Annotated in this window: 48 protein-coding genes (1 of these 48 running past the window's edge); 27 read left to right on the top strand and 21 right to left on the bottom strand. The window is 43.2% G+C overall.

The window, feature by feature from the left end; genetic code table 11:
- Nucleotides 1–122 carry the start of a hypothetical protein gene (locus tag DSL64_RS08670; RefSeq protein WP_115830329.1) on the bottom strand. 493 nt of this gene lie to the left of the window's left edge, so 122 of the gene's 615 nt are visible here — the first part of the coding sequence; the start codon lies at nucleotides 120–122; the stop codon falls past the left edge of the window.
- A 120-nt stretch (nucleotides 123–242) separates the two neighbouring features.
- A complete protein-coding gene (locus tag DSL64_RS08665) occupies nucleotides 243–1,730 on the bottom strand; it encodes an aminotransferase-like domain-containing protein (RefSeq protein WP_115830328.1) in 1,488 nt (495 codons plus the stop codon).
- Nucleotides 1,731–1,844: 114 nt separating this feature from the next.
- Here DSL64_RS08665 and DSL64_RS08660 point away from each other — a divergent pair, with 114 nt between their 5' ends.
- The 13 genes from DSL64_RS08660 (at nucleotide 1,845) to DSL64_RS08600 (ending at nucleotide 15,918) form a co-directional block, all read left to right on the top strand.
- Nucleotides 1,845–3,779 carry a TonB-dependent receptor plug domain-containing protein gene (locus DSL64_RS08660; RefSeq protein WP_115830326.1) on the top strand — a complete coding sequence of 645 codons (1,935 nt, stop codon included), beginning with the start codon at nucleotides 1,845–1,847 and terminating at the stop codon, nucleotides 3,777–3,779.
- A gap of 307 nt (nucleotides 3,780–4,086) precedes the next feature.
- Complete coding sequence (locus DSL64_RS08655; RefSeq protein ID WP_115830325.1) at nucleotides 4,087–5,214, top strand: sensor histidine kinase; 1,128 nt, start codon at nucleotides 4,087–4,089, stop codon at nucleotides 5,212–5,214.
- 67 nt (nucleotides 5,215–5,281) lie between these two features.
- Complete coding sequence (locus tag DSL64_RS08650; protein WP_158547901.1) at nucleotides 5,282–6,028, top strand: alpha/beta fold hydrolase; 747 nt, start codon at nucleotides 5,282–5,284, stop codon at nucleotides 6,026–6,028.
- Nucleotides 6,029–6,109: 81 nt separating this feature from the next.
- Complete coding sequence (locus tag DSL64_RS08645) at nucleotides 6,110–6,709, top strand: pseudouridine synthase (protein ID WP_199539360.1); 600 nt, start codon at nucleotides 6,110–6,112, stop codon at nucleotides 6,707–6,709.
- Between the two features lie 94 nt (nucleotides 6,710–6,803).
- Nucleotides 6,804–7,172, top strand: coding sequence for a YccF domain-containing protein (locus DSL64_RS08640; RefSeq protein WP_115830320.1), 369 nt, complete (start codon nucleotides 6,804–6,806; stop codon nucleotides 7,170–7,172).
- Between the two features lie 12 nt (nucleotides 7,173–7,184).
- A complete protein-coding gene (locus DSL64_RS08635) occupies nucleotides 7,185–8,189 on the top strand; it encodes an NAD(P)H-quinone oxidoreductase (protein WP_310587830.1) in 1,005 nt (334 codons plus the stop codon).
- 64 nt (nucleotides 8,190–8,253) lie between these two features.
- Nucleotides 8,254–9,594: a deoxyguanosinetriphosphate triphosphohydrolase gene (locus DSL64_RS08630; protein ID WP_115830319.1), complete on the top strand. Its 1,341-nt coding sequence runs from the start codon at nucleotides 8,254–8,256 to the stop codon at nucleotides 9,592–9,594.
- Between the two features lie 87 nt (nucleotides 9,595–9,681).
- Complete coding sequence (locus DSL64_RS08625; protein WP_115830317.1) at nucleotides 9,682–10,806, top strand: FIST signal transduction protein; 1,125 nt, start codon at nucleotides 9,682–9,684, stop codon at nucleotides 10,804–10,806.
- Nucleotides 10,807–12,117 carry a sensor histidine kinase gene (locus tag DSL64_RS08620; RefSeq protein WP_115830316.1) on the top strand — a complete coding sequence of 437 codons (1,311 nt, stop codon included), beginning with the start codon at nucleotides 10,807–10,809 and terminating at the stop codon, nucleotides 12,115–12,117. It abuts the gene before it with no gap.
- A gap of 28 nt (nucleotides 12,118–12,145) precedes the next feature.
- Complete coding sequence (locus DSL64_RS08615) at nucleotides 12,146–12,577, top strand: response regulator (RefSeq protein WP_115830575.1); 432 nt, start codon at nucleotides 12,146–12,148, stop codon at nucleotides 12,575–12,577.
- A 24-nt stretch (nucleotides 12,578–12,601) separates the two neighbouring features.
- Nucleotides 12,602–14,578 carry a response regulator gene (locus tag DSL64_RS08610; protein WP_115830314.1) on the top strand — a complete coding sequence of 659 codons (1,977 nt, stop codon included), beginning with the start codon at nucleotides 12,602–12,604 and terminating at the stop codon, nucleotides 14,576–14,578.
- Between the two features lie 105 nt (nucleotides 14,579–14,683).
- Complete coding sequence (locus DSL64_RS08605; RefSeq protein WP_115830313.1) at nucleotides 14,684–14,908, top strand: CDGSH iron-sulfur domain-containing protein; 225 nt, start codon at nucleotides 14,684–14,686, stop codon at nucleotides 14,906–14,908.
- Between the two features lie 134 nt (nucleotides 14,909–15,042).
- A complete protein-coding gene (locus DSL64_RS08600; RefSeq protein ID WP_229217005.1) occupies nucleotides 15,043–15,918 on the top strand; it encodes an alpha/beta hydrolase in 876 nt (291 codons plus the stop codon).
- Nucleotides 15,919–15,937: 19 nt separating this feature from the next.
- Here the strand turns inward: DSL64_RS08600 and DSL64_RS08595 are convergent, their stop codons facing one another.
- The 3 genes from DSL64_RS08595 to DSL64_RS08585 form a co-directional block, all read right to left on the bottom strand.
- Nucleotides 15,938–17,098 (bottom strand): ATP-binding protein, encoded by a 1,161-nt coding sequence (locus tag DSL64_RS08595; RefSeq protein ID WP_115830573.1) that lies wholly within the window; start codon nucleotides 17,096–17,098, stop codon nucleotides 15,938–15,940.
- Nucleotides 17,099–17,183: 85 nt separating this feature from the next.
- Nucleotides 17,184–17,825, bottom strand: coding sequence for a ligase-associated DNA damage response endonuclease PdeM (pdeM, locus tag DSL64_RS08590; RefSeq protein ID WP_115830311.1), 642 nt, complete (start codon nucleotides 17,823–17,825; stop codon nucleotides 17,184–17,186).
- A complete protein-coding gene (locus DSL64_RS08585) occupies nucleotides 17,815–20,277 on the bottom strand; it encodes a ligase-associated DNA damage response DEXH box helicase (protein WP_115830310.1) in 2,463 nt (820 codons plus the stop codon). The genes pdeM and DSL64_RS08585 overlap by 11 nt, the downstream gene beginning before the upstream one ends.
- 168 nt (nucleotides 20,278–20,445) lie before the next feature.
- On the opposite strand from DSL64_RS08585, the gene DSL64_RS08580 reads away from it, so the two are divergent.
- Together DSL64_RS08580 and DSL64_RS29530 are read left to right on the top strand one after the other, a co-directional pair.
- Entirely contained in the window at nucleotides 20,446–20,661 is a 216-nt protein-coding gene (locus DSL64_RS08580) for a DUF2281 domain-containing protein (protein WP_115830308.1), read from the top strand.
- Nucleotides 20,662–20,848: 187 nt separating this feature from the next.
- Nucleotides 20,849–21,055 carry a PIN domain-containing protein gene (locus DSL64_RS29530; RefSeq protein WP_115830572.1) on the top strand — a complete coding sequence of 69 codons (207 nt, stop codon included), beginning with the start codon at nucleotides 20,849–20,851 and terminating at the stop codon, nucleotides 21,053–21,055.
- A gap of 50 nt (nucleotides 21,056–21,105) precedes the next feature.
- Here DSL64_RS29530 and DSL64_RS08565 read toward each other — a convergent pair whose 3' ends face one another.
- Together DSL64_RS08565 and DSL64_RS08560 are read right to left on the bottom strand one after the other, a co-directional pair.
- Nucleotides 21,106–22,704 (bottom strand): ATP-dependent DNA ligase, encoded by a 1,599-nt coding sequence (locus DSL64_RS08565; RefSeq protein ID WP_115830305.1) that lies wholly within the window; start codon nucleotides 22,702–22,704, stop codon nucleotides 21,106–21,108.
- Between the two features lie 114 nt (nucleotides 22,705–22,818).
- The gene (locus DSL64_RS08560) at nucleotides 22,819–23,850 is read right to left on the bottom strand and encodes a ligase-associated DNA damage response exonuclease (RefSeq protein WP_115830304.1); all 1,032 of its coding nucleotides are present in this window, start codon (nucleotides 23,848–23,850) and stop codon (nucleotides 22,819–22,821) included.
- Nucleotides 23,851–23,953: 103 nt separating this feature from the next.
- On the opposite strand from DSL64_RS08560, the gene DSL64_RS08555 reads away from it, so the two are divergent.
- From DSL64_RS08555 to DSL64_RS08520, 8 genes are all read left to right on the top strand, one after another.
- A complete protein-coding gene (locus DSL64_RS08555; protein WP_115830303.1) occupies nucleotides 23,954–25,135 on the top strand; it encodes an ABC transporter substrate-binding protein in 1,182 nt (393 codons plus the stop codon).
- 1 nt (nucleotide 25,136) lies between these two features.
- Nucleotides 25,137–26,186: a FecCD family ABC transporter permease gene (locus DSL64_RS08550; RefSeq protein ID WP_115830301.1), complete on the top strand. Its 1,050-nt coding sequence runs from the start codon at nucleotides 25,137–25,139 to the stop codon at nucleotides 26,184–26,186.
- Nucleotides 26,183–27,205, top strand: a complete 1,023-nt coding sequence (locus tag DSL64_RS08545; protein ID WP_115830300.1) for an ABC transporter ATP-binding protein — start codon at nucleotides 26,183–26,185, stop codon at nucleotides 27,203–27,205. Before DSL64_RS08550 ends, DSL64_RS08545 begins: the two co-directional genes overlap by 4 nt.
- Nucleotides 27,206–27,280: 75 nt before the next feature.
- Nucleotides 27,281–27,694 (top strand): hypothetical protein, encoded by a 414-nt coding sequence (locus DSL64_RS08540; protein ID WP_115830299.1) that lies wholly within the window; start codon nucleotides 27,281–27,283, stop codon nucleotides 27,692–27,694.
- Between the two features lie 44 nt (nucleotides 27,695–27,738).
- Nucleotides 27,739–28,137 (top strand): nuclear transport factor 2 family protein, encoded by a 399-nt coding sequence (locus DSL64_RS08535; protein WP_115830297.1) that lies wholly within the window; start codon nucleotides 27,739–27,741, stop codon nucleotides 28,135–28,137.
- A 1-nt stretch (nucleotide 28,138) separates the two neighbouring features.
- A complete protein-coding gene (locus tag DSL64_RS08530) occupies nucleotides 28,139–28,747 on the top strand; it encodes a GNAT family N-acetyltransferase (protein WP_115830296.1) in 609 nt (202 codons plus the stop codon).
- Between the two features lie 467 nt (nucleotides 28,748–29,214).
- A complete protein-coding gene (locus DSL64_RS08525; protein ID WP_115830294.1) occupies nucleotides 29,215–30,114 on the top strand; it encodes a carbon-nitrogen hydrolase family protein in 900 nt (299 codons plus the stop codon).
- A 69-nt stretch (nucleotides 30,115–30,183) separates the two neighbouring features.
- Nucleotides 30,184–30,543: a hypothetical protein gene (locus DSL64_RS08520; protein WP_115830293.1), complete on the top strand. Its 360-nt coding sequence runs from the start codon at nucleotides 30,184–30,186 to the stop codon at nucleotides 30,541–30,543.
- A 373-nt stretch (nucleotides 30,544–30,916) separates the two neighbouring features.
- Here the strand turns inward: DSL64_RS08520 and DSL64_RS08515 are convergent, their stop codons facing one another.
- From DSL64_RS08515 to DSL64_RS08480, 8 genes are all read right to left on the bottom strand, one after another.
- The gene (locus tag DSL64_RS08515) at nucleotides 30,917–32,344 is read right to left on the bottom strand and encodes an APC family permease (RefSeq protein ID WP_115830292.1); all 1,428 of its coding nucleotides are present in this window, start codon (nucleotides 32,342–32,344) and stop codon (nucleotides 30,917–30,919) included.
- Nucleotides 32,345–32,393: 49 nt separating this feature from the next.
- Nucleotides 32,394–34,181: a DUF885 family protein gene (locus DSL64_RS08510; protein ID WP_115830291.1), complete on the bottom strand. Its 1,788-nt coding sequence runs from the start codon at nucleotides 34,179–34,181 to the stop codon at nucleotides 32,394–32,396.
- Between the two features lie 102 nt (nucleotides 34,182–34,283).
- Nucleotides 34,284–35,540: an NAD(P)/FAD-dependent oxidoreductase gene (locus DSL64_RS08505; protein WP_115830289.1), complete on the bottom strand. Its 1,257-nt coding sequence runs from the start codon at nucleotides 35,538–35,540 to the stop codon at nucleotides 34,284–34,286.
- A gap of 115 nt (nucleotides 35,541–35,655) precedes the next feature.
- Entirely contained in the window at nucleotides 35,656–36,657 is a 1,002-nt protein-coding gene (locus DSL64_RS08500; protein ID WP_115830288.1) for a 4-hydroxyproline epimerase, read from the bottom strand.
- A 197-nt stretch (nucleotides 36,658–36,854) separates the two neighbouring features.
- Nucleotides 36,855–38,333, bottom strand: coding sequence for an aldehyde dehydrogenase (NADP(+)) (locus DSL64_RS08495; protein WP_115830287.1), 1,479 nt, complete (start codon nucleotides 38,331–38,333; stop codon nucleotides 36,855–36,857).
- Between the two features lie 130 nt (nucleotides 38,334–38,463).
- Complete coding sequence (locus DSL64_RS08490; RefSeq protein WP_115830285.1) at nucleotides 38,464–39,399, bottom strand: dihydrodipicolinate synthase family protein; 936 nt, start codon at nucleotides 39,397–39,399, stop codon at nucleotides 38,464–38,466.
- A gap of 210 nt (nucleotides 39,400–39,609) precedes the next feature.
- Nucleotides 39,610–41,562 (bottom strand): DUF3857 domain-containing protein, encoded by a 1,953-nt coding sequence (locus tag DSL64_RS08485; protein ID WP_115830284.1) that lies wholly within the window; start codon nucleotides 41,560–41,562, stop codon nucleotides 39,610–39,612.
- On the bottom strand, nucleotides 41,559–43,586 hold the full coding sequence (locus tag DSL64_RS08480) for a DUF3858 domain-containing protein (RefSeq protein ID WP_115830282.1): 2,028 nt from the start codon (nucleotides 43,584–43,586) through the stop codon (nucleotides 41,559–41,561). Before DSL64_RS08480 ends, DSL64_RS08485 begins: the two co-directional genes overlap by 4 nt.
- Before the next feature lie 217 nt (nucleotides 43,587–43,803).
- Here DSL64_RS08480 and DSL64_RS08475 point away from each other — a divergent pair, with 217 nt between their 5' ends.
- The 4 genes from DSL64_RS08475 to DSL64_RS08460 all read left to right on the top strand — a co-directional run bounded on the left by DSL64_RS08475 (nucleotide 43,804) and on the right by DSL64_RS08460 (nucleotide 52,411).
- On the top strand, nucleotides 43,804–44,895 hold the full coding sequence (locus DSL64_RS08475) for a Gfo/Idh/MocA family protein (RefSeq protein WP_115830280.1): 1,092 nt from the start codon (nucleotides 43,804–43,806) through the stop codon (nucleotides 44,893–44,895).
- A 480-nt stretch (nucleotides 44,896–45,375) separates the two neighbouring features.
- Nucleotides 45,376–48,621 carry a SusC/RagA family TonB-linked outer membrane protein gene (locus tag DSL64_RS08470; RefSeq protein ID WP_115830279.1) on the top strand — a complete coding sequence of 1,082 codons (3,246 nt, stop codon included), beginning with the start codon at nucleotides 45,376–45,378 and terminating at the stop codon, nucleotides 48,619–48,621.
- A 36-nt stretch (nucleotides 48,622–48,657) separates the two neighbouring features.
- Nucleotides 48,658–50,232 carry a RagB/SusD family nutrient uptake outer membrane protein gene (locus DSL64_RS08465; protein WP_115830571.1) on the top strand — a complete coding sequence of 525 codons (1,575 nt, stop codon included), beginning with the start codon at nucleotides 48,658–48,660 and terminating at the stop codon, nucleotides 50,230–50,232.
- A 124-nt stretch (nucleotides 50,233–50,356) separates the two neighbouring features.
- Nucleotides 50,357–52,411 carry a T9SS type A sorting domain-containing protein gene (locus DSL64_RS08460; RefSeq protein ID WP_229217004.1) on the top strand — a complete coding sequence of 685 codons (2,055 nt, stop codon included), beginning with the start codon at nucleotides 50,357–50,359 and terminating at the stop codon, nucleotides 52,409–52,411.
- A 51-nt stretch (nucleotides 52,412–52,462) separates the two neighbouring features.
- Here the strand turns inward: DSL64_RS08460 and DSL64_RS08455 are convergent, their stop codons facing one another.
- The 6 genes from DSL64_RS08455 to DSL64_RS08430 form a co-directional block, all read right to left on the bottom strand.
- Nucleotides 52,463–53,242 carry a TIGR00266 family protein gene (locus DSL64_RS08455; protein WP_115830277.1) on the bottom strand — a complete coding sequence of 260 codons (780 nt, stop codon included), beginning with the start codon at nucleotides 53,240–53,242 and terminating at the stop codon, nucleotides 52,463–52,465.
- 137 nt (nucleotides 53,243–53,379) lie between these two features.
- Nucleotides 53,380–53,625: a hypothetical protein gene (locus tag DSL64_RS08450; protein ID WP_115830276.1), complete on the bottom strand. Its 246-nt coding sequence runs from the start codon at nucleotides 53,623–53,625 to the stop codon at nucleotides 53,380–53,382.
- Between the two features lie 198 nt (nucleotides 53,626–53,823).
- Entirely contained in the window at nucleotides 53,824–55,374 is a 1,551-nt protein-coding gene (gltX, locus tag DSL64_RS08445) for a glutamate--tRNA ligase (protein ID WP_115830274.1), read from the bottom strand.
- 229 nt (nucleotides 55,375–55,603) lie between these two features.
- Nucleotides 55,604–55,972, bottom strand: coding sequence for a Rid family detoxifying hydrolase (locus DSL64_RS08440; protein ID WP_115830273.1), 369 nt, complete (start codon nucleotides 55,970–55,972; stop codon nucleotides 55,604–55,606).
- Between the two features lie 116 nt (nucleotides 55,973–56,088).
- Complete coding sequence (locus tag DSL64_RS08435) at nucleotides 56,089–56,607, bottom strand: acyl-CoA thioesterase (protein ID WP_115830272.1); 519 nt, start codon at nucleotides 56,605–56,607, stop codon at nucleotides 56,089–56,091.
- Nucleotides 56,608–56,628: 21 nt separating this feature from the next.
- Nucleotides 56,629–57,471 (bottom strand): putative outer membrane beta-barrel protein, encoded by an 843-nt coding sequence (locus DSL64_RS08430; protein WP_115830270.1) that lies wholly within the window; start codon nucleotides 57,469–57,471, stop codon nucleotides 56,629–56,631.
- Between the last annotated feature and the right edge of the window lie 200 nt (nucleotides 57,472–57,671).

Here is a 57,671-nt window from a genome sequence, read left to right as displayed (position 1 = left end):
ACACCAAATTTTTGTTTGTTGCTGACTTGATTACTAGTTTCTTTCTGAGCAAAAGATTTTAGAACAACCTGAAACAGAACAATACTGATAAAAAGCGACTTTCTTATTATCTGTGATTTCAAAGGGAATGTATTTGGATGAGGTCTATAAAGTCTGCAATTTCTAAAGTTTATATTAATCCCTAATTTTCCGAAAGAATATAATATTCTTAATAGGAATAAAAGTAGCATACATAGGGGAATTCATGTGGAACTGATCACACGCACCGATTCAGCCAGAATTCCCATTGCTCTCTCGATCTCCTCTTCATTCAGATTCCCGAAACCCAGCCTCATTCCGCTCAGCCGCTCTGTTTGAAAAAGTAATGTTTGTGGTAAATGAAGATCGTAACGCAGGCACTCTTTACTTACACGTAGCAGATTGATGTCGTTTCTCCATTCTGTCCACACTGCCAGACCACCAGGTGGTGTACCGAAATTCAGATAATCAGAAAACTCCTTTTGTAATAAATCACAAAACTGATCCCGTCTCTGATGATACACTTTTTGTGCCTTTTTGAGGTGTCGCTGAATTTCACCCTCATGAAGTAATTCGCCCATAGCCTGTTCCATCATCAGATCGCCTTGCCTGTCTACCACGCGCCGGAGCTTGGCCAGTTCAGAGATGAAATTCTCAGGAGCAACAATATAGCCTGAACGTAGCCCCGGAGCCAATGCTTTACAAAATGAACCAATGTAAACCACCATACCTGATGCATCCGCACTAGCCAATGGCAAAAAAGGACTGCTGTCAAAGTGAAAGTCGTAGTCATGATCATCTTCCAGAATTACAAAACCATATTCTACTGACAAATTCAGCAATGCTATTCTTCGCTCCGCACTTAAAGTTACAGTGGTCGGATAATGATGATGCGGAGTCAGGTACAGCATCCTGATCTTTCGGGTTTCACAAAGTTTTCTTACTGCTTCCACTGATATCCCGAATTCGTCAACAGGTACAGACACGATATGAGCACCTGCCTGCTGAAAAATCATATTGGCCACATAATAGCTCAGATTTCCTACCACAACGGTATCACCAGCGTCCAGAAGGAGATTAGAAGCGAGGTAAATCCCCATCTGAATACCACGGGTGGTCATTACGTTTTCCTTTCCTACATGCAATCCCCTGGTATTGTTGAGGTAAGCGGTAAGTTCCTGTCTGAAAAACGCATTGCCTTCCACATAGGAATAGCCCAGATATTTATTGTTATTTTTTCTTCTGAGTACACTTGAGTAGGCTTTTGATAACTTATCCAAAGGAGCAATACGTACATCCGGCAGGCCGTCTGTAAATTCCAGATCTGTTTTTGAAACTGCAACCGGCCTGTCGAGCAACATACTTTTCCGGAATGAAAATCCTGTTTGTCTGGCATAATTTCCTGTCCGCGATGCAGTCAGATTTTCATTCGGAATAATCAGAGAGCGGGAAGTGACAAATGTGCCCTTGTTAGGGAGCGTTTCAATCCATCCTTGTGCATCTATCTCATTATAAGCTGCTACAATGGTTTTTCTGTGCACATCCAAAATTTCTGAAAGCATTCTTGTACCCGGCAGTTTCACACCAGGCGCCAGAACGCCTCTTTGGATGGCGCCTATCATTGTACGGGCAATTTGCAGGTACACAGGAGTGTCTGACTGGCGTTCAATCTGAATCAGACTTTTAAAAGGTATTTCAACCGGACTACTCATTATATCAAAACCGGATCACATTAACAGTCCGGCAAGATAATAGTTTTGTAGCTGATAGCTGTCGGGTAGTGTCCGATAGCTATGCGTATTTGACAAAAATTTGAAATAGTTCTAATGAAAAACAATTTACTTAAGTCTGCATTTTTACTTTTGCTTCTTACCAACCAATATTCCTTTTCGCAGGACATTTCGCTGGATCCGGTTACTGTAACCTCTTCCATAGTCGAAAAAAGAGCATCTGAAACAGGGCGTAACATTGCCGTGATTAAAGGTGATTATTTCAAAAATCTTCCTGTAAACAGCATAGATGACCTGCTCCGGTACGTACCTGGCGTGGAGATACAAGCTCGCGGACCTATGGGTTCCCAGAGTGACATCGTATTACGGGGAGGTACATTCCAGCAGGTGCTGGTCGTTGTGGATGGTCTCCGCCTCAACGATCCTAATACCGGGCATTTCAGCAGTTACATTCCCATTGTTCCCTCCGAAATCGAGCGTATTGAAGTGTTAAAAGGCGCTTCATCAGCCATCTACGGGTCAGAAGCGGTAGGCGGAGTTATTCATGTAATCACCAAAACATTCGCTGCGAAGCTTCGTGGAGAGGAGCCTATATCCCGTACTTCGGTAAATGCTGGTGTTTCGGCAGGTCAAAATGGAATGATCAATGCGAATGCCGGGGTTTTTACCCAAAAGGACAAACTGGCATTTTCAGCTGGAATATTGTCTAATAACGCGGATGGAGTACAGCAGAGAGGAACAAAAGGATATTTTCATAATAATACCGCCTCTGTTGCTGCCAATTATGCCATTTCAGACGCCTGGAATATTACTGTAAGGAGTTCATTTGATCACCGCGACTTTGCAGCGCAAAACTTCTATACAACCTCTGTTGCCGATACGGCTCAGGAAAAGGTCAAGACCTCCTGGAATCACCTTAAAGTGGGTTACAGAAAAGGGAAATCTGCATTTTCGTTCGATGGAGGATATAAACATGTGAATGATCAGTACGCCTTCAATTCTGTTTCCATCGGTAATGTGAGCAAATCAGGATTATGGCAGGGCCTGGCAATGTGGCAACAGGCATTTTCTCCTCAAACAGAACTTGTTGCCGGCATCAACTATCAGAACAGAAGTATATCTTCCAATGACCGCGGTGAACATTCCATTCATCAACTCGCCCCTTTTCTTACACTGTCTCAGCACCTGGGAAAATACGTGACGTTAAGTCCAGCTATCCGATTCGACTGGCGTGATGGAATTGGCACGGAAGTGGTACCGCAAGTCAGTATTTCTTACAAAAAGGATATTCTTCAACTCAGAGGAAGTGCTGGTAAAACCATCCGTGATGCAGATTTTACAGAACGTTTCAACAATTACAATAAGCCTGTGGTAACAAGCGGAAACCGTATCGGAAATCCTGATTTGAAAGCAGAAAGATCGTTGAGTTACGAAGCGGGTGCCGATTTACTTTTGACGGATTTGAAATTATCAGGGACTTTCTTTCAACGTCGCCAAAAAAACCTGATCGACTATACCAGTACGCCGTATGCCAATATGCCCAGAAAAGATAACCTTGTAGCTACCGGCACTTATGCATTGGCCGGCAATGTAGCCGAGGTGAATGTCACTGGATTTGAGTTTGATGTGCAGTATAGCAAAGCATTGTCAGACAACCAGAAATTGTGGATCACTGCCGGATTAACCCAACTCAACAGCAAGAGTGGAAGTGCTACTCCAAGCTTTTATCTCTCTTCCCACGCAAAGCTGCTCACTAACTTTTCTGTCCTGTATCAGTATGGCAATCTTAACTTAAGCATCAACGGACTTTATAAAACGAGAGCAAAGCAGGAAGCGACTGCGCTGAATACTCAGATTTCCTCCGAGTACTTCATCCTGAACGCAAAAGCCGAATACGGAGTACTGAAAAACACACTTCATATTTTTATTCAGGCGGATAATGCATTTGATAAAAAGTATAGCGATTTGCTGGGTGCGATGATGCCCGGCAGATGGATAATGGGAGGAATCCGGTACAGTCTGATGAAATGATTTGAAGCTACATTTCGAATAAACCTCACAAATATCCTGTCAGAAAATACTCTGGCAGGATATTTGTATTTATGGTATTTATTTTATAAATATGAGATAGTATTGAAAATAATTTAAGATATAAATAACCCTGTTTTATAAACTAAAATCTACATTAAGTAAAAATAATTTTACAAATTTGCACTGGATTGACATACTAATTTGTAGAAAACCTAAGTGCAATACAGATAACTCAACGGATATAACATATTCAGACAGTATGAAAATCTTCCTTACGGGTATTTAATGCCCAATAAAAACTACAGGAATGGAAATGTTGACCCGAATTGACGACGACCTGTTTCACATCATGGTGGAGAATTTACCGGTAGCTATTCTTCTGATTGATCACAACTATAAACACATTTATTCAAATTCAGTATTTCTCACACTATCCGGCCTTAACGTTGCGCAAGTCACTGATTATGGTTGGTTACAATTTCTAACTCCCAATCAGCATAAGCAACTGCTGAAAATGCTGGAAGAAATGGGTGGTAGTCCGGAAACTACAGTACAGAAATCACCGGAATGGACTATCAACAGAACAACAGATGCCAAAAATCGCGCTTTGTTCCTGATTACTTTCGCAACGCAATCCCAGTCTGTACCCCTTCTCAATAGAAAGACAAACGGACGGGTTGTCCATGATCAATCGAACCCTGAAAAAAAACAGTCAGCTGCCGAACTTAAAAAGATAAACAATCAGCTTTCAGCCTCCAATCAGCTTAAGGACAAAATCCTTGCGATTATTTCTCATGATATGAATGCGCCTATTGCCTCGCTGAAGGGACTTACAACTGCCCTTCTGGATGACGAGCTGGACAAAGAGCAGAAGGCGAAAGTACGTGAAGGTTTATTGAAACAGCTCTCTGATGTAGCTGACGTGACCGACAATCTGCTACTGTGGGCCACCAATTCTTTTCATAAAACCGAGACTGTGAGCCGCGATGTTTTACTCGTTCTTGATACCCTGGAAAAAAACAAAGGCTTTATCGAGCAACAGGCCATGGCCAAAAACATAGCCATTCAGTACAACATTCCTGATAAACTTCAGATAAAAGCCAACCGCGATCAGTTTAATATGGTAATTCGAAATCTGGTAACCAACGCCATAAAATATACCCCTGCAAAAGGCTGTATCTCTATTTCCGTTGTTGACAAGGATGCGTTTATTCAAATCAGCATTGCTGATAACGGCATCGGAATCAGTGAAGAAAACCAGCAATCGCTATTCACATTCCTGCAAAGGAATACCTACGGCACGCATGGTGAAAAGGGAATTGGCTTGGGCTTATTGCTCTGCAAGGAATACGTAGAAGCGAACAATGGCCGGATTTCGGTGAGCAGCAAAGTTAATATCGGCACTACAGTTATCACAGAATTTCCCCGTGCCTGATATATAGGGTGACACTGTATCCATATCAACAAGAACTTCGTAAATACCGCAAAGTCTTATCGTGGATATGAAAGATATATGTATTTTACTCAACATGCTTCTCACACTTTCACTGGCTGTTTCTGCACACACAACCACTACCAAATCAACTGCTTCCCATACTGTTAAAAATGTATATTTCATCAGTGGGCTGGGAGCAGATAAGCGAGTCTTTGATAAACTTAATCTGGATAACCCGATTTCTGTAAGGCATATTGAGTGGATCGCGCCACTCAAAAGAGAAACAATTGCACATTACGCTTCCCGGTTAGTTGCTCAGATAGATACCACACAATCATTCCAACTCGTGGGTTTATCTTTCGGAGGTATTATTGCTTCCGAATTGACGGAAATCATCCATCCCGAAAAAACAATTATTATTTCAAGTACTGCTACAGGCGTTCCGGTTTCTTCATTTTATCAGATATTATTAAAATTCCTCTTGGCTTCTCCCCTGGCAGTTCCGGTATTGAAACACCCTAATTTCCTGGTTTATCGCTATTTCGGAGCCAACACGCCTGAACTTAAATCACTTTTGAAAGCAATCTTAAAAGACACAAACGGCAGATTTCTCAAATGGGCGCTCTCAGAAATGAGTTCATGGAAAAAGCCCTCGAAACCTTCAGGTCTTTTTCATATACATGGTTCAGCCGACAAGCTCATTCCTGTGAAGATGGTATCGCCTGATGTAATTATTGAAAATGGCGGGCACCTGATGGTTTACGATCAGGCGGATGAAGTTTCAGAAATACTCAATCGTGAGATTTTAAAATAGCCAACACCTGCAGTTTCTGACAAATAATGCACACATCACATAATTAATGACCAATTTTGCGAAGGGTCAAGATTTTTGTCAATGAGCGAACATCGCTATTTTATTCTGAATAAGCCTGCCAATATGGTTTCCCAGTTTGTCAGTCCGGATAACGTCGGTCTGCTGAAAGATCTGGATTACAAGTTTCCTGAACATACCCATGCCATTGGACGCCTCGACAATCATTCGGAAGGACTTCTTTTACTCACTACAAACAAAAAAGTTACAAATCTTTTATTTCAGGGAGAGGAGCCACACAAACGTGCTTATCTGGTTTTGGTAGGACATGTTGTGAGCCAGGAAACACTTCATCTTCTCCAAACGGGGATCCCCATTCGAATAAAAGGAAACGTTGATTACGTCACATCTCCCTGTGAAGTTGACATTATAGAACGACCTGAATGGCTTCCCAAAAACCCAAGTGAAGGACGTCAGGTGCCCCACACCTGGCTTAAAATCGTACTCACTGAGGGCAAGTATCATCAGATCAGGAAAATGGTTCGCACTGCCGGCCATCATTGCAAGCGATTGGTTCGTGTCAGTATCGAGGATCTTGAATTAGGGGATTTGAAAGCAGGCGAAGTCCGGGAAGTCGAAGAGCACTTTTTTTTCGATAAACTGAAAATCAGAAACTGGAAATAAACCGGTGAAACTCCGGCTACTCCGTTTGTCAAAATATAAAATACGCAAAAGAGCATCCGGCTAACTTTAAGAGTACATCAAATCTATATTAGCTATGAATCTTATTGGAAACGTCATTTGGCTCATTTTCGGAGGATTTTTGGTTTTCCTTGAATACATGATTGCCGGCTTGGCCATGTGTATCACCATCATTGGAATCCCTTTCGGTATACAATGCTTTAAAATAGGAATTCTTGCATTGTTTCCCTTCGGCCGACAAGTGAGAGAAGTTCCCGGAGCCACAGGTTGTTTGTCTACCATTTTCAACATTATCTGGATTCTGATTGGTGGTATCTGGATTGCACTTACCCACCTTATTTTTGGAATACTTTTAGCCATTACCATCATTGGCCTGCCTTTTGCTAAGCAACATTTCAAACTGATGAGTCTGTCTTTTACTCCTTTTGGCAAGGACGTGTACTAAAATAAGTCCCCTATGAATAACGAAATGGAAGCGATTATCATTACCCAACCAGGTCCGGCGGAGGTCATGCGGGTCGAGAAAAGACCAGTACCCGTTCCAGGCAAGGATGAAGTTTTGATACGCGTACATGCGGCAGGTATCAACCGGCCTGACGTCCTGCAAAGAAAAGGAGTATATCCTGCCCCTCCCGATGCACCAGCCGACATCCCCGGACTGGAAATCGCCGGCACTATTGAGGCTTTGGGTGAAACGGTTACAAACTGGAACACAGGAGATAAAGTCTGTGCACTGATACAGGGCGGCGGATATGCCGGATATGCCATTGCCCGCGCCGGCCAGTGCCTTCCAATACCACATGGATTTTCATTTGCAGAAGCAGCTTCTTTACCGGAAACGATTTACACGGTATGGCATAACGTATTTCGGATAGGGAAACTACAGCCTGGCGAAACATTACTTGTACACGGCGGGACCAGCGGTATTGGCATTACTGCCATACAACTTGCAAAGGCTTTCGGTGCAAAGGTTTTTGCCACAGCAGGTTCGGATGAAAAGTGTAATGCATGTATCCAATTGGGAGCCGAGGATTGTATCAATTACCGGACACAGGACTTTGAAGAAATATTGAAGGATAAAAAAACAGATGTCGTTCTGGATATGATTGGCGGAAGTTACATTGCCAAAAATATTCGCCTGCTCAATGAGGATGGAAGAATGGTTTTTATCAATACGATGAAGGGCAGCAAACCAGCTGTTGACGATCTTCCCGACTTTGGATTGATATTAAGAAAACGCCTGACAATCACAGGAAGCACGCTCAGAAATCGTGATCCGGAATTTAAACGACAACTTACCGAAGACATTTTTGAACAGGTATGGCCCATTATTGAATCAGGCAAATTCAAACCTGTAATACATGCAACCTTCCCGCTCGAAAGTGCCGCAGAAGCACATTTGGTCATGGAGAGTAGTGCGCACATCGGTAAGCTGATACTCACAGTCAATCATTCATCCTGATGTTGCCAGAAAGCGGTTTTCGCTGAAAAGCAGTTAGATTTGCTTTTTGTAAAACAGCGAAGCAATGAAGTGGGAACAGTTACTATCTGCCAAAAGGTGGGGAAGCGAAGACAAATATGACGGCAATCAGGCGGAAGCCAGATCTGAATTTCAGAGGGATTACGACAGGCTGATCTTCTCCTCCCCGTTCCGCCGTTTACAAAACAAAACGCAGGTATTCCCTCTCCCCGGAAGCATTTTTGTTCATAACCGGCTCACGCATAGCCTGGAAGTAGCCAGCGTAGGCCGTTCTCTGGGACGAATTTTTTATAATAAGCTTAAAACAGAGGACCCCGGAATAGACGACAGACTTCCGCTGATCAGTGAAATTGGTAACATTGTTGCTTCAGCATGTCTTGCTCATGATCTGGGTAACCCCGCATTCGGGCACTCGGGGGAAGATGCCATTTCGCGTTACTTCACAGACGGCGCCGGCTCTGTTTATGAAAATGAAGTAACTCCGGCGCAATGGGCAGACCTGACCCACTTTGAGGGAAATGCCAATGCATTCCGTATTCTCACGCATTCGTATGCAGGCAAAGGTTATGGCAGTTTTGCACTTACCTATTCTACGCTCGCAGCCATAGCAAAGTACCCTTGTGAGTCTCTGGGGAAAGAAAAAAGTAATATTTACACAAAGAAATATGGTTTCTTCCAATCGGAACAAGCCAGCTTTCAGCGTATAGCACAGGACCTTCAACTCGAAAAAGTAAACGACTCTCCCCTCACCTACAAACGGCACCCGATTGTATACCTTGTGGAGGCGGCTGACGATATTTGTTACAATATCATTGATCTCGAAGATGCACACCGGCTGAAAATCCTATCCTACCAGGAAGTGGAAACCCTGCTGCTCAAACTGTGCAATGATCCTAAACTACCAGCTCGACTAGCTGATATAGAAGACGACGACGCTAAAATAAGTCTGCTGCGTGCGAAGGCGATCAGTGTATTGATTTATTCGTGTTCTGAATTATTTTTCAAAGAGCAGGAGAATATTTTGAAAGGAGATTTTAACCATAGTCTGATTGATAGGATTGAAGAACCTTACAGGTCAGTAATGAAAGAAATCAGTGCCATATCGGTTAAGAAAATATACAATTACTCATCCGTTGTACAAATAGAAGTGGCTGGCTATAAAGTGATGGCTGGTCTTCTTGAAGAATTTATTCCGGCATATCTCAACAACAGATCGAATTACACCAAAAAGCTTGTTGAGCTGATCCCAAAGCAGTTTATCACGCAAAATGAAGATACCTATTCGAGAATACAAACAGTGGTAGATTTTGTATCCGGTATGACGGACATTTATGCTGTGGAGCTCTTCCGGAAAATCAAGGGTATATCATTTCCAACCATTAGCTAAATCAATAAATTGCTGTGACACTGAGGGATTGTTTTTACCAGAAAAGTTTTTGTAAATTGTCTGGTAAAATCTACCTAACACCCTCAAATGAAACTCAACCAACTCGTTTATTCAAGGGAAACTTCTGCCATATCCTTTTCTCTGGAACCGGATATCATATTTGTGTTTGGTAATCGCGAATTGCTGGAGACGAGCTCTCTCACTACACGGCTGCGTACGCTTTATCCGCAAGCTATCTTTTCGGGCTGCTCCACGGCTGGCGAGATTGTTGGCGAATCTGTCAACGACAATACCATTGTACTGACAGGTATTCAGTTTGAAAAAACAAAAATCGAATCATCACTTGTAGCTTTGAAGGAAGTAGCATCCGATAGTTTCGCTGCCGGGGAAAAGCTGGTATCCCAACTCCCGACAGAAGGACTCACCCACGTTTTTGTGGTTTCGGACGGTCTGCACGTCAATGGTACCGACCTCGTTAACGGAATGCGTGAAGTATTGGATGCTCACGTAAGTATTACAGGAGGACTTGCTGCAGATGGCTCACAATTTGCCAGAACCGTGATAGTTGAGCCAGACGGCACCGTAGCGGCTGAAAGTGTAGCGGCTATTGGCTTCTATGGTGATTCTATTGCAATCGGGTTCGGATCAAGAGGTGGCTGGGACAGCTTCGGCCTGGACCGCCTCGTAACCAGATCTACTGATAATATTCTGTACGAAATTGACGGCCAGCCCGCGCTGGATTTGTACAAATCATTTCTGGGCGACCAGGCGAAACACCTGCCGTCGTCGGGTCTGTTATTCCCGCTCAGTATGCGCGATAGTGAAGACAAAGCGCCCGTAGTACGAACAATACTGGGCGTGAATGAAGAACAAAAAAGCCTGACATTCGCAGGTGATATTCCGCAGGGTTCATTCGTGAGACTAATGAAGGCCAATAATGACAGGCTTATCAACGGTGCCGAAGAAGCGGCAGAAGCAGCGCTGGAAAGCCAGGATTCCTCACCTGAGTTTGCCATACTTGTGAGTTGTGTAGGTAGAAAGCTGGTACTGAAGCAAATTACAGAAGAAGAAGTAGAGTGCGTGTCAGAAGTCCTGGGTAAACCAGCGATGACAGGCTTCTATTCGTATGGAGAGCTTGCCCCTTTTAACAGGGACACGTCCTGCGAGCTACACAATCAAACCATGACCGTCACTACTTTCAGGGAATTATAAATGCTGACTTCAGAACCTACCGAAGCAATATACCACCGGTTATTAAAACGACAAATACGTAAGTCTTTACCAGCAGACCTCGCTGAAGATCCCCGTTTACAGGAATTTCTCAGCTCAGTAAGTAAGGCTTATCTCGAATTTCAGGCGGATTTGGGCCATGCCGAGAATATTCTTGAACAAAGTTCCGGCGAACTTTTCAAAGCCAACCGGGAATTGAGCCGGATAGCGGAAGAAAAAACGAAAGAAGCCGCATCATCCAACCAAAGACTGGACGAAGTTGTAAGGAGTATTTCTGAGGTACTGGTACAGCTGGACGAGGAAGGGAGATTTGTATACCTCAATCCCGCCTGGGAAGCGATCACCGGTTTCTCAGTCGAAGAAAGCCATGGGAAAAAGCTATGTAACTATATTCTGAACGATTCAGAAAACCCGGCTCCCTATTCTGCATCAGAAACTATTGAAGATACAGTCCGAATTATTACTGCCGACCGATCTGAAAAGTGGCTGGGCATTACACTTAGCCGGCACATGTTGGGTGAGCGTAAAAACGGAGGCTACATAGGCACTTTTACCGATGTGACGCAGAAAGTTGAAGCAGAGAAAAAACTTAATTTGTACATGCGCGATCTGGAAAAGATCAACGCAGAACTTGACCAGTTTGCCTATGTGGTAAGCCATGATCTGAAAGCTCCCCTGAGAGCTATAAACAACCTCTCGGAATGGATTGAGGAAGATATCGGCGACCTGATCGAAGGTGATACAAAAGAGCAGTTCAAATTGCTGAGAGGGCGGGTACACCGGATGGAAAGTCTGATTAACGGGATACTTTCCTATTCCCGTGTAGGAAGGATCAAACCAGTGAAAGAAAAATTCCTTATTAAAGGCATTATTGATGATCTCTGTGAGACTTTCAGTTCTAAAAACCCTGTCGAGTTCCGACTGGAAGGTGATGCCGGTTTCGAAATATATTCAGAGAAGATTGCATTGACTCAGATTTTACAAAACCTGATCTCCAACGGCATCAAATACAATGATAAAGAGCACATCGTGATTACGATTGGCTGGACAAAAAAGGAATCTCAGGCAGAGATTTTTGTGAGAGACAACGGCCCCGGGATCAGCCCTGAATTTCATGAAAGAATATTTGTAATATTTCAAACCTTACAATCACGGGACGAAATAGAAAGTACTGGTGTAGGACTGGCCATTGTCAAGAAAATTATAGAAGAAAAAAGAGGGACAATTGGTGTGGATTCAGTGATGAATGAAGGAACAGCCTTCACTTTCCATTGGCCTTTGTCAGAAGAATAAAAACTCAGAAGAACAAAACCTTTCTCATATGTCGGTATCCAACGCTGTGCCATTAACTATCCTTCTCGTGGAAGACGACGAAGTAGATATTATGAATGTAAAACGTGCATTCAAAAAGAACAATATCAGTAATCCTCTACTTGTGGCTCACAACGGCATCGAAGCGCTCGAAGTCCTCCGGTCGACAGACAGCGATGCGCCGAAACCCAAGATTATTCTGCTGGATCTGAACATGCCGCGCATGGGTGGAATTGAGTTTTTGAAAGAAATGCGTCAGGATCCTGCTCTGAGTAAGTTATCCGTTTTTGTGATGACTACCTCCAATGAGGATGGTGATAAAATTGACGCCTATAACCTGAACGTAGCGGGCTATATTCTGAAACCCTTATCTATGGACAGATTTATAGCTGCAGTTTCAACATTAAAAAGCTACTGGACACTCTGCGAATATCCATCATAAACTCAACACACGCTTTACAAAAACATGATAACGCCTCTCAATATCTTACTTGTCGAAGACGATAACATTGATGCCATGGAGTTCCGAAGAGCCCTCTCCAGAAGTCATGTTGAAATCAATGAGTTACGTGTATGCAAATATGCGGAAGAGGCACTTTTATTACTGGAAAACTGGTTACCCAATTGTATTTTTATTGACTACCAGCTACCTAAAACCAACGGTCTCGAACTACTCCGAAAAACCAAAGAGACAGCTCCTCATATTCCGGTGATCATCCTTACCTCACAGGGCGACGAGCGTATCGCAGTAGAAATGATGAAAGCCGGAGCCATGGATTATTTTCCGAAGGCAGAGATCACCCCGGAAAAAATAACGCGTATTTTCCACTCTATGTGGCAGATGCTGGAGACAGAAAGAAAGAGAATAGAAACACAAAAGGAATTGTCTGAAAAAGAAGAGTTAATCGACAAAATAGCTCTCTTATCTCCCAATATTATCTATGTGATCGATATAGAAAACCGGACAGATGTCTTTCATAACAACCAGATCTGGCCTATACTGGGTTACAGCGCGGAAGATCTGGCTATGACTCCGGAAACTTTTATTTTTCAGGCTATACATGAAGACGACCTGCCTACCATAAAAGAACATTACCACCATTTGCGCAGTCATGTAAAAGATGGTGAAGAAACAGAAATGGAGGTACGGTTGAAACATAAAAATGGCTCTGAAATCTGGATCATTACGCGGGAAGTACCTTTCAAAAGAAATGAACAGGGTGAAGTGCAACAGGTATTGGGGACTGCTATTGATATTACCCGTCGTAAATCCATGGAAAATGAACTGATCAAGGCGAAACGGGACGCTGAAGAGGCTTCCAGGATTAAGTCTGATTTTTTGTCTACCATGAGCCATGAGATCCGGACCCCAATGAATGCGATCATCGGTTTTACAGATTTACTACTTGAGAGCGATTTATCCGGTGAAAGCAGTCAGCATCTCAATACCATCAAGTATTCAGCAGATAATCTGATGGTTATCCTCAACGATATTCTTGATTTCTCAAAAATTGAAGCAGGGAAGTTTGACCTCGAAGATTTTGAATTCGATCTCAGAGAAAAACTGGGATACCTGGAAAAGACCTTTGAGGTGAAAGCCCGGGAAAAAGGTATAGATCTTAATTTTGAAATAGATACTAAAATACCTGAGCTACTGATAGGTGATGCTTACCGGCTTAATCAGATTCTGGTAAATCTGCTCAGTAACGCTCTGAAGTTTACACATACCGGCTTTGTACACCTCTCAGTAAAAGTTGAGAACGATAGTACAGAACAGGTCGGACTCAGATTCGAGGTAGCGGATTCGGGAATAGGTATTTCGGAAGACAAGCTGAGCAGCATATTCGATAGTTTTTCTCAGGTTCATCATAACAATGCGAAGAAATACTTCGGCGGAACGGGTTTGGGACTTACCATTACACGAAAACTTACCGAAATGATGAACGGAAGTATCTATGCAGAAAGCGAGCTGGATAGAGGCTCAACGTTCTCGGTACTCCTCAGTTTCAGAAAAATTGTTCAACCACAACCAAAACCTCAGTCTTTGTCCACAGGTGATTTTTCGTTGAAAGGATATAAGATACTCGCAGCGGAAGACATACTTGCAAACCAGATTTTACTTAAACATCTGTTAAATAAATGGGGAGCCGAATTTGTGATTTGTAACAATGGGGAGGAAGTCATCAAAACTATAGCGGACGCGCAGTTTGATCTGATCCTGATGGACATACAGATGCCTGTTATGGACGGACTTACCGCCATGAAACTGATCAGAAAATCCTATCCTGCGTATGACCATGTTCCCGTTATTGCTTTTACTGCAGACACATTTGCAGAGAGTACGCCGGAGATACATGCATGTAATTTTGACGATTTTGTTACGAAGCCATTTAAGGCAGACGAGCTCATCAAAAAAATAAGCATACATCTGTTTACGAATTAAATAGGTCTCAAAAGCGCCAGGAAGCTGTATTTGTACTAATCCTAAACTGGCCCCGGGCGTATTGCCCTTCAAAGTGGTTGTCTACCTTTGTCAAAAAAATTCACCATGACGAAGGTAAAACTTACAATTAATAACAACGGTTCTGTAAAAATAGACGGCGATTTTGAGATTGTCGATATGCAGGGAAATGAGTACGGATTACAGGGAAGAACGGTCGTTTCGATATGTCGATGCGGAATGTCGGCCAACAAACCATTTTGCGATGGCTCGCACAAAGGACATTTTGAACACAATGCTGTAGCATTTGACCTGCCCCCCAAAAAAGCATAATTTACAAAAACCTGTCTGAGTCAACTTCCGGACAGGTTTTTTCTTTTAAACCCCACCTTGTTTATTTCAAAATACATCTTTTTCCCGGCAGCAAGCGTAGATATCCTGAATTCATCACGTTAACTACCACCATTTTGAAATCAGAAACCCGAAGCGCACTGCTGATATTTGCTGTTATACTGGCCGCTTTTTTACTGACATTATCGGGGTGTTCATTCAGGAAGATCAATCGTTCCAAAAACATTGTATACCTTCCAAAAGGCCCGTCTGGTAAGCAGGAGCTGAATATTTTCTCTCCGGCCAGAAGCAAATCTGCAAACGACGTACTGGTTTTTATTCATGGTGGCAATTGGAATTCCGGTAAGAAATCTCAGTACAACATCATTGCAAACCATTGGGCGAAAAAGGGAATCGTCTGTCTAATGATAGATTATCCGCTCAGTCCGCAGGCAGACTATAAAGAAATGGCTGCAGCATGTGCACAGGCTGTGAAATGGGTAAAGGAGGATATACGCAGGTATAATGGCAACCCCGACAGAATATTTGTTTCAGGACATTCAGCAGGCGGACATCTTGCTGCGTTGATTTCCATAGATGATCAGTATTTCAAGGGTTTAAAGATCAAAAATCCGATTGCAGGAACGATCCTGATTGATGCAGCCGGGCTTGATATGTATGGCTATCTGGAGGAAGAAAAGTTGTCAGCAGACCATACGTATCTGAAAACCTTTACAAAAGATCCTAAAATATGGAAGGAGGCAACACCTCTCTATCATTTGCACAGGGACATGCCGCCCATGCTGATTTACAGAGGAGAAAAAACGTATGATTCGATTCTCAAAAGCAATGAAAAATTCACGAAAGCTTTGGATCAATATGCGCCAGATACACCGTATCATATTGTAAACGGAAAGAAGCACATTCCGATGATCACCCAGTTTTTTAATCCGTGGAACAGGTATTATAGGGAAATAATTGAATTCATGGCAGGGGTTGGCACAAGTCAATGATTCGGAGTTTCTACTAAACTCAAACATCGCTCTTTGCCATTGTGAACCAATTCATAGTGCTTATCCCATTAGATCTCACCTCTTCCTGATCCCCGGAATAAATAATCAATCCTGATTTCTGACTACTGAGTTTATTCCAGTAAGACAATCCTTTGAAATATTCATTATTCATCGTTTTACCTGCCTTAATTTCAATAGGCAAGAGAGATGTGCCGTTGTCCACTATCACATCCACTTCATGACCTGTTTTATCCCGCCAATAATATAAGTTAACTTGCTTACCCGCATTGGTTCTTTTTTTGAGTAGCTCTGTCACAACAAGACTTTCAAACAAACTGCCACGTAGTGGATGCTGCAGAAGCTGATCCTTCGTAATGATTCCCAATAAAGAACAAACTAAGCCAGTATCATAAAAATATATTTTTGGCCTTTTCACCAACGTCTTGTTGAAATTTTTGAAATGGGGTCTTAACAAGTAAATAATAAAACTGCTTTCAAGAATTCCAATCCAGGATTGCACCGTTTTTGTATCAACCCCGGTTTCAACTGCAAGTGATGTCAAATTTAGTTCCTGCCCTGTTCTACCTGCCAAAAGGCGAATAAACCGCTCGAAAACAATTAAATCCGTTATATTTTTGATCTGCCTCACATCACGGTCAATATAAGTGCGCAGGTAGTTGGGATACCAATCTTCCGCAGGAATGCCCATATCGTAAACAGGCGGATACAAGCCTTTCAATATCAGATCATTTTCATCCGGCGCAGTAGTGTCAGACACAAAAAGTTCTTCTGCACTGAATGGCAGGAGATTTAATATCGCAACGCGACCTGCTAAGCTTTGTGATATATTTTGTTGTAACAGAAAGTTGTTTGAACCTGTAAGAATAAACCTGCCGGGCTGCGGTGACGAATCAAGAATTTCTTGCAAATAAGAAAAGATCTCAGGGGTGCGCTGCACTTCATCAAAAATAGCACCCGCTTCATGTTGCTTCAAAAATCCTCTCGGGTCTTCTAATGCAAATCGCCTTACATCCGGATTTTCAAGGGATACATAAGTTTTATCCGGAAACAACATCCTGACAAGCGTAGTCTTACCGGATTGTCTGGGTCCAGTTACCGCTACAGCTTTAAAAACCGTAGATAGTTGAAGTATTTTCTGAGTTGCAACACGTTCTATCATAGACAAATATATATAAAACTGGAAAAATATGGAATCAGATTCCATATTTTTCCAGTTTTATTATAATCAACTAATTAACAACACATTAACCTACAGAAAAAACCTTTACCTCAGTGGTTATATAAATCTTTCTGTTTTCGAGCAGGTTCATCTGAAAGCCTCCTGTAAAAACACCGAAACTGGGAAGAATAGCCTGATTTTTATCCACGACATAGCAAGGCAATCTCAGGCTCTGCCTACCTTTACCATAAGTAGTAAACACAGGATGCACATGGCCTGCAAAGACGAATTTTGAATCATTAGGCTCAACCTTTGGATGATGTGTGAATACAAATTCTTCTTCCTCAAAATCATTCATATATACTTCCAGGTCGGCTTCCAAAAACATGCTTACCGGAAGTACATCATGGTTTCCGATCACAATAATCATCTCAATATAAGAATGTTGAAATCTCCACTCGCAAAAGGTTTCCCATTCTGAATTGTACTTGCTATGGAAAAGATCGCCCAGGAAAATAATCCGGGAGGCCCCGGTGCTCTGCACAATTTCATTTAGTCTTTCGAAATTGTTGTCTGCTGCTATATTGGGAACAGCAATTCCCTCCTTTCGGAAATGGGTAATTTTCCCCAAATGCAAATCGCCTATCAGTAAAGTTTGTGTTTCATGCCAGAAAACTGCTTTTTGCGGAAGTAGTGTAAAATGGTTTTCTCTAATCTCAATCTGCATCACTATATTGTTTGATCATTTTCTGGATCCTGTCTTCCAGTTTCTCAGAAGTTAATTGCTCCCTCAGGCGGTCAACCATAATCGGGAACGAAAGCGGTGTGGGCTTGTTTGTTTTTTTAACAATGATTTTCTGCGTTTCGATCCGCGCCAGAGCCTCACGCATACGTACTTCTTCCAATTGATAGGTCAGTACTTCCTGATAAGCCTGTTTTACCAAAAGATTATTGTCTTCATATTTGCTCATGACTTTGAACAACAATGAACTCGACGCCTGCAAATGTTTCGTTTTCACAAATTTGCCCGGATAACCCTGAAACATCAGTCCGGCAATAGCGGAAATTTCCCGAAACTTACGTTTCGCCATCTCCGTGGCATTGACGCTCTGGTAAATATCATCCACCAAATGTAAGGTTGAAAACAGATCCACTTCTTTCATAACAGTTTCCATATCTACATACTGATCACTCAGCAGCTCGAAACCGTAGTCGTTCATGGCTACAGAGAATGTAATCGGCTTTATTTTACTTAACCTATACGCCAGAATGATAGACATTCCTTCGTGCACCAGCCTCCCCTCAAACGGAAAAATAAAGATATGGTGCCCTTCCCGCGTTTCAGTTTGTTCTATCAACAATTCATGTTGATCAGGAATCATAGAACGTTGCTGCTGAAGCAATAACAATGGCTGCAAACGAGCTAATTCTTTTTCTTTTAAGGGGTTATCAATGGCATCAGAAAGCCTTTCTCTGATAAATGCCGATAGTTGCGACGAAAGTGGCATACGTCCGCCAGCCCACCGCACCAGAGCACCTTTTTTCCCCTCTGCTTTCTTAACGGTTACAGTCATTTCGTGAATACGTACGAACTCTACAGTCATACCGGCAAAAACAAACACATCGCCCTCCTTCATTCGGGTTACGAACGATTCCTCCACCGAGCCCAGGTATTTCCCGTGCTGGAATTTAACTTTCAGCGCCGTGTCCGATACAATTGTTCCCATGCTCAGCATATGCCTGTGGGCAACCCTACGGCTGGTTACTTTATACCTGCCTTCAATTCGTTCCACTTTTTTGTACTCGTCGTAGACAGTCAGAGAAGGACTTCCTGTAGTAATATAACCCAGCAGCCATTCCCATTCATCACGATTGATAAACTGATAGCCGTATGCATCACGGACTTCCTCAAACAGCTGTTTTTCCTCAAAACCTTCTCCTACAGCCAGGGTAATCATCCATTGTGCCAGTACATCGAAAGCCTGAATAACGGGTGGACGATCTTCGAGAATATTTTTCTCGACGCCTTCCCTTAGAGAAACTGCCTCTATCAGTTCAAGCGCGTTTGTAGGACAAAAATAGATTTTACTAGGAGCCCCCGGTTGGTGCCCGCTTCTTCCTGCCCGTTGAACGAATCTGGAAATACTTTTAGGACTACCCACCTGGATCACCGTTTCCACAGGCCTGAAATCGACACCTAAATCCAGACTAGCCGTACAGATGACCAGTTTCAGCTTTTCATTGTGTAACGACTCTTCGACCCAATCCCGTAACTCACGGTCGAGCGAGGCATGGTGCAGCGCCATAATGCCCGCAAACTCCGGATATTTATCTATAATGATGCGATACCATATTTCGGTTTGTGAACGGGTATTGGTGAAAAGCAGTGTCGTTTTTCCTTTTCTGACAATGTTTACGACATCGTCCACCAGCCTTGTCCCCATATATCCCGACCAGGGCAGGCTCTCTACCCGATCCGGTATGATGCTTTCTACAATAATCTTTTTCTGACTTTTTGCCTTCACAATTACGGAGTCTTCCACATTACCTTTCATTCCAAGCAGCACTTTACGCGCTTCATCCAGGTTACCGATAGTAGCCGAGATACCCCAGGTCTGTAATGACGGATTGATGGATCGTAACCGGGCCAGAGACAGTTCTGTTTGTGTGCCACGCTTGCTGCCCATTAGCTCATGCCATTCGTCTACTACAACGGTATGCAGGTTTTTGAAGATTTCCGAACTGTTTTTTTGTGCAAAAAGGATATGCAGACTTTCCGGCGTAATAAGCAGCGCTTCAGGCATCTGTCGTTTCTGACTTGCACGTTCCTTTACACTTGTGTCTCCACTTCTTACCCCTATACGCAGTTTCAGATTCATTTCCAGCGCAGCCATTTCCATATTCCTGAAAAGATCCTTGGAAAGCGCCCGTAGAGGCGTAATCCAGATGATTTGCAGTCCTGTTTTTTGCTTGGTTGGTTTGTCAGGTAATGAGTTGATATACCGGATCAATATGGGCAACCAAAGCGAATAGGTTTTCCCACTGCCTGTAGGCGCATTGACCAACCCGCTTTTACCTGAAAGATATGCAGCTGCAGCTTCCTTCTGAAAAGCGGCCCATTTCCAGTTTTTATACTTAAACCACTGCTCAACAGTGCTATGTCCGGGAGATTTTGCCAAGAGAAAATTTGAGTATAAATGATGTATAGTAAATGAACATTGGACGATATGCAACAATTATGCTAGATGCATTTTTTGTTTCATGTCCCCCAAACGCCAGTTAATGTATTGCATAGAGCAAGTATGTTTTGAAATTAGTATATTTGATAGAAACATTTCAGTATAGTGATGATGACGACTATTGAAGCCACTTACGAAAACGGGAAAGTGATTTTTAAGGAAACACCACCGACAAAAAGGACAAGTAAGGTTTTAGTAACGTTCCTTGAAGAATCAGAAAAAACATTACCTCTCAGAAAACGTCCTCTTGGGACAATGAAAGGAACCATTAAAATGGCCGATGATTTTAACGATTCAATAGAGGATCTAAAGGATTACATGTAATGGCATATCTATTGGACACTCATATTGTCCTTTGGGCCCTTGGTGAAGAAAATCGCTTATCCCCCTCGATCAGGGATATTATATCTAATGCTGACTCAGCTTGTTTCGTAAGCACAGCTTCTCTCTTTGAAATAGCAATAAAAAAGAAAATCGGGAAACTCGAACTGGCAAACCGTTAACCGAATATATACGAGAGATCGAAAGAATAGGTCTTCATCTATTACCGATTTCTCCTAACCATCTGGAATTTTACGATCTGATCCCACTTCACGATGACCATCGTGATCCTTTCGATAGACTTATAATTGCCATTGCGTATTTTGAAAAATTTACTATTCTTTCAGTAGATGAAAAATTTTCAAAATACAGCAAATTTGTGAAAGTAATCCAGTAGACTTCCTGCCATTACATCCCCAATTTTCTAAAAATCCCCGAAAGCTTCAATTACTTATACACATCCAAAATCCCCTTTAAACTCTCCAAAGTATCTGCCTCTGCGGCTTTCTTGTCTTTCCTCCATCTCAATATTCTCGGAAACCGTACCGCAATTCCTGATTTGTGCCGGGACGACTCATTGATCCCTTCAAAGCCAATTTCAAATACCAATTCTGGTTTCACAGTACGAACCGGTCCGAACTTCTCAATTACATTTCTCTTGATAAAATAATCGACCTGCCCTATCTCTACATCCGTCAGACCTGAATATGCTTTTGCAAAAGGTATCAACTTACCATCATCACCCCAAACAGCAAAAGTGTAGTCTGTGAACAGCTCTGCCCTGCGTCCGGAACCTTTTTGGGCATAAATCAAAACTGCGTCCACACTCAACGGATCAATTTTCCATTTCCACCAATCCCCTTTTTTACGCCCGACCTGATACGTACCGCTTTTACGTTTGATCATAAAACCTTCCGCAATATTCTCACGAGATGTAGGATGCAAAGTGTGCAAATCATCCCAGGAAGTAAATTTTACCAGGGGAGAAAGGTTAAATACAGATTGCTTCGGAATATTTTTATATAGCTTTTCCAGCTCTGTTCTTCTTTGAAATTGCGTCATACTTCTTGCATCGGCTCCGTTTACCTCCAATATATCATAAGCCAGAAATGCAACGGGTGCTTCTTCTAATACCTTTTTAGATAAATTTTTCCTTCCGATACGCGTTTGCAATACGTTAAATGGCATCGGTCTGCCATCATGGTAACTTACGATTTCACCATCCAGCACAGTGCCTTCCGGCAATACAGAAGCCAGAAAATGCAGCTCGGGAAATTTCTCAGTTGATAATTCTTCACCTCTTGTCCATATAAACAATTCACCATTGCGGTAAATAATTTGCGAGCGAATTCCATCCCATTTCCATTCAACCATCCAATCGTCAGGATTCCCCAGACTACTCACATCTCCCTCAATAGGATAAGCAAGAAAAAACGGGTAGGGTCGTGATGCATTGTCGTTCTCTCCTTCGTCCAGAATAAGCTTCTCAAATGTGGTGGTTGATGGCTCCCACTGCCCCATAACCCGGTGTGCAATTACACTCGAATCGGTAGCTGTCGCTTCTGCCAACGCCCGCACAACCAATGTTTGAGATACTCCAATCCGAAAACTCCCCATCAATAATTTATTAAAAACAAACGTCTCGTGCTGCGATAACTGCGTCCAGGCCCCAAGAATGTGATCGTGCTTTTCTTCGTCGGTCATGCCAGGAAGAAGACTCAGATAATGAAACCACTCGGTCAGGGATTTCTCCGATGAAGACGTTTGTGTACGTGGCAGGATAAGCGAAATTGTTTCCCCCAAATCTCCCACACTATGATAACTTTCCTGAAACAGCCACATGGGAATATTAGCTTCCGCTGCAGCCCATTCTTTCACCATAGTACGGTTCACCTTAAATGAAGGTCTGCGGCCCGTAAATAGTGTCAGCGCCCAAAGTTTGTCGTCGTCCGGAGCGGAAAGGAAATAATCCTTCATCAACTCCACCTTTGCATTGGTTTTGTTGGTTCTGTCCAGATTCATGAAAAGCTCTGCAAATTGTTTCATTTTTAGCCATGAGCTGATAGCTATGAGCCATTAGCTTTGTTTGTGTTTTTGAACATATATTCGTTGGAAGCGTACATTTCCTATGCTTCCGTCCCCCTGCCCACTCATTACCGTTCAGACCGGAGACTCCCCCTGCCCCTCTTCCTTTTGCTCGTCATCTTCGTTTCCGTACATTGTATGCACTTCACCAGCTTCAATTCCATTTTCATTCAGCCACCTTGAAAAAATACTGGTATAGCCATGTGTCACATAAACCTTCTCAGCTCCCGATTCTACCACTGCAGTATTCAGGTCAGGCCAGTCGACATGATCGCTTAATACGAAACCCTGATCAACCGCTCTTCTGTTTTTGGCACCGCGCAGAGCCATCCACCCCGAACAATACCCCAGCGAATACGGGTTAAATTTCCTGATCCAGGTACTGCTATCCACCGACGGAGGCGCCAGCACAAGAGAACCTCTGAACAACTTTTTATCTGTCTCTTTGGTAACCAGCTTCAGTTCAGGCAGATCGTGACCCACTTCCCTTAACTTTTCATTAAGTATGTAAATGGCTCCGTGGGCATAAATAGGTCCATCGGGCAACTGAATTCCTTTCAAAATCCGCTGCATTTTACCTAGTGAATAGCCCATCAGAATACTCGCTTTGTCGTCGCTTCTATTTTGAGCAAACCAGTTATCGATTTCGGAGAAAATTTCCTGCTGAGGCTGCCATTTGTAAATCGGTAAGCCAAAGGTGGATTCAGTAATAAAGACATTACATTTCACGGGCTCGTATGGGGCTGAGAATCCGTCGTCTTCCAGTTTGTAATCTCCGCTCGCAACCCAAACCTCTCCCTTGTATTCAACCCTTACCTGAGCAGAGCCAATAATATGACCGGCAGGATGCAACGAAAATGTAACGCCATTGATCACAGTCTTATCACCATATTCCACCGTTTGCAATGAAATATCCTGGCCCAAACGCAGACGTAAAATGGCTTCGCTGTGCTTATGAGAGAGATAGTGGCTACTTCCCCATCGGGCATGGTCGCTATGCGCATGCGTAATGATCGCCCGCTCCACAGGTATCCAGGGATCTATATGCACGTCTGCCTGCGCACAATAAATACTTTTTCCGGTAAATTGTAAAAGAGGTGTTGGCATACAGCAAATTAATTAAAAGTATGCCAGCACGAATACTCGCATTGACCCTTTCCTTTTATTTCTTACTACTTTTGCCGGAATCAGGATTACATCAATTGATACAATGAAGGAATCTACACTGCGTCATCTCATTTTACTGCTTTGTCTCGCTCTGGCATTCTACGCATGCCGGACAAAACAAGCTGATTCCACACAGCAGTTAACCGCTCAAAGTGAGCCCGACTCCCTCAACGAAAAGGTCTCTGTCCACCACGCACACGGATTTACCATCGACTATTTTGAAAATTACAAGGTGGTGAAGATTATAAATCCATTTGAGAAATCGACAGATACGACTACATACCTGCTTGTACAACGCGGAACTGCCATTCCTTCAATTGCAGAAAAAGCTACTGTCATTCAAATCCCGGTAAGAAGTCTTGCACTCACTTCGTCCATGCACATAGGTTTACTTTCCTATCTCAATTCAGAAGAAATACTTTCAGGACTGAGCAGTCTGCAATATGTTTTTTCTCCAAAAGTGATTGAAATGATTGATGCCAAAAAGATTGTCGAAATTGGAAAGGATCAGGGCATTAACGAGGAAAAACTCATCACCATGCAACCAGATTTGCTCATGACCACGGGCAGTCCGGGATCGCTGAAAGAACATAATCCGTTACTTTCTGAAGCAGGTATTCCTGTAATTATTAATTCTGAATGGGTCGAGAAAACACCTCTCGGACGTGCGGAATGGGTAAAACTGATGGCAGCTTTGCTCAATAAAGAAGAAATAGTTAACCGCAAGTTTGCCGAAACAGAGAAACGTTATGAGAATCTGGTTCAGCTGGCTTCGAAAGTCACCGAAAAACCTGTTATTCTCTCCGGACTCAATACAAAAGATGTGTGGTATATGCCCAACGGCAATAGCTATATGGCTCAATTTTTCAAAGATGCCGGAAGCAATTTCCCATGGAAGGCTACATCTGACGCCGGAAGTGCTCCACTGAGTTTTGAAACAGTATACCCGGTTGCGCTGAATGCCGACTTTTGGATGAATGTAGGTTTCGATCCCAACGATACCAGAAGTTCTGTACTGGCTCTGGACAAACGATACAGTGATTTCAAAGCGTTTAAGAATAACCGCATTTTCAGTTACAACAATCGTGTCAACACACGTGGATCCAACGATTTTTTCGAAACAGGCAATGTAGAGCCTGATGTAGTACTGGCTGATCTGCTCAGTATTTTTCATCCTGAACTCCTGCCTGATCACAAACCCGTTTATTACAAGCAATTGAAATAGCATGCGTCAAACCGTTTCCCATAAGACCATTTTAAGCGGACTGGCTGTGCTTGCATTATGCTTTTTCGGGCTTGATGTGATGTTAGGCTCTGTACAGATTCCATTCGGCCAGGTGGTTCGTATACTGGCAGGACAGGAAACGGACAATATTGCTTGGGTTTTTATCATTGAAAAAATACGATTACCAAAAGCGCTTACAGCCATCCTGGTAGGTTGTGGGTTATCTGTGAGCGGACTACAGATGCAAACGTTGTTTCGTAATCCACTCGCAGGGCCATCTGAGTTGGGTATTACTGCCGGAGCGGGCTTAGGCGTAGCCGCAGTCATGCTAGCAAGTGGTAGCAGCGCCAGTATCTATGCAATCCGACAACTCGGAGTGTCAGGAAGCTGGCTTATTATTGTAATGGCATCTTTGGGTTCCGCTCTGGTCTTATCCATCATATTGCTGATCGCCGGCAGAATTCGAGATAACGTAATCCTGCTTATTGTGGGCGTGATGATTGGAACTATTACACTTTCTGTAATCAGTATATGGCAATACTTTAGCCAGCCCGAGCAATTGCAGGAATATATAATGTGGACTTTCGGCTCATTAGGTGGTGTTACACAGCACCATCTTTATGTACTTACGGGTGTGGTCATCTTCGGTCTTTCTCTTTCATTTATCTCTTCCAAAGCGCTGAATGGACTATTACTCGGAGAAAATTATGCAAAAAGTATGGGATTGACCATCAGTAAAACCCGTCTGATTATTCTGGCAAGTACTAGTATACTTACGGGAAGCATTACTGCTTTTTGCGGCCCGATTGGTTTTATTGGCATAGCGGTTCCGCACATTACGCGTTCCTTAATGGGAACTTCCGACCATCGTGTTCTTATTCCGGGCGTCTGTCTTACAGGAACTGTACTGGTACTTCTTTGCGACATCATCGCCCAAATGCCAGGAACCCAAACAGTGTTACCTATTAATGTCGTTACCTCACTTCTCGGCGCTCCGGTGGTGATTTGGGTTATTATAAGCCGAAATAACCTGCGATCTTCTTTCTCATGAACCAGCCCGTCATCAAAACCATTGATCTGTCGGTCGGTTACAGACTGAAGAACAAAGCAGCCAAAATAGTAGGAACAAGCCTGAATCTGGAACTACACAAAGGGGAAATGGTATGTTTGCTAGGTCCAAATGGAGCTGGCAAATCGACTCTGATGAGAACCTTGTCAGGATTACAGCCAACACTTACCGGTTCTGTTGAAATCAACGGAATACCACTATCAACCATTGATGCGGCGGCATTAGCACGTCAATTGAGTCTTGTACTTACAGAGCGAATTGAGGTAGGTAACCTGAGTGTACAGGAAGTAGTAGCACTCGGTCGGATTCCGTATACCGGCTGGCTTGGTAAACTTTCAGATACAGATAAGCAAAAAGTGGAGTGGGCATTAGAAGCCACGGAAACGTCTGTATTCAGATCTCAAAAAATGAATAATCTGAGTGATGGAGAGCGACAGAAAGTAATGCTGGCAAGGGCTCTCGCACAGGATACAGATCTTATTTTACTCGACGAGCCCACTGCACATCTTGATTTACCGAGCCGCGTGGAGATCATGCAACTACTCCATAATCTGGCTCGCCAACATCAGAAGGCAATATTACTTTCCACACATGAACTGGACCTTGCCTTGCAAGCAGCTGACCGACTTTGGCTGATGAAAAAAAATGGGGCACTCATGGTCGGTACGCCGGAAGATATGGTATTGAATGGCAGTTTTGAAGATGCTTTTGCCAGGCCAGGTTTTTATTTCGACAAAAATTCCGGAGGTTTCAATATTCACCGGCACTCCCCGATTGCCGAAGTAGCTCTATCGGGTCCGCAGCACCTTGTTTTTTGGACCAGACGTGCTCTACAGCGGGAAGGCATTTCAGTGGCATCGCATAGCGATTGTAGCTTACAAATAACTGTTTCAGAAAAACAGGATCATATAACATGGAAATTGATGCCTGATAGCAAAGATTCTCTTCATACCACTTCCATTGCCGGGCTTCTCATGGAAATCCGCCGATTTCTCAGTTAACATATACTATTTTTTTTCGGACTCACGGAAACCTGAAAGTAATACGGGACGTTGCTTTAAAATACCATTTATGTTATGCTCAATAAAAAAATTAAATACATTTTCGCTGCCGGATTTGCATTGCTGATAGGCTATATCCTTTATGATTCGTTTTCTCAGCCTACAACTTCCGATCTGAAAGGTAATTTTAAAGAAACGGCTGTCTACCGCAATGAGAACAATACCGGACCTATCATGCGAATTTACGTAGTTACTGTTCAGGGAAATCCATGGGAAGAAATGCAGAAATACGGCGATATGATGCCGTATACAAAATATGGTTCAACCAAGGTATATTTCTTTCCTGAAAACATGCCTGCTCCGAAGAAACTCGTTCCTGATGAGCCGAATTTCGAAACAGAATTTAACAAAAACTGTCTGGCTGTGTATGAAAAAGACGGCAGCGGTCAGGTGAAATTCGTAAAAGCACCTTTTGGCTCCGGAATCTGAGACTCATTTTATATTTCGCATCACAACATTAAAATCATAGAACAATGATCGCAATCGACATCGTAAAAGAATATTACAATCATTTCAACAATCAAAATTGGGAAGGAATGCTTGGCTTGCTTCATACAGATATCCGTCATGAACCAAACCAGGGAGACCCACGCATCGGTATTGAAAAGTTTACAGAATTTCTGAAGATCATGGACACGTCCTATCAGGAAACGTTGACGGATATGGTATTTTTTAGTGAGTCTGGCAATAGTCGTGTGGCTGTGGAATTTACAGTTAACGGTATTTATAAAAAAGGAGAAGAGGGATTACCAGAGGCACACGGACAGTCCTACGTATTGCCGGCTGCTGCGTTTCTGGAGGTGAAAGAGGGAAAAATCAGTCGGGTTACGACCTATTACAATTTGCCACTTTGGATAAGCCTGGTTTCATAGGATGAAAAAGGAGAACCTGACATTTATACGTAAAACCGGAAGTGAGATCGAATCTGTTTTCGACGATCTGGCGGCACTTCGAATCGCCGTATTTCACGATTTTCCATATCTGTATGAAGGTTCGGTTGCTTACGAAAAGGAGTACTTGAAAATCTACTCCAATTCCAAAGATGCTTTTCTGTTTGCAGTTTATGACGGGGATAAAATGGTAGGAGCCACAACCTGTATCCCTCTTACTGATGAAACAGACGAAGTCAAAAAGCCATTTATTGATGCTGGCAGCGACGTAAGTAAAATCTTCTATTTTGGAGAAAGTATATTGTTGCACGAATACAGGGGACTAGGATTAGGACATCGTTTTTTCGATGAGCGAGAGTCGCATGCCAAAAGTTTCGATTCCTATTCATTGACCTGTTTTTGCTCGGTAGATAGGGCAGACAACCATCCTGCAAAACCAACTGACTACCGCCCCAATGATTTATTTTGGATCAAAAGAGGATATCAAAAAGAGCCTTCGCTTGTAAGTTATATGCAATGGCTGGATATTGGTGATAATGAAGAAACGTTGAAGAAGATGGTTTTTTGGGTTAGAGAATTGCAAGGACTTTAGTAATAAAATACGGTTTTCACGCAAAGAACGAGAAGGACCAATCCCGTTAGGGATGAAATTTCGGTAGAAAAACAAAGTTATATCATCACATGTGAGTGCCGTAGGTACGCAACAACAACGCCGCCAATTTTCAGGCAAAGGAAGGGAAGATATACTCAAAGATCTAAAGGTGATACTCTATCGATACAACGTTACGTACCTACGGCACTTAGGTAATGCATATACCATATCTGTTGCTACCAATATTACGTCCCTAGCGGGACTCTGTTGACTCACCTAGAGCTCTAATCCCGTTAGAGATGAAATTTCGGTAGAAAAACAAAGTTACATCATCCCGTGTGAGTGCTGTAGGTACGCAACAACGACGCCGCCAATTTTCACGCAACGCATCAAAAATGTATGCTAAGTGCCACTTCGCGATCTTTGCGTTTTTTCTTCTTTCCTTTGCCTGAAAATTTCAATTTACTATGAAAGTAAAAATCGCTGCTGCCCAATACCCTATTACGGCTCAAACTTCATTCGAAGTATGGGCTACACATACTGAGCAATGGGTTTCCAACGCCTCCAAAAACGGATCTCAGCTTCTGATTTTCCCGGAATATGGCGCTATGGAATTGGTAAGTATTTTTTCAAAAGAAATACAGTCGGATATCAAGTGGCAGGTGAACGAGCTCAACGCTGTTAAAGATAAATTTTGTGAAGTATTTGCTAACCTCGCTCACCAATATAAAACCACTATAATTGCCCCTAGCATACCAGTAATCGACAATGGTCGCAAAGTAAATAGAGCGCATGTCTTCTCAGCAAAGGGGCTAACCGGTTACCAGGATAAATTTTTTATGACCCGCTTTGAAAATGAAGAATGGGGAATTGAAAGTGGTGAAAAGAATCTGACTTTATTCGAAGCCGATTGGGGAAATTTCGGAATCCAGATATGTTATGATGTTGAATTCGGTATCGGTTCTCAACTGCTCAGTGCTGCCGGCGCAACAGTAATTGCAGTCCCCAGCTGCACTGAAACGATTCGTGGCGCCACTCGTGTACATATCGGAGCAAGAGCACGTGCACTCGAGAACCAGATTTATACGGCAGTAGCGCAGACAGTCGGGAATGCAGCGTGGTCGCCGGCAGTAGATATCAATTATGGGTTTGCGGCGTTTTACAGTACACCAGACAAAGACTTACCTGAAGAAGGTATAATTTCCACAATGATGCCTCAATTGGAAGGCTGGCACACTACAGAACTTGACCTTGATAAGCTGGACGAAGTAAGAAATAATGGCCAGGTTTTTAATTTTAAAGATCAGCAAAACATATTCACTTTTTTAGCTGATCAGAAAATCAGTATATCAACCAAACAAGTCTGAAATTCGTAGCGCTGTGGTCTGATTTTATTGTCCTTTTGTTCTAAATACTAACAGACAAAGTAATCGGCAATGAATACAGTACAAATTGATATTTCGGGTGATCAGGAAGAAACACTCGGTACAGCTGAAGATCTTACAGAAGAAATCATCCTTGATCCCCAGCTGAGTGAACAGCAGGGACTGAGAATACGCATTGATTTTGAAACTTCACGTGGTTTATGTACCGGATACTATATAGTTACAGAGGAAGGACATGAAGAACTCACCATGGAGCCGGATTCATTGATTATACTCACATCCCTCTATCCGGTGTACTACGGAACGTATATCCATCCTCTAAATAGGGATTGGGTAGAAATTGACATTTCAGAAACTCACAGCGGTAATCCTGAATACAAATTATACAACCGTTCCAAAGAGATATTATAGAGGGTTATTAACGAACAAAGCCGGATAAATCCGGCTTTGTTCGTTAATCTGTTGTGATGATATGTAATTTGACAGCTCAAAAATAAATCGCTTTCATTTCTGCATAAACAAGGGCAAATAGCAGGAATGAAAAGATAAGGATAACAAGATCTTTAAAAGATTCTGTCTTTTTTGATGCTTCCATATTGTTGTCCATATAAAATAAAGTGTGTTAGAACCCTTGAATGATTATTTGCAAACGCTTTTTTAAGACGTAACTTGTTTTCGTTGGTCACGGGTCTGCCTCAAAATAATTCGAAAGAATTGGACAAAAAAAATCTTCTCATGATAAGCCAACTATAACTTATCATGAGAAGATCAGTATCCAGGCAACCTATTCAGCTATTTCTTTCTTTGCAATGATATAATAAACAGGTATACCCAACAACGCGATGATCAGTCCCGGCCAGGTATATTCCGGTTTATAAATGATGAGTAGTACACAGAAAGCCAGTCCCATGATGATGTAGATGACAGGCAATATCGGGTATCCGAAGGCCTTGTATGGCCTTGGTGCATCCGGGCGTTTTTTCCGAAGTATAAATATCCCTACGATAGTAAGCATATAAAATACCACCACTACAAATGAGATCATATCGAGCAGATTGCCATATTTTCCGCTCAAAGCCCAAAGTGAAGCAATGATACATTGAATCCAAAGCCCGAACTCAGGAACTGAATTCTTATTCAACTCACCCACCTTTTTGAAGAATAATCCATCTTTCGCCATGGAATAATAAACCCTTGCTCCCGACATGATCAAACCATTGTTACATCCAAATGTAGAGATCATGATCATCACAGCTATAATGATGGTTCCCGCACCTCCGAATATTACCTGGGAAGCAGTAACACCCACGCGGTCTTTATCAGAAGCTGCGATATCCTGCAAGGACAAGACACCAGTGTACATAATATTCGTAAGCAGGTAAATAACCGTCACAATAATAGTCCCCAATGCAAGACTGAGTCCTATGTTGCGCTGCGGATTTTTGATTTCCCCCGCAATGAAAGTCACGTTATTCCATGAGTCACTACTGAAAATCGATCCAACCATAGAAGCAGCAATGGCTCCCAAAGCCGCAATAGTTGTATAGGTTTCAATGCTTCCGTCAATATTTAGTTTATGCAGATCCCACATGGTAGCAGAATCCCAGTTTGCAGCCCAAACTTCCGGTTTCATGAAGATCAGACCAAAAACAATCAAGCCCAGTAAACTAAGCAATTTGGTCAGTGTAAACGTAGTTTGAATGACTTTTCCTCCATTTACACCTTTGGTATTAATATAAGTGAGTAATACAATCACGACGATGGACAGGAGCTGCGCCGGTGATATTTGTAAAAAACCCATATCTATGGCGACAATATCTTCGCTGATGGCCGGAATCAGATAGGCAGTGAACTTCGCGAAAGCAACTGCTACAGCTGCAATTGTTGCAGTTTGAATTACTGTAAAAAAGCTCCATCCATACAGGAAGCTGACAAGTGGATTGTAGGCTTCTTTGAGATATACATATTGCCCTCCGGCCTTAGGAAACATTGCGCTTAATTCTCCGTAGCTCAACGCAGCCGTGAGTGTCATAAAACCGGTAATTACCCACACAAACATGAGCCAGCCAACACTTCCGGTATTTCTGGTGATATCTGCACTCACGATGAATATCCCAGAGCCGATCATACTTCCGGCAACCAGCATGGTGGCATCGACCAGGCCAAGGGAGGGTTTAAATGAGGTAGTTTCTGTACTACTTTCAGTTGACATAAAGAGTAATAGAGTTAAAGGTCAGGATTCGTTTTTGTAAGCTACGATATTATTTGAAACTATAAAACTTCCACTTCGTTTTGAAATCGGGAGTGAGTTTCTGGTTTGTAAGTGTAGCTCTCACCATCTCAATCGGCATATTGTTCTCCTTCATGATGGCATCGTGGAATTGTGTAAAAGTCATTTTGCCGCTATCCACCAACTCTCCTTTCAAACTGAATATCTGCAAACCTCCAACCAGGTAAGCCAACTGATAAAGCGGACTATAGTTTCCTTCAAACGAGCGCCTTACTTCTCCTTCGGCATTGGCTCTTTCATGCCCTACCCTGTCGACAAGGAAATCGATACATTCCTGTGGTGTCCATTTTCCTAGATGATAGTTGAGCGAGAAGATGATACGCGCGCAACGGTGCATACGCCAGAACAACATCCCGATTCTTTCTTCCGGAGTTTTGGCAAAACCTTTGTCGTAAAGCAACAGCTCCCAGTACAATGCCCAGCCCTCAGTCCAGAACGGTGTACGGAAATCGCCACGGTAAGATTTATAGCGACTGTTCATATAGTATTGTAAATGATGCCCAGGTACCAACTCGTGATGCACAGTAGAACGGGAGAAATATGGGTTGTTGCCACGCATACTCATCAGCTTGTCGTCGTGCGCCATGGTGTTGGTCGGATAAGAAATAATGATATCACGACCACCCAAAAAGAACGGATTCACCAACTGGCGCTCTGGCGTCATCATTTGCATACCCCAGGTTTCATCTGCAATTTCAGGATATTCGCCAAGCTTGTTTTTCAGGATAAATTCTTTGGCATCATTATATAATTTCATGATCAGCTCAGGCTGCTGACCGGCAGGAACGTAGCTGTTTTTTACCTTTTCCTGTGCTTTTTTCCAATCATTCCCAAAGCCCATTTCCTGAGAAGCTTTCAATAATTCTTTATCACACCAGGCAAATTCTTTGTTAGCAAGCTCAATCAATTCGTCAGGTGTGTAGCTTATCATTTCTGTTTTGAGCTGACGTATCAACTCTTCGCGACCAATAGGTACTCCCTTAATTCCGCTGACATCGTCTTTCTGTGTTGTATTGAGCTTACCTTTTTTTCTAACGGTACGCGCATACGCAACCAATGTACTATCCAAAGCTTTGTAGGGCTTAGGCACCCACCAGGTAAACATCGGATCATATCCGTTATAGAAATCAAAAGTACTTTTTAATCTTGCCTGAATACCGCTGATTGCCTCTTCTCCCCGAACAGCCAATGGCATGTCCAGAGACTCTACCTTTTTGAAAGACTCGGCTGCAGCATTCACTTCTTTAAGAATGGCATTCAATTCTGTTGCCACCTTTTCGCCATCCACAGTAGCTCCGCGGCGACGTCCTTTTTCAAACGTGTATATTTTTTCGGCAAAAGGAATATACTTCTGTATTTCGTTGTATTCCTTTTCTTCCTGAGATAAGGTCAGCTGATGATCTTCAATATTTCTTTTTAATAACAGATAGTCAACCTGTCCATACTTACTCATTGCATTGAAGTCAAGCTTTGAAAGTTTGCTCAGATAATCCTTATCGATTTCGTTCAGCCTCTTGCGCTGTTCAGGCGAATTGAGTGTGTTTGGCGCGCCACCGTAACCTCTGCTCGCCACCATAGGGGAATAAAAATAACGCACAGCCCGGATGTCCTGGCTATACTGAATTATTAAACCGGCTGTTTCACTGGATTGTTCGTATAGATTGAATTTGCTGGCGGGAGTTTGAGCCCGTAATCCACTCGCTACAGAAAGCAACACGACAAACGTTCCCACGCAGCGGAACAAAGCTTGACTTCTCATAAGGTTCAGGTATAGATTAAGTAATTGTTGTCAGGTTAATGTGCTCTTATTACAAGAAATTCTTCCTGTTGGCATAAAAAAAGTGAGCTGTCGGGGGACAGCTCACTGGTATCTTTCAGGATTATATATTTTGATGTCGGCTGACAGCGCGGTTCTGTCCGCAAGCTCTGCAACCAATTTACCTGTTGCCGGCCCCAGACTAACGCCCATCATGCCATGTCCTCCCGCAACGATCAGGTTTTTCAGTTTTTTGCTATAGCCCAGATACGGCAGGCCATCCGGTGAGCACGGTCTGAACCCGTACCAGATTCTGCTTTCTGCCGGAACAGGCACGTTTAGTTCAGGATAATATTGCGGGATAGAATTAACAATCCCTTCTACCCTGTTCATATTGATTTTATTGTTCAGCGCAGCCAGTTCCATCGTTCCTCCGAAGCGAACCTGTCCGTTCATTGGCGTCACTGCCACCCGCGCTTCGATCAGCAAGGCAGGGTGTACGATAGGATGTGCATCGTTCTCCTCCATAAATGAATAGCCTTTGCCTGGCATTACAGGAATAGATAGCCCAGCGAGCTTCGCCAGTTGCGGAAGCCACGACCCACCTGTCATGATCACCAGATCACCGCTTACATTTCCTTTGTCCGTTACCACAGATTTTACTTCACCGTTCTGAATTTCATATCCGGTCACATCTGTGTTGGTCTGAATTTCGCCACCTTTTGACTTGATATAACTTACAAGTTGCGAAATCAGTGCATGAGGATAAAGATGTGCATCGCAATGGTAATGAACTGCTCCTTTGACATCCAGTTTTAAACCCGGTTCAATGGCCTGCACTTGTTCGGCTGTCAGCATTTCTACGTCCAGTCCTAACTTCTGTGCATCCTTTCCTACGTGAATTTCTTCTTCTCCTGCTTTCTCCGTTTTGTAAAGCATAAGAATCCCTTTCTTTTCGAGGCCAAAGTCGAAACCTTCTTCTTTGGAAAGGTCTTCATACAGTTGCTTGCTCAACAAATGATAATCTCTCAAAAATGGAGCTGCTCGTTCTACGTTAGCAGGCGTAGCACTTTTCATGAATTTCAATCCCCAGGAGATCAATGAAAAATCCAGTGACGGTTTTACATAAAAAGGACTGCGGCTATTGAACATCCATTTGATTCCCTTTGAGATCATACCCGGGGCTGCCAATGGTATGAAGTGACTCGGGACAATCATTCCGGCATTACCATGAGAGCAATTGTCCGACAAATCCCCTTTATCTATCAAAGTCACTTTCCATCCGCTTTTCAACAGATAGTAAGCCGAGGCCAACCCCATGATGCCACCTCCAATAATTACGGCTTTGCCTTTATTTTCCATATTAACCTCGGCCGTCAGCAATCAGCTTTCGGCCTTTTATAGATTTGTTGCCCTATTTGATATTATGTTATGCAATAGCACATGTCGACGGCCGACGACTGATAGCCGACTGCCATTAAATTACCTGGAAGCCGTATGCATACGGATCTTCTTCGTCGTCGATGAATATATTATTGTAACCTGTTACCACTGCCCATCCTTCGATTCCCGGAATGATGGCAGGCTTATCTCCGATTGTTACTTCGTCCTCCACAGTTCCTGTGAACTTGGAGCCGATGATACTTTCGTGAATAAACTCATCTCCTTTTTTCAATTTACCCTGCGCGTGCCACTGTGCCATCCTTGCAGATGTACCTGTACCGCATGGAGATCTGTCAATCGCTTTGTCTCCATAGAATACAGCGTTGCGCGCCGTAGAAGTCGGATCGATTACGGATCCTGTCCACAGGAAATGGCTCAGCCCTGTAATGTGTTCATTCTCGGGATGAACAAACTTATATTGCTCATTCATCCTCGTCCGGCAAACACGGCTCCAGCTGATCAGTTGATCGGCAGTATAATGCTCCAGTCCTTTGAAGTTTTCCTGAGGATCCACGATAGCATAAAAATTACCACCGTAAGAAACGTCGACAGTCAATGTTCCCAGATCAGGGCATTCTACCGTCAGTTTTTCTGCAGCCAGAAATGATTTCACATTCACCAACTTCACAGACTTCACTTTTTTACCTTCTTGTCTGTACTCTACAAGCACAAGTCCGGCAGGTGTTTCAAGCCGCAGTTTGCCTGGTACTTTTGGAGTAACCAGTCCTTCTTCTATAGCAATTGTAACCGTACCAATCGTACCATGTCCGCACATTGGCAGGCATCCGCTGGTTTCGATATACAATACGCCAATGTCATTTGCGGGATCAATCGGTGGATAGAGTATACTCCCGCTCATCATGTCATGGCCGCGGGGTTCAAACATCAGTCCTTTTCTGATCCAGTCAAATTCTTTCAGGAAATGCAAACGCCTTTCCATCATACTATTTCCATTCAGTAAAGGTCCGCCTCCGGCAACCACCCGGACAGGGTTCCCACATGTGTGGGCATCTATACAGAAAAAGGTTTTTCTCATTATATTAAGGCTATCGGCAGTCGGCAGTCAGCTTTCGGCACGGGATCAGTTTATTTGGCTATCGGCGGTCGGCAATCAGCTTTCGGCGCGGGTCAAGTTTTTATGGCTTTTGGCAGTCGGCTATCAGCTTTCGGCTTTGAGCACTGGTTCAAGAATTCTATATAACCCGGGAAGCTTGAAGACTTCCCGGATTTGATTTAGCTAACAGCTGCTTTTGTCAATTCATTATTAACAGTCCGCCAGATTCCCAACGGATTGCTCGTTTTCAATTCCTCCGGCAGAAATTCATCCGGCCAGTTTTGGAAACTGAGCGGTCTTACAAATCTTTTGATAGAATCGGATCCTACAGAAGTAAACTGCGCATTGCTTGAAGAAGGGAAAGGTCCACCGTGGTGCATCGCTTTGCAAACTTCAACGCCTGTAGGAAAATTATTAAAGATAATTCTTCCGCACTTGCTTTGAATAGTAGCTACCAGTTCAGCATTAGCAGCTACATCACCTGTTGTTGCCAATAAGGTGGCTGTAAGCTGACCATGCAATTTCTCTGTAACAGCTAGCATTTCAGCCTCATCCTTACATTTGATGATCAATGCAAAAGGTCCGAAAACTTCTTCCTGCAAAGCATCATTGACCAGGAAATCAACGCCCAATGCAGTAGCTACTACAGGTGCCCCGAATCCTTCAGCGGCTTCCGCTTCAGCAATTGCCTCCACTTGTACGCCAGTCTGAGATGTCAGTTTTTCTTTATTACTGATATATGCTTTTGCGATACCGGCATGTAACATTGGCGCAGGTACTGCATTTTTGATTTCAGCGCTAAACGTCTCAATGAATTCATCCAGCTCAGGGCTTTGCACACCTATGGCCAAACCAGGATTGGTACAGAACTGCCCAACTCCTAAAGTCAGTGAACCAACATATTGCTTGGCAAGCTCTGAAGCTGAAGCCTTTAACTTTTCAGGAAGTATAAAAACAGGATTGACACTTCCCATTTCAGCATACACAGGAATAGGCTCAGGACGTGCCGCAGCTACATCCATCAAAGCTTTTCCACCACGATATGATCCTGTGAAACCAACCGCTTTAATCAATGGATGACTTACCAGAAGTTGCGCTTCTTCGTTGGTTTCGCAAAAAACGTGAGAGAATGTTCCTTGTGGCAACCCGCTTTTTTCAACTGCACGTAAAATGGCATCCGCCATAATTTGTGAAGTTTCAGGGTGTCCCGGATGCGCTTTCACGATTACACTGCAGCCGGCAGCAAAAGCGCCGGCAGTATCACCACCCGCAGTAGAAAATGCAAAAGGAAAATTGCTTGCACCAAACACGGTTACAGGCCCAAGCCCCACATTCGTTTTTCTGATATCGGGCTTAGGAGGTGTACGTTCAGCATTAGCGGTATCAATACTGATATCCAGCGAATCTCCTCTTTCTACTGCATCTGCATAGCTTCTCCATTGGAATATAGTTCTGCCTTTTTCGCCAACCAGACGTCCTTCCGGCAAATGCGATTCTCTTTGAGCAGTAGTGATAAGCTCAGGACCGAGTGCCTCTATTTCATCAGCAACGGTGCGCATAAAAGCGATTCTTTGAGCCAGACTCAATTTACTTATTACAGTAAATGCTTGCTGAGCCTGCTGTACAATACCTTCTATTCCTTCTTTTGAGACACTCATACTTTTTAGTTTTTTTAATCAAAATACCCTTGTTATGTAACCTATCGGCATGATACTTAGTTCAGACCATCAGGAGGCTACATAACAAGAATAAATTTATGATCAGCGATGAGCTGACGCCGGAAACCTATTATGCAACAACGTCTGCTGAAAGGCTCAGGTAGTCAGACAAAACAGGTTGTGTTTCAATTGCCTTGTTGATGATCGCCAATACTTTTTCTCTTTCTTCTCCTTTAAGGACTTTACGTGGAGCTCTTACGTATTCTGAACCAATACCAGCTTGTGTAGCAGCCAATTTGATGTTCTGAACAAGTTTTGGATGAATATCAAGTTCAAGCAATGGCAAGTACCAGCGGTAGATGCTCAAAGCCTCTTTGTATTGTCCTGCTTTTACAAGATTGAAGATCGCTACAGTTTCTTTCGGGAAAGCGTCGATCAAACCACCAACAACTCCGTCAGCTCCCAACATTACTTCTTCCATGATCAGCGTATCAACTCCGCAGAACACTTTGAAACGGTCTCCGAAACGGTTGAAAAGACGCGTTACGTTGCTCACATCGCGGGTCGATTCCTTAATAGCATGTATGTTAGGAAGTTTCGCCAGTTCAGCAAACATATCCAGAGAAACCTCAATTTTGTAGTCAACAGGATTGTTGTAAATCATGATAGACAAAGAAGTACTTTCTGCTATTGTAGTGAAATACTCAACAGTTTCTTCATCATCTGCTTTGTAACGCATTGGAGGAAGAACCATCAAACCATCCGCTCCAACTACCTCAGCACCTTTTGCCAAAGCTACAGCTACAGCTGTAGACTGCTCAGCAATACAAAGTACTACAGGCATACCCGCAGGCAAGATACCTTTTGCAGCTTTTACCAATTCAAATTTCTCATCAGTTGTAAGCGTACTCGCTTCCCCGAGAGAACCTGCAATAATGACACCGGAAATTCCTGCTTCAACCTGTGCAAGAAGATTTTTTTCAAACAGAGCGAAGTCGATTGTATCCTCAGCTGTAAACGGAGTTAGCAATGCAGGATACACTCCCTGCCATAGTTCTTTGTTCATATATAAGTTTATTAAGATTATGTACCAAACTGCACATCAAAAGTAGTAGAAGGATTGACAGGAAACATTTCGGGTATTAATCAATTATATACCAATTTTAACATAAATGGTTTTCACACCAGTTCTGGAATAAATAAGCCATCAAAAGTACTATTTGCTATATTATTCAAACAAATAGACAATACTGCAATAAATTATTTGGAGATTACCCTAATTGACTTCCTCAATAAAAACTACCTGTGCGCGGTCTGCTTTGCGAATTTTCCGCAGAAAAGAGATCCACTCTGTATAATCTGTTGCTGCATATGTACCTCCTGTCAACACGATTTTACGGCTGCTTACCATTTTTCCCTGCTCATAAGAAGTATGACATTTTAAAGAGCCGAATTTAGAAGTGATATCAACTGACGGAAGTGTACTTTCCAGTTTGAAACCTTCGGGAACGAGATAACTTACCGTGTCAATATCGGTAAAACTATATTCGGAAGGAGGTAAATAGAAGTGATGGGTACGCTCGGTCATGTCGGGCAGATTCACAGACCTGCTGAGCAGGTAAGGCTTTACAAATAACCTTTTTCCACTCCTGGCCGCTCCATTTCTGACTTTGATATTCAACTGCTCGTTTATGTAAGGTTCTTCACCATATTCTTCTTTAAGTTTGAAAGCTTCCAGTTCCAGACTCGGCAGGTTGATCTGGCCGACAAGCCATTTCTTTTGCCCATCGGCATTCTCTGCATGGATCAGCCTGTTTCTTGTCTCCTGTCTCAGACCGGAATAACGTGTATTAGCCAGGATTTGTGCATCTCCATTTTTGTCGAGCCTGATATCCGTATGGCTTGTTCTTTTATTTTTATCAGCGGTGTAATCAGGAGTCATCACCAATTTTCCTCCCTGAGGCATCACAAGCAATGCGGGGCGTCCACCGGTAAAAGTACCCATGAAATTTGCGGAAGTGGTCTGGCTCGTACATTCCAGCCAAACAGTATCTTTTTCCGCAATAGCGCAGGCAATTACATGGTTAAACTGGCTCGAAGGAAAATCTGCCTTAATCATCTCATCTCTGCCGGCCCTGATTAGCGCTGCGTGGCTCCGGATCCCCGCTACCTGAAGTGCTGCCAGTGTAAAATTGGTAAGTGCTTTACAATCACCGTAGCCTTTTGAACTTACGGTAGTAGCATCTATTGTTTGCCAGCCGCCAATTCCAAGTTGAATACTGACATAACGTGACCTGGCCTGCATCCATTTATAGATCAGCAGTATTTTTTCCCGTTCCGACTTAGCAGATTTAATCAGCGTTTTAATCTCTTCCTGAACAGGAGCAGGAAGCACATCACGCCCGGCATTCAGTGTATAGTAAAACTTGCTCAGATCTTCCCACGAATTGAAATTTCCCTTATATTCCTGCAATTCAAATTCCGAAGGAGCAACCAGAACAACCGGGGTATTTTCTAAGCCTGGCATTGGATAAGGATCTTTCAATCCCGTAGCGGCATAGTTTTCAACTTTCCATATGTAAAGATCGTTTCCGTCTTTATCCTTTTGCTTTTGAGGTTCTGCAGCACCGTGGTAAACTTTATATCTGAATTGAAATCCAGGTGGCGTTTTGATTGAAAAAGTGGCGAGTTCCGTGGAAACTTCTGTATTACCCACCGGAGCCCATCTTGGATAAAACATCAGGTTTCTATCCCGGATCTCATAACTGTATTCAATTGTATAAGGATAGGTATATGCTTTTTTTCCAAAATCCAGTTTCCTGATTCGCGCATCAGTGATTTCATCCCCGGACACTCCGTAACCAAAATCACTGATATCGGATCCTTTCAGTTTTCTCACTACTTTGCCCGACGCATCATACAGCACACCATTGATATTACTGATCCTGGTGAATTTATCGTATTGGATATAGTGCTCCACATATTCTTCTTCTCCTTTTTCGTCAAGAATAGTAATAACTCTCCTGGCGCGCAATCTTCCCTCCGACTTTGAAATCACCTCCCAGCTCAGTTCATTTATTCTGATCACGGCATGCGCCTGCCGGATAAGGTTCGGGGCGATTTGGTCATAGGCTAAGTTTTGCTGAGAATACGCAAAGGTTGTTCCTAAGAATGTCAGGAATAACAACACTCCGGACACTACACGTTTATCAATCCTTTCCAATTTCATTTCTTGATTACTCTTAATGGCTTGGCGTGTTGCTGTACGATTCTTTCAAAAAACTCTTTCACATCGTGATATTCTTCTGCCGTAAAGCTCGTTTTGGTAACCGAAACAGAACTATTCACTTGTATGATGTTGTCTTCCTGCCTGATTTGATAAGTAAATCTCCCCGCTTTTTCAGGCAACAGAATCACTTCAGCTTTGGGAATCTCCTCCAGTACATAACCATCCGGGAGTTTGAAGTTCGCGATGTAAGTATTGGATATACCAGTAGCCAGATCAAGCGGATATATCCTTTCCTGCGCCCTGAGCGGATTGGCGCCCCACCTGCCCACAATAACCGGATTAAAATAAAAACCTCCGGGGTGCAAATTGTCATCTTCTGCCTCAAAATCATACTTTATGTTGACAGCAGCCTTCAGTTCTTCGTCTCTGTTTTTTATAGCCAGATTACTGATTTGCCATTGCTCCAGTGATTTTTTAAGATCCGACTGGTATACGTCGTCGGTTTCACTGTTGTATTTCCCACGCCAGAACAGCGCCTCATATCCTCCCAGCGATGTATTGACGCGCCCGGTAATCACTCCGTCTTCAGGATTAATCTCAGCATCAACAATATCCAGTTTACTTTTACTGTCTTTAGAAGTCAGCGGGATAAATCGGCCAGTTCCTTTTTTCGGAATCAGCCTTCCCTTCCCGTTCAGCACATGCTCAGGAAGCATGCCCGGACGTGTATAAGAACTCGTAGCGTCCAGCAAATATTCGTTCTCACCTACTTTAACATGTGCTATTACATAGTTAAAGCTTTCCAGCATCGGAATTTCTTCTATAATTCTACCGTGGGATCTGGTACTCAAAACGACCGGATTAGCATCCAGGTCAAGTTCACGCAACAGCGAAACAAGTGCCAGATTAATATCACTTGCACTCCCTTTCTTGTACTCATATGCCTTTTTTGCACCGTCTCTGGAACCTACGCCAGAATATCCGTCCCATTTCATATGCTTTTGTAAATGAGCATACGCCAGTTTCAATTTCTCCTCCGGTTCCTTTGCGGTACTATTAATTCGATCTCTGACTTCTCTCAGATAGCTTGTTTTCCTTAACTCTCCTCCAAACCATGCAACCTGATCCAACGTTCGGTCCACCTGATCCCAGGTTTGCGAGAAACGACGCTGCGCTTGTCCCGGAATAGATACGCTGGCCAGTTCAAACCTTATCCTTGACAAATAATCCGCAGAAGTAGTAATAAATGGTTCGTCCGTAAATGCGGGCGCATCTTTTACAACAAATCGATAGGAAATCCCCCTACCCTTGTACGCTTCGTAACCTACATTCACATCTACAACTTCCTGCTTGTTAATAAACAGAGGCAGATAACCACCAAGCGTCATCTTGTATTCCAGAAAATAAGGAATAACAATACGATACTCACTCCATTGCGAAGGTAAATCCCCCTGAAATTTCCACATATCCGGCTCGTTTTTCAAAGCAAGAGGTGTTTCACGGGTATAAAAATATTCAATAACCGCACCCTTTTTCACATTAGGCAGGTTGAACTTTTGAGTACGGTAATCGCTGGATGTCTTCTCGTCCTTCACCGCTCTCTTTTCAAGTTCAGTAGTTACAATCCGATTGTCTTCCAGGTTGTGCGTATAAGCCTTAATACCATATACCGACTCTTTTTTCGAAAGATCCGGACCATCGTAATAAGTGAGTGCAACCGATGCGCGATCCAATGCAGATTCTTTCAGTATTTTAATCCTGAACCAGTAGTCCATCAGCATTACCAAACCCTTGCGCTCGTCATAGGAAAAGCGCAGATTTCCTGAATCATATAGATAAACAGCCTCAGCACTGCTGTCTTCCTTTGCAGCAGTTGCTTCCAGTGAAGCGCGATCAATATAGCCTAGTTTGGGTTTAAAATCCTTTTCCTGCGCATAGGCCCCGGATACACATATAGTCGTAAAAAAGAAGGCAATGACCCATACAGAGCAACGGGTAGTGAAACCCGGAGAGCAAAAATTCATGTTACTAACAGATATGAAGGGATAAATAAATCACTGCATAGTTACATCTTTCCTGTGTATTTCAAAAAAACTGAGCAGATCCAAATGGATTTATTTACTCACCGGAAACCTTTTCATGAAAACAGATTTTAATTCCTAATTTTGATATTCAACCGAACAGTACCTCACGTTTACACGTTGTAATCCTGAAACCCATTAATTGTAACATTCAAAGTTTATGTCATCTACTCAAAATGAAAACCCGGTCCGTGTATTGGTAGTGGGTTGCGGCAACATGGGAGCCTCGCATGCTTTCGCCTATCAACTACTCGACGGATTCGAAATCTGCGGGATCGTATCAACAGGAAAAAGTAAAGAGACGCTGAACGAAAAGCTGGGAGGCGGCTATGCGCTGTACAGCGATTACAAAGCGGCGCTCTTGGAAACCAAGCCTGACGCTGTATGTATTTCTACCTATCCGGATACACATGAAGAATTCGCAATTCTGGCTTTGGAGCATGGTGCCCATGTATTTATAGAAAAGCCATTGGCAGCTACGGTGGAAGGCGCTAAAAATGTAGTAGAAGCAGCTAAAAAAGCAGGTAAGCAGGTCGTAGTGGGCTATATTTTACGTCACCATCCGTCATGGGAACGCTTTGTTACCGAAGCAAGAGAGCTCGGAAAACCGCTTGTCATGCGTATGAACCTTAATCAGCAGAGCCATGGCTACATGTGGGGCGTACATCGCAACCTGATGAAAAGCCTGAGCCCCATCGTTGATTGCGGCGTTCATTATATTGACGTCATGTGCCAGATGACGCGTTCAAAACCATTGCGTGTGAACGCGATCGGCGCAAGACTTACAGAAGATATTCCTGCAGGCAACTATAACTACGGACAGCTTCAGATCTGGTTTGAAGATGGGTCGGTTGGCTGGTATGAAGCAGGATGGGGCCCGATGATCAGCGAAACGGCATTCTTTGTGAAAGATGTGATAGGACCTAAGGGATCGGTTTCTATTGTTGCCAAAGATGCGGGTGCTGCGGGTAAGTCTGCTTCCGTGGAGGCACATACAAAAACTGAATCCATCCGGGTTCACCATGCGGCACTGAACGATAAAGATGAGTTTGTGCAGGAAGATACCTGGATCAATCTGGAAGACGAGCCGGATCACCAGGAATTGTGCAACCGTGAGCAGCGCTTTTTCCTTTCTGCAATTCGCGAAAATATGGATCTTACCGATCACTTACAGGATGCAGTTACCAGTCTCCAGATCGCATTTGCCTGTGATGAGTCTGTTCGAACAGGTCGCACTGTAGACCTTGTTTAGGTTTAGTTATACAACTGTTATTTATAAAAACCTCCTGAACGCTTCGTTCAGGAGGTTTTTATGTTTTATCCTCACATTGTACCAGATTACCATTCACTTACAGGTTGTATTTGTAACCGTTTTTTATTTTTTCAAACGTTTGCATTAGACTATTACGAGATATTATTTAAGATTTATTAAGATATTCCTGTAATTTAATATAATATTGCCTTTAAATACCATTGGCTACATAAAGCCGTTCACAGGTAATTCTGACTCCACCGTAAAATTTCGTGTACTGAGCAATGCATTTTAGTTTTGATTACATAGGTAAAAGGTTTTAGCAAAATTAAATTTGGACTTTTATAAGTAATAATATAATGCAACTATTCACCTAACCCCAACTGCATGATATAACAATCCGACCCACTGAGTACCCATTAACAGTCGCCGCTCACCATGTGACTGACTTACCAAAGTACCTAACATACCTTTTTTATAATGGAAAAAATCACTACCTCATCTGGTATCGTCCGATCCGGGCGTTTACTCTCAAAGTTCGTACCGTTGGCACTGGCATTCGCCGTGACAACACATGCACAGGCCGGCCTGTCTGTTAAACCGGAAAGAATTATCAAGACTATTACAGCGGATCGCACCCTTAAAGGAAAAGTAACCGACAAAAGTACAGGTGAAGGACTTCCTGGTGTAAACGTTGTTGTAAAAGGTACCAGCACCGGTACAACTACAGACGAAAACGGTAGCTACACCATCAATGTGGCTGACAATGGATCTACACTTGTATTCAGCTTTGTGGGCTACATTGGTCAGGAAGTTGTTGTAGGTTCTAAAAGCATCGTAGACATTGCCATAGAATCTGATACCAAAGCACTGAGCGAGGTAGTTGTAATCGGTTATGGTACCGCCAAAAAATCTGACTTAACAGGATCTGTTGGATCCGTAAAAGAAGCAGAACTTAGAGAACGCCCTGTTCCATCTTTGAACCAGGCTCTTCAGGGTAAAGTATCAGGGGTGCAGGTTAACGTAAACTCAGGTCGCCCGGGTGGACGTTCTAACGTACGGATCCGTGGTTTCAGCTCTATTAACTCATCCAACAACCCATTGTACGTGGTGGATGGAGTAATGCTTCCGCAGGGTAACCAAAACCAGGCAAGCCAGGCCATCGACTTTATCAACCCTAATGACATCGTATCGGTAGAGGTACTGAAAGATGCGTCTTCTACTGCTATTTATGGTGCTCGTGGCGCGAATGGTGTAATCATGATCACTACCAAGAGAGGTAAAGCCGGTGATGGTATCATTACCTACAACCTTGACCTGAGTGTGCCGACTGCTGGTCCTAAAAGAGCAAAAGTGCTTAACGCTCAGCAATATCTGGATGTAGAAGATCTTTCTTACAAAAACATGCAGAAGTATGATCCTGTTGGATGGGCTGAAGGAAAATACACGAGTCACAATCCGCAGGTACGCCGTCAGAAGTTGTTTGATGCACGTCCTGAAATTTTCACCAAACGCGCCGATGGTACATTTGCACCTAATTACGATACAGACTGGTTCAAAGAATCTACTCAAAACAGAGTTTCTCAAAACCATCAGTTAGGATTTAGCGGAGGAAACAGCAAAACGACTTATTCTCTTTCTTTAGGATACCGTGACGATCAGGGTTTGATCAAAACATCTTACCTGAAGCGTTATTCTTCTCGCTTCAGTATAGACGATCAGGTAAAAAAATGGTTACGTATCGGTGGAACGCTTAGCTACAACAATCAGGCTGAAAACCTGGTAGATATCAATGATGCAGTACCCCGCCAGATGGTAGAAGACTTCCCATTCCTTCCGGTTAAATACAACGACGGAGTATATGCTAACAACCGTGACTATCCGGGAGCAGAAGGTTCTATGAGTTCTGTTCACCGTTTGATGGGACGTAAGTACAACCTGAATACGCAAACTACATTGGGTAGCCTTTACGGAAACGTTACGCTGGCAAAAGGTCTTGAACTGCGTTCTGTTTTGGGAATCAACGTGATCAATCAGGAAGTAAACCAGTCTCAAACCCGCTCACTTACACCTAATGAACTGGGTACTGCGAGAAAAGAAAACAGGAAAGAAACTTTCTGGTCATGGGAAAACTACCTGACTTACAACAAAACCGTAGGCATTCATTCATTCAACGCACTGGCAGGTATTTCATGGCAAGAAACGAATGTAACGACAAATGGTGTAGGTTCTCAAAACTTTGCAACGGATTATTTCGGATTTGATAACCTGGGAGCTGGTGCTACCCTTCCGTCATCAAACCCATATGTATCCGGTGCATCCCGTTTTGCATTTAACTCCTACTTCGGTCGTTTGAATTATACTTTGCTTGAAAAATATCTGTTTACTGTAACTGGTCGTGCAGATGGTTCATCTAAATTCGGTAGAGATCATAAATTTGCGTTCTTCCCATCAGCTGCCTTTGCATGGAAAGTATCTGATGAGGAATTCCTGAAAAACAATACGCTTATTTCAAATCTTAAATTCCGTACAAGTTACGGGGTAACAGGTAACTCTGAAATTCCTCCATATACTTCCCTGCCTCTTTTGAGCTCTACTTATGCTTCTGTATTCAGCGATACAAGAGTAAGTGGTACCGGTATCAGCGTTTTACCTAACCCGGATTTGAGATGGGAAAAAACGGCTCAAACAGATGCAGGTTTGGAAATCAGCTTCCTGAAAGGTAGAATCTCTCTTGAAGCAGATTACTATTACAGAAAAACAACTGATATGCTTTTGGATGCACCGGTTCCTCGTACGAGTGGTTATGCCACAATACGTAAGAACATTGGTTCAATGGAAAACAAAGGATTTGAATTTGCACTGAATACCGTGAACATTGAAACAGCTAAATTTGGCTGGACAAGTAGTTTCAATATCTCATTTAACCGTAACAAAGTTTTATCTCTTGCTACACCAGCAGATATATTCGGAGTGGGTGGTCCTTCTATCACCAACCAGACAAGTGTACTTCGTGTAGGAGAACCTGTAGGCGCATTCTGGGGTCTTACCCGTCTTGGTACATGGTCAGAAGCTGAGCGTGAACAGGCTGCTAAATTCACCAGCTATCGCGGAAACCTGACAATGCTACCAGGTGATGTGAAATACCTTGATGTAAATGGCGATGGCGTTATCTCTGATGCTGACCGTGGAATTATCGGTAATGGTAGCCCAAAAGGATGGGGAACATTCTCAAATACCTTGCGTTATGGAAATTTCGATCTTGTACTTGATCTACAATTCTCGTACGGAAATGACCTGATGGATATGAACCTTCACGCAAGTGAAGACCGCGTATCCCTTGCAAACAGCTACGCTACTGTATTGGATGCATGGACTCCAACGAACCAGAACTCTCCTATCGCAGAAATCCGTGATACAAAAGCAGGATACGTAACAAACGTAGATACCCGCTGGATTTTTGACGGATCTTTCCTACGCGGACGTAACATGATTTTAGGATATTCTTTCCCATCTGAAGTAGCGAGCAAGCTAAAAATGAGCAAGTTGAGATTATACGTATCGGCTCAGAACTTCTTTATACTTAGCAAATACCCACATGGTGACCCTGAACAAACACCTATCCGCGGTAACTTCGATACGGAAAACGTATTCTCACAAGGTATGATCTGGCACGGATACCCACGACCAACTACTTACACAGCTGGTTTGCAGGTAGCATTCTAAGGATCAGAATCTTTGTAACATTAAATGACATTGAACATGAAACTATTTAATATAAAAAACATAACGAAAGCCTTATTGTGCGGAGTCATTCTCCTTGGGCCTTCAAGCTGCAGCGACTTTCTGGATGAGCGTAACCCATCTGCACTGCAACCAGATGACTTCTTCACACTGCCTGATCATGCCCAATCCGTAGTAAACGCAACCTATGCCGGTTTACGATTTTATGGTGAAGGAGCAGGTATTTTCTCTGCCAACTGGCAATTGCTGGAAGCGGTAACAGGTACCGCAACTACGCAGACAGGTCAGAACTCAGATTTGAACAACCTTTACTCACTGACTCACGACGGCAATACAGGCCATGTAAGTAACTGGTGGAATGGTCTATACAGAATTATCGCCAACGCAAACCTTGGTATTGATAAAATTCCGGGTATTCCGTTTCCAGCCGCAGATGAGTCTGTAAAAACGAGGTTACTGGGTGAATCCAGATTCCTCAGAGCATGGGCTTACTTTTATGTTGTACGTATGTGGGGAGATGCTCCGCTGATCACAAAACCACAGACTACGGAGTCAGAAGATTTCAGTCCGACAAGAGCACCGCAAGAGGAAATCTATAAACTGATTGTAGATGACCTTCTTGCAGCAGAAGCTGCTGGCTTACCTGCAACTGCAACTACAGGGCGTGTGACTCAGATGGCTGTAAAATCACTATTGGCAAAGGTATACCTTACGATGGCTGGCTTTCCGTTGAGCAAGGGGGCATCGCACTATAAACTAGCTGCAGACAAGGCACTGGAGGTTATTACTTACTCAAAAGCAAATCCAAGTGTACTGAACCTGTTTCCATCGTACAAGGAATTGCGGACAGAAACGCAGAAAAACCGCGTCGAGCATATATTCCAAATCCAGTATCACAGTACTGTAGCGCAGTTTCCTTTGAATGATTTCTTCCCGAACTTTCAGCCTGTAACTTTTTCAGGACCAAGCGGAACAGGAAGTACAGTACCAACTACTTCTTTCTACAACACCTATGATAACAGCGATTTACGCAAGAAAAATCAGGAAGGATGGTTCTATACTTCTTACTTCACCAATGGAACAGGAGCTGAGTTTCAGTTAGGTGGGCCTTTCGTATTCAAATACTTCAATGTAGCAGCATTAGGTGGCCCGGGCATTACTCCAACCAGAGTAAACAACCTGAACGTAAACCTGATCCGTTATGCAGAAGTTTTACTGACCTACGCAGAAGCTCAGAATGAAGTAGGTGGTGTAAACCAGGAAGCCTACGACGCGTTCAAAAAGATTCGCGACCGTGCCCAGTTGACAACGCCTGCTATGGGAACATATACCACTTCTACTTTCCGTGAAGCAGTTTGGAAAGAAAGATGGCACGAATTCGCATACGAAGGTATCACCTGGTTTGATATGGTTCGTCTGCGTAAAGTATTCAATGAAACAACAAAAGGATTCGACAATTTTGTAGGCCACCTTAACCTGAATATATCAGGAGGTAAGCCTCTATTGGAAAGACATCTTCTGTTCCCATTGGGTATTCCTGAAATGAGAAACAACCCAAATCTGAAACCTCAGAATCCGGGTTATCCTCAATAAGCTGAATTAATCAGTAAATCTGAGCCAGTCCATACTCGTTGCGAGCAGGACTGGCTCTTTTATTTTCTTTCAATACTTTGTTTTAATTTAGCCTTGAAAGAAATTCATCTAACGGATCGTGAACATGGCAAATTTGAAATCGGAATCTTGGAAAGAACAGCAAGGATACAATAAACTCCGCTTTCTGATTTCGGTTATCATGTTGCTTAGTTTATCCTCTTCCTTCGCCCAACAACTGATTTCTATTCAAAGCCCTGTTAACAACCAGATAGTACAGCGTGATTCATCCGGTTTCGCTACGATTTCCCTGACGGGCTATATTCATTATCCCTTCTCTCGCCTGGAAGCGAGGCTTACTCCTGCCGCCGGGAACTTACATCCTGAGGTTTTTGCGTCAATCGATAACGCACAAATTATTCAGGGTTTCTTCTATAAAAGCATGGTTGCCGGATCAGGCTGGTATAAACTTACCTTAACAGGTTTTTCAAATACAGGTGTTGTAGCATCTGCCGAAGTTGCAAAAGTGGGGATAGGGGAAGTCTTCTTAATTGCGGGAAATTCCAATGCTATGGGATTGCCTGAGCTCGGAGCAAAAAGTGGCACTGAAAATGTCATTTCCTTCAATGCTGTCAATAAAATACTCAATGACGAAAATATTACCGTAGCTCCCGACCGTCCCATGCCTGCTCCTCAATTCAGCCCTATTGATTCCAAAAACAATATCTTCCCTTCAGGAGAAACTGCATGGTACTGGGGAGAATTGGGTGAAATGTTGTTCAAAAAAACGGGTGTGCCCACACTTTTTTTGAATGCTGCATGGGCAGCCGCCAATTCTGAAAATTATCACGACGGTGCATCAGGAAAGGATGCGTATAACCTGTATGTAGGTAAATACTGGCCAAACCGACAGCCTTATTCTAATATCAAAAACACACTGAAATATTTTAATTCCTGGTTAGGAATACGCGCAGTGCTCTGGGCGCATGGAGAAAACGATGCACAGCTGGGCTTTACAGAGAATGCTTATTTTGAAAACGTCAGCACCTTGATTGAAACAAGCCGGAAAGATGCGGGTTTTAAAGCTTCATGGATCATGGCAAGAAGTTCAGCCAGTTCGACTATTTCACAACCCTATCAGCCCATTATCAATGCGCAGAATCGGTTTTTTGCAGATAAAAACCGGCTTGTCTATCCCGGACCTGACCTCGATCGTATACAAATCCCGCGTCCTGCACATGGCCATTTTGAGAATATAACAAACGGAGTTCAGGGGCTTACGGACGCAGCAAAAGCATGGAATACACTACTTACAGATTCACTACTTGCTGAAATCAAGCCGGTTCTGCCGGCTTATACAATTCATACCGGGGTCACTCCATTGGAAGTGAAACAAGGATCCTCATTTCTGTTACCATACATCATTACGGGACCTTCATTAAATGTGCAGGCTGAATTACTTGACAACTCTGATTCCTACGTAGCCACTGTTGCCACAGGCAACCGAAGTCCGCTTACAGTAACAATACCGGACAACATCAAAAACGGAACCTATAAAATTCGCATAATCGGTACCTCTCCCACTCTTCCCGGTAGCATTTCCAGTCGTATTTTCATAAATACTGCTCTGCCCGCGAACCAGTATGTCAACCATATCCATGCGCGACGTGAAGACAGTGAAATACATATAGCCTGGCTGGTAAGTGCCAATACGCAAATCGGTAATATTATCCTGCAAAAAACTACCGACGGACTCAATTATACAGATATAACCAGCTTACAGCCTGTAGATAATCAATCCACCTCACATCTGTATACTTATTCCGATACTAACACTGGAAACGGAACTCTTTTTTACCGGGTGGTACTGGAATTTGCTGATGGTTCAAAAACTGTTTCTCCCATATCCACCGTGTTTGCAGAAGGGAGTACACCTTACTTACTCGTTTTTCCCAATCCGGTTACCGACCAGACATTCCGCTTCCGAATTAACCCCGAGGATGAATTGCTGGAATGCAGGTTATACGACGTAAAAGGAAGAGAATTTGTACTCAATACGAATGAAAGAGAAATGTCGGGGGCAATAACGGCACGTCCTGCGGGACATATTCCGTCAGGCACTTACATACTGAAGATAGTTACTGATACAGGCAGTACGTCTCAGTCAATTTTCGTGCTGTAAAAAAAGAGCTGACGATCTGACGCCAGCTCCTTTTGCGATACTATCATACGGTTAACTTTCGAACAAATTACCAAGTCCTCCAATCACAGAACCACTTTCTTTTTTGGCATTTCCGCCACCCGGAGACAATCTCTGGATCAATTTCGAAATCGGCATAGACTGTATCCAGCAACGCCCTGTTCCTCTGAGCGTAGCCAGAAACATTCCTTCACCACCAAATACCATTGACTTCAATCCGCCGGATCTCTGAATATCAAAACTCAGTGATTGCTCAAAAGCCACCACACAGCCCGTATCAATTCTCAGTGTTTCGTTGTTCAGCTGACGTTCCATTACTACGCCACCCGCATGAACAAACGCCATACCATCACCTTTCAGTTTTTGAAGAATAAAACCTTCTCCACCGAACAAACCTGATCCGAATCGTTGGTTGAAGTGGATTTTCATGCTTGTTCCCATAGCAGCACAAAGGAAACCATCCTTTTGAACAATCAGCTCATTGCCATAGATTTTTGACAAATCAATCGGCATGATCGTTCCGGGATACGGAGCAGAAAAGGCAACCTTACGTTTTCCAACACCCAGATTAGTAAAGTGCGTCATAAAAAGTGATTCTCCGGTAAGCACCCTCGTTCCTGCCTGAAAGATCTTCCCCATAATGCTTTGATTCGGTTCTGAACCATCGCCCATTTTGGTTTCAAACTGAATACCATCTTCCATGTACAGCATCGCTCCGGCTTCTGCAATTACCGTCTCGCGGGGATCAAGTTCAATTTCAACGACCTGAATATCGTCGCCAATGATTTTGTAGTCAATTTCGTGTGAGATCATTTTTTCGATAGTTTAAGGTATTTGGGGGCAGGGCAAAGGGATGTAGGCTTTGGAACAAGGGTTAAATGCATGGACCTGGGTGAGAAGTTCCTATGCCCTTTCCCCCATGCCCCCCGGCTCTATAACCCTTTGCCCAATCATTCTTCCTCCTCGTTTGTTTTCTTTTTGGACTTTCTGGTTTTACGACCAGGAATATCTTCGCGATCACGAAGCTTCTTATCGTCTACATTTTTATTCAAAAATTCGTTGATCCGATCCATATCAAAGCTGGTTGAGATTTCTCCAAATGAATTAATCTGAATATCAAATCCTTCCAGGTCCTTGTGAACTCTGGGTTTGTCAGCAGCCGCCTTGGCCGAATCTGTTGGTTTTTTCTTAGCCATAATCAAAGAGCTTTCGGTTATCAGTTTCCGGCTTTTGCCAAAGACTTTATGCCATTAAAATACAAATTTCAGTAATAATTATAAACAGCAATAGCTCCGGTAGCTCTTTAATTGACTATGTATTGATCAACTATAAAACTAAATTACCGGAGCTATTCCTCACTTTCAAATCAAATTGATTGAACGGTCTGTAAGAAACTATGCCAGGCGAATTTGCGCTGGTAAACGGTCAATAGAATTATTGAGCCTGTTCAACACTTCTTCTTTGCCAAGTATTTCCATGATTACCATCAGATCGGGTCCTGCACCTGCACCAGTGACTGCGAGTCTGAGTGCTTGCATCACTTTACCCATCTTCACACCAATGGCTTCCATCGTAGCAGACAACACCGACTTGATATTGTCGGCAACAAAATCTCCTTCAAAAGCACTTAATGCATCTTTATATGCTGAAATCGCCTTTACAGCTTCTTCATTCCATTTTTTCAAAACAACGTCCTGATCATATTCCTGAGGCGCATTGAAAAGGAACACCGATTCATCTGCAATTTCTTTCACGAAATGTACGCGGTCTTTCAGTAAATGAACGATCTGAACCAATTGCTCGTCAGTAATTGCGATTCCTTTTGCAGCAAAGAACGGTTTCACCTGTTCAATGATCGAGGCATCATCCTGCAATTTAAGATATTGCTGATTGAACCAGTTGGCTTTTTGAATATCGAATCTCGCTCCTGCTTTATGCACTCTTTCAAAGCTGAAAGCCTCTATCAGTTGCTCCATATTGAACATTTCCTGCTCAGTACCTGCGTTCCATCCAAGCAAAGCCAGGAAGTTGGCGGTAGCTTCAGGTGAATATCCTTCTTCTCTGAAACCTCTGGCTTTATCACCAGTATTAGGATCCGTCCATTCCAACGGGAAAATCGGAAAGCCACCCAGGTCAGCGTCACGCTTAGAAAGCTTACCGTTGCCATCTGGTTTCAACAAAAGCGGCAAATGCGCAAACTGCGGCATGGTACTCTCCCAACCCAGGTAGCGATAAAGCAAAACGTGTAACGGAGCAGAAGGAAGCCACTCTTCACCACGGATTACATGCGTGATGCCCATCAGATGGTCATCCACAATGTTAGCCAGGTGGTAAGTAGGCATACCGTCGGATTTCAGCAATACCTTGTCATCAATCTGCGAAGAATGAACAACAACCCATCCGCGGATCAGATCATTGAAACGGATGTCTTCCTTCGGCATAATCTTCATGCGGATTACGTAAGGCTCACCGCTTTCCAATCTTGCCTGCGTTTCTTCAGCAGAAAGTGTCAGGGAGTTTTTCATCTCCTGACGCGTAATTGCATTGTATTGTACCGCTGCGACTTTGGCTTCTTCAAGTCTTTTGCGCATCGCATCCAGGTCCTCGGCAGTGTCAAAAGCATAATACGCTTTTCCTTCTTTCACCAACCTTTCAGCATACTCGCGGTACATTTCTTTTCTTTCCGACTGGCGATACGGAGCATGCGGACCACCAGTTTGCGGTCCTTCATCTATCGTAATTCCCAGCCATTCCAGTGCTTCAAGTATATAGGCTTCTGCTCCCGGCACATATCTGTTCTGATCAGTATCTTCTATGCGCAACAGCATCTGACCTCCCTGCTGACGGGCAAACAGGTAATTGTAAAGAGCAGTACGAACACCACCCGCATGAAGCGGTCCGGTGGGACTAGGAGCAAATCGCACCCTTACTGGTAACTTATTCATTATTTGTACTTTAACTTAAAAATATCTAATCTATTGGCCAGAGAAGGTCACTTATTGTCAGGGATTGGCGATTATGGACAAGGATTGTCAAGGGTTGGCATTTGTAGTCAATTATAAGCATGAGTTGTAAGTTGTTGTCACGGATTGACACCGAACCTATTTCCTGACTTTAATTGACTATACCTGACAATTTCCTATCCATTTCCTGACCACAGTTGACAATGCCTGACTACTCCACCGCAATTACAGAAATCTCAACATTCACATCTTTAGGAAGGCGGGAAACCTGAACTGTTTCACGTGCCGGAGGATCGCTCTTGAAGAAGCTTCCGTAAACTTCGTTTACAGCCGCGAAGTCGTTCATATCTTTCAGGAAAATACTTGATTTTACAATATTACCGAATCCAAGTCCTGCTGCTCCGAGAATATGTCCGATATTTTGCATCACCACGCCAGCCTCTGCTTTGATATCTCCGGATTGCGCCAGCTCAGCTGCAATCTGTCCTGATACATAAAGTGTTCCGTTTACTTTTACAGCCTGACTATAGGGCCCTATCGGCGCAGGTGCTTTATCTGAAAAAATGATCTCTTTTGCCATGAAAATAATGATGAATGCAGGAATATTTATATATGACTAAAATGGTGCATACAATCATTTCCTGCAAGTGATATAATCCTGCAAAAGTATCAAAAAAATGTGGGATGAGAGTTGCCCTATGCTACATCAAATAAGGCTTTTAATTCAGTGGCATCAGCCGGATTCATACGTCCACCCAGAACCAGGCGAAGTTGCCTGCGACGGAGCGCACTGATATACAATTCTTTTTCTTCGTCAGATTGAGGCTCCAAGGCTGAAACCTCTATAGGACGGCCGTTTTGATCTACAGCAACAAAAGTGTAGAATGCCTGGTTAGTGCTCACACGGATACCAGCCGGTACATCTTCTGCCCATACTTCCAGATGCACTTCCATGGATGAGTTGAACGACCGCGTCACTTTTGCCTTCATGGTGACAATGTTACCCAAGCGGATAGGCTCTTTAAAAGAAACGTTATCCACCGATGCGGTAACCACAATCCGGTTCGAATGCCTTTGTGCTGAAATCGCCGCGCATATATCCATCCAATGCAGCAAACGGCCTCCCATCAGATTATTTAAGGTATTTGTATCATTGGGAAGCACCATCTCAGTCATGATTACTTCTGATTCCTGCGGGTATTTCAACTTAGGCATAAAGTTATTTTTTGGTATAATCTAAAACTTAGGGCAGCGTGTCTTCTTTCTCTCTCTGGCCTGCATCCTGGTTCCGATCAGATACGTAGCCCGGAATTGCAGAAAGGAGTAAATATCATTCATTTTGCCCACTCCTCTGTTCCAGCCCTCTTCCTTAGGAGGAAGACCTATCTCTGCCGAACGATCGGCAAGCATTTTTGAAAGGTCACTGGATAAATTCTCCGGATTTGCATATTTGCCACCTACATCATCCAGATAATCAGAAAACATAAAATTGGCGTTCAACTCCATGCCCAGACTCAACCTTTCAAAAGCCTGAAACATAATCCCTCCGCCACCAGTAATGGACAGTGGCACCCGGCTGTAATTAACTCCTTCGGTCTTAAGCGGAGGCAGGCTGTACCAGGTTCCATCCTTCTCTGTTTTGGTATTGAGATAGGTAGCCGAGACACCCAGAACAAGATATGGATTTACTTTCGGCCGAAGGTTAAATGCAATAAGATCCGCCTGAACTGTAAGACTCAGATCAGGATTACGGGCACGAAAAGAAAGGTTATCGTTAAAGTATTTTGAATTGCTTTGATGACCTGAAACCTGATAGAAACGAAGTTCTCCTCTGGCACTGAAATGCTCGGTTACCCGATACAAAGCTCCTACAGAAATGGCCGGGCCAAGGCCTTTCAGAACAGGTTTATCATTCAAATCCCCATAATAATAGGCTGCCCCCAAACCTCCCGTGAGACTGATCACACCAAAGGGAGGTATATATTTCCCGCTGAATTGATTTCGTTTCTGAGCCAAAGCTCCTGAAGAGAACAGGTTCACCGCCCCCAAAATAAGTAGTGTATGTAATAAAGTTTTCATTAAGCCGAATTTACAGGTCCTCAATCTTTGACAATTATTTAAAATTGAAGAGGGGGATAATGTCCGTAAATATATTACTCTTCAAATAACATACCGCCTTTTGTTCCGATTTCAAAAAAGAAAAGAGGGTGTCTCAAATCAAATTGAGTCACCCTCTTTCATTTACTTAAACTTCTTTGAGGATTTGGTGTTTAAAAAGC

Origin of the sequence: Dyadobacter luteus (assembly GCF_003383615.1) — a bacterium.
Lineage (GTDB): Bacteria > Bacteroidota > Bacteroidia > Cytophagales > Spirosomataceae > Dyadobacter > Dyadobacter luteus.
The sequence above is the reverse complement of the archived record's forward strand: the minus strand, read 5'-3'. Positions and strand labels throughout refer to the sequence as shown.

Coding starts and splice junctions, on each gene's coding strand:
- DSL64_RS08665 (WP_115830328.1), bottom strand. CDS start 1,730: ATGAGTAGTCCGGTTGAAATACCTTTTAAAAGTCTGATTCAGATTGAA.
- DSL64_RS08660 (WP_115830326.1), top strand. CDS start 1,845: ATGAAAAACAATTTACTTAAGTCTGCATTTTTACTTTTGCTTCTTACC.
- DSL64_RS08655 (WP_115830325.1), top strand. CDS start 4,087: ATGGAAATGTTGACCCGAATTGACGACGACCTGTTTCACATCATGGTG.
- DSL64_RS08650 (WP_158547901.1), top strand. CDS start 5,282: ATGAAAGATATATGTATTTTACTCAACATGCTTCTCACACTTTCACTG.
- DSL64_RS08645 (WP_199539360.1), top strand. CDS start 6,110: ATGAGCGAACATCGCTATTTTATTCTGAATAAGCCTGCCAATATGGTT.
- DSL64_RS08640 (WP_115830320.1), top strand. CDS start 6,804: ATGAATCTTATTGGAAACGTCATTTGGCTCATTTTCGGAGGATTTTTG.
- DSL64_RS08635 (WP_310587830.1), top strand. CDS start 7,185: ATGAATAACGAAATGGAAGCGATTATCATTACCCAACCAGGTCCGGCG.
- DSL64_RS08630 (WP_115830319.1), top strand. CDS start 8,254: ATGAAGTGGGAACAGTTACTATCTGCCAAAAGGTGGGGAAGCGAAGAC.
- DSL64_RS08625 (WP_115830317.1), top strand. CDS start 9,682: ATGAAACTCAACCAACTCGTTTATTCAAGGGAAACTTCTGCCATATCC.
- DSL64_RS08620 (WP_115830316.1), top strand. CDS start 10,807: ATGCTGACTTCAGAACCTACCGAAGCAATATACCACCGGTTATTAAAA.
- DSL64_RS08615 (WP_115830575.1), top strand. CDS start 12,146: ATGTCGGTATCCAACGCTGTGCCATTAACTATCCTTCTCGTGGAAGAC.
- DSL64_RS08610 (WP_115830314.1), top strand. CDS start 12,602: ATGATAACGCCTCTCAATATCTTACTTGTCGAAGACGATAACATTGAT.
- DSL64_RS08605 (WP_115830313.1), top strand. CDS start 14,684: ATGACGAAGGTAAAACTTACAATTAATAACAACGGTTCTGTAAAAATA.
- DSL64_RS08595 (WP_115830573.1), bottom strand. CDS start 17,098: ATGATAGAACGTGTTGCAACTCAGAAAATACTTCAACTATCTACGGTT.
- pdeM (WP_115830311.1), bottom strand. CDS start 17,825: ATGCAGATTGAGATTAGAGAAAACCATTTTACACTACTTCCGCAAAAA.
- DSL64_RS08580 (WP_115830308.1), top strand. CDS start 20,446: ATGATGACGACTATTGAAGCCACTTACGAAAACGGGAAAGTGATTTTT.
- DSL64_RS08565 (WP_115830305.1), bottom strand. CDS start 22,704: ATGAAACAATTTGCAGAGCTTTTCATGAATCTGGACAGAACCAACAAA.
- DSL64_RS08560 (WP_115830304.1), bottom strand. CDS start 23,850: ATGCCAACACCTCTTTTACAATTTACCGGAAAAAGTATTTATTGTGCG.
- DSL64_RS08555 (WP_115830303.1), top strand. CDS start 23,954: ATGAAGGAATCTACACTGCGTCATCTCATTTTACTGCTTTGTCTCGCT.
- DSL64_RS08550 (WP_115830301.1), top strand. CDS start 25,137: ATGCGTCAAACCGTTTCCCATAAGACCATTTTAAGCGGACTGGCTGTG.
- DSL64_RS08545 (WP_115830300.1), top strand. CDS start 26,183: ATGAACCAGCCCGTCATCAAAACCATTGATCTGTCGGTCGGTTACAGA.
- DSL64_RS08540 (WP_115830299.1), top strand. CDS start 27,281: ATGCTCAATAAAAAAATTAAATACATTTTCGCTGCCGGATTTGCATTG.
- DSL64_RS08535 (WP_115830297.1), top strand. CDS start 27,739: ATGATCGCAATCGACATCGTAAAAGAATATTACAATCATTTCAACAAT.
- DSL64_RS08530 (WP_115830296.1), top strand. CDS start 28,139: ATGAAAAAGGAGAACCTGACATTTATACGTAAAACCGGAAGTGAGATC.
- DSL64_RS08525 (WP_115830294.1), top strand. CDS start 29,215: ATGAAAGTAAAAATCGCTGCTGCCCAATACCCTATTACGGCTCAAACT.
- DSL64_RS08520 (WP_115830293.1), top strand. CDS start 30,184: ATGAATACAGTACAAATTGATATTTCGGGTGATCAGGAAGAAACACTC.
- DSL64_RS08515 (WP_115830292.1), bottom strand. CDS start 32,344: ATGTCAACTGAAAGTAGTACAGAAACTACCTCATTTAAACCCTCCCTT.
- DSL64_RS08510 (WP_115830291.1), bottom strand. CDS start 34,181: ATGAGAAGTCAAGCTTTGTTCCGCTGCGTGGGAACGTTTGTCGTGTTG.
- DSL64_RS08505 (WP_115830289.1), bottom strand. CDS start 35,540: ATGGAAAATAAAGGCAAAGCCGTAATTATTGGAGGTGGCATCATGGGG.
- DSL64_RS08500 (WP_115830288.1), bottom strand. CDS start 36,657: ATGAGAAAAACCTTTTTCTGTATAGATGCCCACACATGTGGGAACCCT.
- DSL64_RS08495 (WP_115830287.1), bottom strand. CDS start 38,333: ATGAGTGTCTCAAAAGAAGGAATAGAAGGTATTGTACAGCAGGCTCAG.
- DSL64_RS08490 (WP_115830285.1), bottom strand. CDS start 39,399: ATGAACAAAGAACTATGGCAGGGAGTGTATCCTGCATTGCTAACTCCG.
- DSL64_RS08485 (WP_115830284.1), bottom strand. CDS start 41,562: ATGAAATTGGAAAGGATTGATAAACGTGTAGTGTCCGGAGTGTTGTTA.
- DSL64_RS08480 (WP_115830282.1), bottom strand. CDS start 43,586: ATGAATTTTTGCTCTCCGGGTTTCACTACCCGTTGCTCTGTATGGGTC.
- DSL64_RS08475 (WP_115830280.1), top strand. CDS start 43,804: ATGTCATCTACTCAAAATGAAAACCCGGTCCGTGTATTGGTAGTGGGT.
- DSL64_RS08470 (WP_115830279.1), top strand. CDS start 45,376: ATGGAAAAAATCACTACCTCATCTGGTATCGTCCGATCCGGGCGTTTA.
- DSL64_RS08465 (WP_115830571.1), top strand. CDS start 48,658: ATGAAACTATTTAATATAAAAAACATAACGAAAGCCTTATTGTGCGGA.
- DSL64_RS08460 (WP_229217004.1), top strand. CDS start 50,357: ATGGCAAATTTGAAATCGGAATCTTGGAAAGAACAGCAAGGATACAAT.
- DSL64_RS08455 (WP_115830277.1), bottom strand. CDS start 53,242: ATGATCTCACACGAAATTGACTACAAAATCATTGGCGACGATATTCAG.
- DSL64_RS08450 (WP_115830276.1), bottom strand. CDS start 53,625: ATGGCTAAGAAAAAACCAACAGATTCGGCCAAGGCGGCTGCTGACAAA.
- gltX (WP_115830274.1), bottom strand. CDS start 55,374: ATGAATAAGTTACCAGTAAGGGTGCGATTTGCTCCTAGTCCCACCGGA.
- DSL64_RS08440 (WP_115830273.1), bottom strand. CDS start 55,972: ATGGCAAAAGAGATCATTTTTTCAGATAAAGCACCTGCGCCGATAGGG.
- DSL64_RS08435 (WP_115830272.1), bottom strand. CDS start 56,607: ATGCCTAAGTTGAAATACCCGCAGGAATCAGAAGTAATCATGACTGAG.
- DSL64_RS08430 (WP_115830270.1), bottom strand. CDS start 57,471: ATGAAAACTTTATTACATACACTACTTATTTTGGGGGCGGTGAACCTG.